Consider the following 56077-nt stretch of genomic DNA (forward strand, 5'->3'; position numbering starts at 1 on the left):
CACCTGGATGCCCTTGTCTTGCAAGGACTTGAGCACGTGCAGGGAAGCGGCGAGCTTTTCATTGGGCGTAGCCATGAGCGGGTGGCTCCAGTATTGAAACTCTACTATTTTGCCACACTATTACTCTACTTTTGAGTCTTTCTGAATATCTACAATTTTGTTTTGCGCTAGCTCTACTTTGATGCCGGATAAGGTCGGCGAATGAGGCGCGAACGTCCGGAAGTGGCCGTTGGCAGCAGACGGATTTGGCCAATACCCGGCGCGCGGGTCATCAGACATTGATTTGGCGCGTTCAACGATCCGACCGCTCAACGACGACCTCGCTGAACTGGATTACCGGCGCGATGTCCGTGTAGTTGGCGATGTCGCCCCGAATCTCGGCACGGTGCTCCTTACTGGCAGCCTCGTAGGCTTCGGCCGAATCACAGAAGAACGCGCACATCGCCACGAAGGCGGGGGGTTCACCGGGCGCTCTGCCGGCAAGGCCTTTTTCGACAGTGTAGTAGGCGCAGGCACTGCCGAGCCTAGCCTTCACCATCGGCATGTGCCGGTCGCGGTAGTAGGCGTGGTCGAAGCGCGCGCCTTCGGTGTACGGGTACATCACGTTGACCTTGATCATGGGGTTCTCCTTGCAGTCGTCTGGGGTGAGCGGGGCCTGCAGATTAGATGAGGACAGCCGTAGCGCGTGAGTGACCGGTTATGGCCGCATGCTGCCGCACACGCGCCGGCGTCAGTGGGCGCTTAGGGTCGTCTGACCCTAGTCAAAACGGTCATTCAGTCCGAAGGGCCGGACCACATCGACTTACAGCCGCATTGGGCTCAGTGGTAGTCCTCTTCGCGCTGATGGCGAACGGCCAACACCTTGATAGCCCGCCCTGGAAGGATTTCGTAGAGGGCCACATAGCCTGTGGAACCAAGGCCTACGATTAACTCTCGGCGCGTTGTACGCCTGCCGTCTCCCGCTTTCCGATACGCCCAAGGATTCTCGGCCAGCCGCTTCTTGATACTGGTGCGAAGCTGGTGCAGCACATGCTGAGCATGGTCCAGTTCCTCCAAGGTCTCTGACCGTACGACGAGGAACTCAAACAACCGCTCAAGGTCATCCTCGGCTTGCGGGGTCATCTCAACCCCGAACAACTCAGTCACGTGCTGGGGCTTTGCAATTCGCGACGTCGTGCATCAATGCGGGCCTGGACGCGGTCAAACACTTCGTCCACGGGGTGCGAAACACCGGTTCGCAGGTAGTCCTGCCAAGCGGCCTCGCCGCGCGCATGGAAGTCCGTCTGGACGCGACGGAAGTCAACTGCTCGGCGCACGGCATCGGCCACAAAGGTGCTGATGGTTTCCTCTTCACCCAGGACCGCTTCGAGCTCGGCACGCAGTTCCGGCTCAACGCGAACGGCAGGTAAGGTGCACGATTTCATGGCTGTGAGTGTATCACATTTGTAATGCGTTCGCCATTTGTTCCGACGCTGACATTGGAAGGTGACTTCGAGTGTCTGGTCCTGGCCCGTTACCGGCTGTGGCGGCATTCTGCCCTGCGCGCGCCTTGGAATCGGAGGCCCCGCGCCCTGGCCCTCCTCTTCTCGATCGGGGGTTCGCAGCCGCGCGCCATCAGCACTGCGGATTTTTTTAGCCGCTAAAACTCCTTCGCACGTCCTCTTCGCCAAGGGGCGCACGCCCCCCACGACCGGGCTGCTCGCCCGCAGCGGGCGCGGGAGTTCAAACTAAGCTGCAAAAAATTCAAGGTAAGTTGAAAACCGACAGCAGTCCAAGCCACGATGAAGCCCGGCGTAAAGCTTGCACCCTTTGACCACTACCACCAGTTCGTGACGGACCAGGTCAAGAAGCTAAAACCCCTCTGGCACATGTAACCGCCAGTCGTTGACGTACCTGGTCTTGCCCATGTCGTGGGTCAGGTAGAAGTCGCGCTCCATCGGTTGCGACTTGAACGACATCTCCCCAGACGAAGCCCGTCACGGGTCGCTGCGGGAAGTTGAAGCGCACCGCCTTCATCGGCGTGCGTTCAGTCATGAACCGTTCAAAGCTTGCCAGCGTCATTCGACGCGCGAGGCGCCAGGCGTCGCGGTTCTTAGAGAAGACGGCTGCGAGCTGGACGGGTCTGAGGACGTGGCGCCCGGCCTCGAACGTCTTGATGATGTCGGGCCGGGCGCGCGCACGCCCTTGACCAGTGAATTGTCAAAAAGAATCGGGGAAGGCGCGTCGCCTAAGGCTTGGATGTATGGGTCGTGCCTGAATGGAATATCGCGGTGCTGTGCGGTATATATACCGCACAGCACTACATCATCTCAGCGTTTCGTCAAGACAAATCAAGCCCCGCCGGGGCACTGCGCGCGACGCGGAGCAGGTCGGCATGCTTGCCGCCGCCCTTGGGGCGCCGTCGACAGATCGGATCTCTGGCTCGATGATTCGGCCGCATGACGCGATACGGTCCAAAACCCGACGTTCGCCGCCGCTCCAACTTGACGGGCAGAATGCAGCCAAGACCCAGCTGTCAGGTCCGTCGTTCGGAGGCTTCATGTTCAAGGTCGCGAGCGCAGTACTTTCATGCGTCCTGGCCGGCTGCGCAAGCACCGCGCCTGTGGGCTATTCGGTATGCTCGACGCAGCCTGGGAGCTACGCCTGTCAGATCGAGCAGTACCAACGTGTCAACGACTGAGGTCATTCCCAATGAGAGCGACAGACAGAGTTCTGCCCAAGAGCTCAACTTCCAGGGCTCCTATCAGATGAACCTGTCCATTGAACCTCTTTCGACGCAGCATTTCGAGGGACTACGGCTCGCGCTCGACACAGTGGCGCGAGAGAAGCGAATTCTCTCGTTCACGGAGGCGCCGCCAGAGGAGGATTCATGGGCGTTGTACTCGTCTATCGTCGCGAACCGGTGGCGCCAGATGATTGCCGCTCTGGAGGGTGTAGTGGTTGGCTGGTGCGACGTGCTGCCGACTCACGGCCAAGCGCGGTCACACGTCGGCACGCACGGCATTGGGCTCATGCCTTCGACGCGCCATCGGGCCTGGGGCTAGTGCCATGTGGGCAGCCAGGCGTCCTATTGCGCCGCCAAGGCCGGCATGGACCACTTCTCGCGCGTCGTGGCGCTCGAGGAAGCAGGGGGCGCCGAACGGCGCACGCATCGTCTCGTTCGCGCCTGGCGTGATCGACACCGACATGCAGGTGCAATTGCGCGGCTCATCGGCCGAGAAGTTTCCGGACCGAACGCGCTTCGTGAGCATGAAAGAGGAGGGCCGGCTCGACAGCCCCGCCACCGCGGCGGCCAAGGTGCTCAAGTATCTGGCGCGCGAGGACTTCGGCAACAACCCCGTGGCCGACGTGCGCGACCCCGCCTGAACGCAGAAGAAGCGAGCACGCCATGGCCACCGCAAAGTCGATCGACACCGGCGACTACAAGCTCTTTCCTTCGCCCAGGAACGTGCACCGCGTCATCTTCGAGCACCAGGTCTTCGTGCCGTATCCGTACGCGCTGATCGTGATGGACGAGTTCTACTTCAAGGGCCGCTACAGCCTGTTCTCCGCCTGCCGCCTCAGCGACGGGAAGATGGGGCAGGTGGCGACGTTCGAGTTGGCATCGGATGTCGACATCTTCAACAAGAAGTTCACGCCAGATTGAGCCGGCCTTACTGCAGCGCGAACCGATCGCGCTGCGCCTGAGCGCATTCGCCCATCACGTTCAATGCGCGCTCCACGGCGGGCGTGCCGATCACGAACGGGTTGGCCGTGCCGGCCGGCTGCTGGCGCAGCGCAGCCAGCTTGGCCTGCGAGCCGTCGATGCCCGAGTGGTTCGACAGCAGCACGTCGATGCGCTGCGCCTGTGCCACCGCGCCCATGCGCCGCGTTGAATCGATGTAGCTGTCCAGCCGCGGCACGTCCTTGCCGAAGTTGAAGCCCGTGCCGCCCCAGAGCATGGCGCGGTGCTTCCTGCCGCCAGACGTCACGTCGAACACTGGCGAGATCGTGCCCATGGTGTGGCCCGGCGTGATGTACAGCGAGACGGTGGTATCGCCGAGCGTGATGCGGTCACCGTCCTTCACGGAAACGTCGCGCTTCGGCGGCGCGCCCCAGATCGGCGTTGCGAATTCGAGCTTGGTTTCGGTCATGGTCCAATCGGTCTCGCTCATCACCACGCGCGCACGGTACTTCTGCGAGAGGTACGGCGCGCCGCCGTAGTGGTCGCCGTGGCCGTGCGTCGCGATCACGTACTTGATCTGCGCCGGATCGAGGCCCAGCTTGCGCATGCCTCCTTCGATCAGTGCCGCGGCCTCCGCCTGGTTGTTGAGCGCATCGATGAGGATGATGCCGTCCGAGGTCTTGATCGCCCAGGCGCTGACCCAGTCGGCGCCCACGAAATACAGGTTGTCGAAAGCCTGGCCCGGCGGCGGTGCGGGCTTGGCGATGAAGGCGGCAAGGCCCTTGTCCAGCTCGGCCTGGGGCGGCCGCGCGGCGGGAGCGGGTTTGCAGAGAGTCAACAGCGCCGTCAGATCGGATCCGGCGGCACCCGTGGCTGCTGCAACATGTGCGGCGACGGTGGCGCCCGACGGCGCCGGCCGCTGTGCCGTGGTCTGCGCGCAGCCCTGCGCCAGGGCGACAACCGCTGCGAGGGCGGTTGTCTTCAGCAGAAGGGTGTCTGTTCGATTCTTGCGCTGTGCCATTGCTGTCTCCGTGCCGTCGGTGCGGCCTATTGTGGAGACGTCATTCTGCGACACGGGCACCTATTCGATTGTCGCGCCCGAGGCTTGCACGATGCCCTTCCACTTCTCGTAGGCGTCATCGAGATGTTCACCGTCTACGTGACCGGCATCGCCACTGGCGAGGAGCTCGATGCTCTCGTGCGCTACGACACGCGCGACACCATACGCTCGATCGTGAACCGGCTGGAGACCATCGTTGCGAGCGGCATCTATTGCGCAACCCCGTGGCGCAGTTGTCGGAAATGCAGGTCACGCGCACTGAGCCGCCCGTAATGTGTCGGACTGGAGTGGTCGTCAACATCCGATGCATCGAAAGGCCACGCCAGCGTCTGCGATCTCAGTCGGGACTGATGCCAAGCTCGCGCACGAGCCTGGACCACCGCTCGACATCACGGCGCACGAGTTCACGCATTTCGGCGGTCGACAGGCTCAGTGACGTCCCGCCGGACTTACGGAAGATGTCGCTCACCTCGCGAGAGGCAATGACACGTTCAAGCTCCGAACGTAGCTTTTCCTTGATCGCCGCTGGCACCTTGGCCTGGGTGAAGAAGCCGAACCAGGACTCGAGCTCAATCTTGTAGCCGCTCTCGATAAGGGTCGGTGTATCCGGAATCGTAGGTTGACGCTTTGTTCCCGAGACTGCCAGGGGGGTGACGCGCGCGCCTTCGATGTACGTGCGCGCCGTCGGCCACAGGTCAAAGAGGAGATCCACCCGGCCGCCGAGCAGATCCTGGTACCCCGCCTGGACGCCTCGATAGGGAATGTGGCTCACCTCAACCCTTGCCTGCCTCCAGAGCGCTGCCGGCAGCACATGCTGGCCCGAGCCATTTCCGGCCGACGCGTAAGTCAGGCGTGCCGGATTCGCCTTTGCGTAGGCGATGACTTCAGCGAGCGACTTTTGCTGCAAATCCGGCCGGGCCACTAGCACGTAGCTGTACGAGACCGCCAATCCAACGGGGTCGAAATCCCTCAAGCTGTCATAGGGTGGTTTGCGGTATAGCCCCATATTGAGCGCCACGTTAGAGATCGATCCGGTCAACAGGGTGTACCCATCTGGGGCGGCCTTGGCTGCCAAGTCCGTCCCGATCAGGGTGCCGGAGCCCGCGCGATTCTCAACGATGACCGGTTGTCCCAATCCTTTGGTCATCCGATCGGCCAATATCCGCGCAACGAAGTCGAAGCCTCCGCCCGGCGGTACGGGCACGATGGCGCGAAGTGGCCTGTTCGGGAACCCGCCCTGTGCGAATGCGAGGGCCGGCGCGGCGAGCAGCCCTGCACATGCGAGGGCGCGTCGGCGATTCATGTCCTGATCCATGGTGTTGTCTCCGTGCGCCGGTCAAAACCGGCGAGATGTTGTGAATGAAAGAGTCATACGTTGAAGGCTTAGCCAGCTACGGCGGCCCCGAGTCATGCGTGCACGTTCGTGAGGGCGTGGGCGAAGCGTTGACAGGGGAAAAGGCAGGCCGGGTATTGAGCTGCGAAATACATGCCCTGCGCCGTAAGGCGCAGGTGGTTCGGGGTGCCGAGGTTTTGGAGACATGCCGAAGGCCACACCGTGCTTGCCGCATTGGCGAGGCAAGCGCGGACCTCGCGCAGTCAGAGACCCCGAGCATGCGTGGACACATCTCGCGCTGGAACCGGGAGGTCTCAGGGTCTTCTGCAACTTTGAGTGCAGAGCGCATCGGGAAGCCTTCTGGCGTACGCCGATGAGCCATGGCGCTGAGAAGTCGGACTGCTGCGTAGTACCGAGGAAGCTGCCGAACAAGGCCGGGTCTGAAATGGCCGGGCTGCGGAGGTGGTGGAGGGAAGGCGGCAGGCCAAGGGAAATCCGTCTGTTGGCAACGCGCACCGGACTTCGAGTCGGGTTCGTGCGACAAGCGTCCAAAGGCGGATACGAAGGGCTGCTTCCAGTTGGTCCTATCGTCACGACCCAAGGCAGGAGCCGTATGCGGTAGTTCCGCACGTACGGATCTGTGGAGGGGGTACTGGGTGACTGGCATTCCTACTCCACTGTGGTTTTTCAAGTAGGCATACGGACGGCGCACGGACATGCGCCTTTCGCTGGACTTGAAACAAGTCGCGGTCTCTCGATCAAAGAGTCGGAGCGGTGATGGGTCAAAGGCGGGTGGCGGCCAGTCAATTGCAGCGGCAGATTCGAGTGCAGCATGGCCGCACTTCGGTCTCGGGCAGTTGACAGAAGGGTGAACGCTACAGGCCAGGAGCAGGTCTGTGTGGGAATGCGGGCTTGGCCCCCGTGGTCCTCGCACTCTTGAGCTTGATCACCTCTTGGTCAATCACGCCAAAAGGGATAACGCCATTCGCATCTCTGGCCGACATACGGACACGGTCGCCGAATCGCATGAACGGGGTGGATGGAGCGCCCAGGCTGATGACCTCCATTACCCGTTTCTCCGAGATGCACGCAGAACCGGCGCTGGACCTGGAGTTCGACACCGTTCCAGATCCGATGATCGTTCCTGCCCCCAGGTTTCGAGTGCGCGCAGCGTGCGAGATGAGATCGCCGAAACTGAAGTGCATCTCCGCGCCATTGGGCTGGCCGAACCACTGACCATTCCACTCAACGTGCAGGTCCAACGTGACGCGCCCGTCGCGCCAGGTCGTCCCTAGTTCGTCGGGTGTGACAACCACGGGCGCGAAACTCGTGGAAGGCTTGCTTTGAAAGAAGCCAAAGCCGCTATTGATCTCCCTGGGAATCAAACTCCGCAGGCTCCAGTCATTGGCCTGGCCTATCAAGGCGACATGGTTCAGCGCCTCCTTGGGGCTCACTCCCATGGGCACTCGGCCCGTGATGACGACGAACTCGCCTTCGAAGTCGATCCCGTCTTCTTCAGAAGGCAGTGCAACGTCGTCGTGCGGGCCAAGGAAGTCGTCCGATCCCCCTTGATACAACAGAGGGATCGTCTCGAAGTTCTCCCGCGGAGGATGTTTGAAAGCACGCTCCATGAGCCGCCCGTGATGGAGGAACGCCGAGCCGTCACACCACTGGTAGGCGCGCGGTAGAGGCGCGGCACAGCCGAATGGATCGAGCCGAAAATCCGCAATTGATCGTTGCTCGAGTTGCTCGAACCGCCTTTGCAGCAACGGCTGCGTGCCTTCCCACCCATCGAGGGCGTCTTGAAGCGTTGACGCAAGATCGGAGGCATTTGTTGCGCGGGTTAAATCTCGGCTTACCACGACGAGCTGACCGTCTGGCTTGCCATTGCGAATCGTCGCGAGTTTCATGATTCAGACGTCGTCATCCGCTATTGAAAGATCGCGACAGCGCGTGTCCACCCGGCCGATGCGCCGCGGATCTTCACGGGAAAGCAAGCCACTGTGAAACCGCTGGCTGGCAGGGCTTCGAGGTTGTGGAGCTTCTCGAGGTGGCAATAGCCAATGTCCCGGCCCGCCTTGTGACCCTCCCAGATCAACGACGCGTCCTTGGTTTGCGCATAGCGTTGAGCGGTATAGGCGAAGGGAGCGTCCCAACTCCATGCATCAGTGCCTGTCAGGCGCACTCCCCGCTCAAGAAGGTACATCGTGGCCTCGTAACCCATGCCGCAGCCGGCCCTGGTGTATTCCGTCGTGCCGTACGCGCTTCCGGCGCGGGTGTTCACAAGGACGATCTCTAGCGGGCGCAGCTGATGCCCAATCCGATCCAGTTCGGCTTCGACGTCGGAAGGCTTGACGATGTGGCCATCCGGAAGATGGCGAAAGTCCAGTTTGACCGCGGGCTTGAAGCACCAATGCAAGTCGACCTCGTCAATGGTCAATGCCCGCTTTCCACCATCCATCGTGGAGGCGAAGTGATAGGGTGCGTCCAAGTGCGTGCCATTGTGCGTGTTGAGACTGACTTGCTCGACCGCCCATGCTTCGCCATCAGGGAGATCTTCCTTTTGCAACCCCGGGAAGAAGGTCGCGATCTCAGCGTAGCTCACGTGATGATCGATATAGGTGATCCTCGGCTCCAGCCCGGGGGGGTCCGAAGGCACGTCGTTTTCGAGTGCCATGGAGATGTCCACGATGCGCAGGGTCATTTGCTCGCTCCCGCGGCACCCGTCTTGCGTTGAGCAGCGAACGCTCGCGCCGCGGACCGAATTCCTTCGGTGATGAAGATCTTCAGTTGAGGCGCCACTGTGGGATCGGCTGGCTGGCTTTCTCCCAGCGACAGCCTGTAGATGCGCTCGTCGCCGATGTAGTGCATCAGAGACCCCAGCGCGAACTGGTAGCACCAAGCGGCGTCCTGCCGCACAAGGCCCGGATACTCGGCCGACAGTATCTCGTTCAGCGCATCGATGAACGTCTTGGCCACAGGGTCGAAGAACTCGCGCAGGACTTGGTCCTCTTCGGCGCCCTGCAGCGCCAGGCCGCGCGTAGCCAGCAAGGCGTAGTGCTGGCCTTCTGCGCTCGCGCGCAGCCGGATGACCGGTGTGGCAAACGCGTCAACGACTCGCTCCAGGCGCTCCGGGGTCGGGCCGGACATCGCCTCCTCCAGTTGCGACAGGCGTTGCGCGATCGTAGGGCTCCAGTGCTCGAAGATCGCGCGGTAGAGATCCTCCTTGTTTCCGAAGTAGTAGCTCACCAGGGCGGGTGGAACCTGCGCTTCCTCGGCTATGTCGCGCAGCGCCACGGCGTGGTAGCCGTGCCTGGCGAACAGCTTCTCCGCGGCGAGCAAGATATTGAGCTTGCGGTTCGGCTTGGTGACTACTGGCGGGCGGAGAGTCTGGTCGTCTGCTTGGGACTTGGATGCCATGGATGAAATCTTCGAGAAAGGTGGAAGAAAGAGCGATCAGGATTCGGCCGTGAAGCCGATCTGCTTGATCAGCCGGCGCCATTGCTCGGCATCGGCCTGCAGCATCTTGGCAAGCGCGTCCGGCGTGGATGACTCCACTTCAAGCGCCGACTGTCGTCCGTAATTGACCACGTCGGGTTGCGCGAGTGCACCGAGCAGGTAAGCATGGGCCTTTCTGGCTGCTTCGGGCGATGCCTTGCCAGGCAAGAAGAACCCGTACCACTCGTTGACCGCCAGCGGGAGACCTGCTTCTCGAATGGTGGGAACGTCGGGCCAGAAGATCGAGCGCTTCGACCCCGAAGTGAGCAGCATGCGAACCCGACCCGCCTTCACGTATTGAATCAGGTCGCCAGTCGGGCCGCAGAAGGCGGCGACCTGGCCACCCAGCAGATCTTGCACCGCGGGAAGACTTCCGCGGTACGGCACATGGCGCAAGTCGGCCCCGGTGAAATTGCCCAGCAAGGCGCCAATCAGGTGTGGCATCGAGCCTGCGCCGGGAGATGCAAGGGTTGCCGATGTCACGTTGTCCTTTGCCCAGCGCAAGAAGTCGCCGAATGTTCGGATCGTCTCGGGCACGCTGGGCCCCACTGCGAAACCGTGGCTCATCTGGCAGGCCAGTGAGACCGGCTGCAGATCGTTCAAGCTGTACGGCAGCTTGGGATAGGTAAACGGGTAGATCGACAGCATCGAAGACGGCGTGAGCAGCAACGTGCTGCCATCGGCTGCGGAGTCCCGTGTGGTCGTGATCGCGATCTGGCCCGCCGCGCCGGGTTTGTTTTCCACGATCACCGCCGGCGCGTAGCCGCCCCGAAGTTTGTTGGCAACTCGGCGGGCCAGGACGTCAATCGGGCCGCCGGCGGTGAATCCCACGACGATCCGCGCCTGGGTAAGTTGCTGCGCTTGGGCCGGGAGGAACGGAATGCCTGCGCCGGCGCAGAAAAGGGTGCGGTTGAAAGAGCGTCGGTCCATGACTCGCCTCCTGACTGAATGGACAATTAATTGTATGCGTGATCAATATGTTGATCAATAGGCCAACATTAGGGTTTTCGCCAGTCGAACTCAACTTCGGTTGGTACTGAAGGCGGCGGTGGACGCTGCGCGGCTGCGCCGCAGCAGCGTAGGCGAAGCGGGTCGGGTGTGGCGGCCAGGAATCAGATCGAGCCGCGGACGAGATGCGCGCTCAATCCGTTGCTCGACGCCAGGACGGTGCTCTACAAGACCGACCTGAAGCTCGACAACGCCATCAAGGGGCTGGTGAAGGTCGACCCGGTCTGCAAGCTGCTGATGTCGGTGCCCGGTGTCGGGCTCGTCACCGCCTTGTCGTTCAAGGCGGGCGTGGACGATCCGAGTCGGTTCACCTCTTCACGCACGGTGGAGGGCACCGCCGGGCGGTGATTGCCGTGGCACGCAAGCTCGCCGTCATCCTGCATCGCATGTGGGTCGATGGCACGGTGTTCCGTTGGGGAGCTAGGGAGGCTGCCGCATGAACACCTGAGCGAGACCAACCTCTACCGAATGGTTGTTATGAAGAGATTCGTTGAGGTGTGGACGGCTTCGATCACGACCTCGCGCTCTCGTGCGGCGCGATGAACTGCGTTCGCGGTGTCATCACAACGCTGCCGCGCGTCAACTCGAGCTGCGGGTTCATTGAGCGATTCCTTAGGCCGCTATGCCTTGATCGCTTGGCATTTCCCGCAGCTTCGCCAGAAAACAGTCGCATTAGTGCCTATCGGCAGAAATCAGCAGTTGTTTGACACCAATGTGCGCCTCCATCTCGTGCATGTGCGCCTCGGCATCGACCATATGCTCGGCCATCAGCCGGCGCACCTGGTCGGCGTCCTCCTTGCGATAGGCCGCCAGCAGCTGCGTGTGATAGTCGACGTTCGCCTCGCCGAAGTGGTGATGGTCCAGCGCCTTCTTGTAGACCACGAGGTCGCGCAGCAGGTCGTTGAGAAAACGGCACATGAAGGAGAGCACCGGATTGGGGCAGCTCTCCGCCAGCATCGTGTGGAACGCGAGTTCGGCCTCGCGCTGCGTGCGCAGTTCGTCCTCGTTGGTCGGCTCGAGGGCGCAGAGGCGGATGTTTTCTTCCAGCCGCTCGAACTGCTCGGGTGTCAGCCTGCCCACCGCGCTCACGGCCAGCTCGGGCTCCAGCGCCTTGCGCAGCTGATAGATGTGATGGCCGTCGAGATGGTGGAAGTGCAGGAAGTTGCGCAGCGGCTCCGACGCATGCTCGACCGACACCTGCTGCAGGTAGGCTCCGCCGCCGGGGCCGGTGCGGATGGAGATCAGGCCGCGCACCTCCAGCGCCTTCAATGCCTCGCGCACCGTGCTCTTCGAGTAGCCGAAGAGCTCGATCAGTTCCTTCTCGTTCGGTAGCCGGTCGCCAGGCTGCTTGCGCTCCGCCACGATCCAGCGCTTGACGTCTTCGACGATGACGTCCGAGAGCTTCTGCCGCTTAGGACGGTTCTGCCCCACTCTCATTCACACGCTCCATGCCCATCGGGAGATGCGCGGGATGCGCAACAGCGCGCGATCTTAAACGGCATCGTGCGAGGGGTCGGTCTGGTATTGGGCACAAGGCTTGCGTACGGGTTTTTACCAGCATATTAATCATATTTATCCGCTTAAATTGCCCGCGATCGCAGGCACCACCTTTTCCTTACTTCCCACCACGACCGGAGAACTCATGCAACGCAGACACCTTCTTCAGCTGGCCGCCCTGTCGGCTGCCCCCGCCTCGCTCCTGGGCGGCCGCACCGCCTTTGCCCAATCGGCGGACGCGATCCGTTTCGGCTGCCCGGTCCCGATGTCGGGCGCGTTCGCGGCCAACGGCAAGTTCGCCGACCTGGGCATGAAGCTGGCCATCGAGCAGTACGGCAGCGTGCTGAAGCGTCCGCTGGCCTACACGGTGCTGGACACCGAAGGCAAGCCGGCCACCGCTGTGCGCAAGGTGCAGGAAGCCTCGCAGCAGCAGGGCGCCAGGTTCTTCGCGGGCGGCATCCTGTCGTCGGAGGCGCTGGCCATGGGCAAGGAGGCCGAGAAGGCCGGCGGCCTGTTCATCACCACCGCCGGCGCAGACGAGATCACCGGCAAGGACTGCAATCCGGCCACCTTCCGCTGGTCGGTGCCCACCTTCGGTGCGATCGAGCAGACGGTGCGCCCGCTGATCGCCACCATGCCGAAGGCCAAGCGCTGGTACACGATCACGCCGCAGTACGTGTTCGGCGACGGCCTGCTGAGCGCGGCGAAGAACATCTTCCAGGAGAAGGGCATCGAGCACGTGGGCAACAGCTACCACTCGCTCAACGAGAAGGAGTTCAGCGGCTACCTCACCAACGCGATGGCCACCAAGCCCGACGTGCTGCTGCTGCTGAACTTCGGCGCGCAGTCGTCGGCCGCGCTGCGCCAGGCGGTGAGCTTCGGCATGCACAAGAACATGACGATCCTCATGGCCTGGGCCTCGGGGCTCGAACAGTTCGACGAGCTGGGCGCCGACCTGTGCGACGGCGTCTACTTTGGCGCGCAGTACTGGCACACGGCCGACACGCCGCTCAACAAGGACCTGGTGAAGCGCACCGCCGACAAGCTCAAGATCGTGCCCAACTACAGTCTGGCCGGTTCGTACATCTGCACCAAGATCCTGATCGACGGCATCGTGAAGGCGGGCTCGGTCGACCAGAAGGCGGTGATCGCCGCGCTCGAAGGCATGAGGTTCGACGGCCCCACGGGCACCGAGGAAATCCGCAAGGCCGACCACCAGGTCATCAAGGACTACTACCTGCTCAAGGGCAAGGCGAAGTCGAAGATGGCGAACCCGGCCGACTACGTCGAGGTGGTGAGTTCCGGCAAGTCGTTCCTGCCCGTCGACAAGACGGGCTGCAAATTGGGCTGACCCCCAAGCCTTGCCCACTGCGTGTGGCCTCCAACCCCCTTGCGGGGGGTAACACCTGCGGTCCGGCAAAGCCGGTTCCGCGGTGTTCCCGCAGGGGCGCCGCATCCGAGCCCGTCATCACTCACAACCATGTCCGTCTACCTGCTCCAGACCATCAACGGAATCGGCATCGGCATGCTGTATTTCCTGCTGGCCGTTGGCTTGTCCATCGTGTTCGGCCTGCTGCGCTTCGTGAACTTCGCGCACGGCGCTTTCTACCTGCTGGGCGCCTACCTGTGCTTCCAGGCGATGCAGTGGGGCCTGAACTTCTGGGCCGCGCTGGTGCTGGTGCCGCTGTGCGTCGGCGCACTCGGCTGGCTCGCGGAGAAGCTGCTGCTGCGCCGCGTCTATGCCAAGGCGCACGAGTTCCACATCCTCGTAACCGTGGGCCTCGCGCTCGCGGTACAGGAGATCGTCATCGTGTTCTGGGGCCCGCTGGGCAACAGCGTGCCGACGCCGGACATGCTGCAGGGCGTAGTCATGTGGGGCGCGTTCGTCTATCCGAAGTACCGGCTGTTCGTGATCGGCTTCACCGCCGTGCTGGCGGTGCTCCTGTGGTGGGTGCTCGAAGGCACGCGCCTGGGCAGCGCGGTGCGTGCGGGCAGCGAATCGACCGAGATGGTCTCGCTGCTCGGCATCAACGTGTTTCGCGTGTTCAGCCTGGTGTTCGCGCTGGGCGCTGCCACTGCGGCACTGGCGGGCGTACTGGCTGCGCCGATACGCGGCGCCGAACCTTTCATGGGCGTCGAGGCGCTCGGTGTCGCCTTCGTGGTGGTGGTAATCGGCGGGCTCGGCAGCTTCGGCGGCGCACTCGTCGGCGGCCTCCTGATCGGCATCGTGCAAAGCCTCATGAGCACCATCTGGCCGCCGGGGGCGAGCCTGATGATCTACATCGCGATGGGGGCAGTGCTGCTGCTGCGCCCGCATGGCCTGCTCGGCCGCAGAGGATGAACCACGCCATGCCAAGAAAAATCACTTTCCTCCTGGCGCTGATCGTCACGCTGGCCCTTCCGCTGCTGATGCGCTCGGGTTCGCTCGCAAGCGAGGTGCTGATCTACGCGCTCGCCGCGCTGGGCTGCAACCTGCTCCTGGGCCACACGGGACTGCTGTCGTTCGGGCAGGGCATCTTCTTCGGACTGGGCAGCTACACCATCGCGATCCTGCTCACGCGCCTGCAACTGCCGATGCCGCTCGCGCTGCTCGCCGCCATTGCCATGGGCGCACTGGGCGCGGCGGTGGTCGGCTGGGTCGCGATCCGCCAGCGCGGCACCTACTTCGTGATGCTCACGCTGGCCTTCGCGCAGATGTTCTATTTCGTGGCGTACACCGCTTCGGGGCTCACGGGCGGCGACAACGGCTTGCTCGACGTGCCGCGTCCCACGTTCATGGACACGCCATGGAAGTACTACGCCTTCGTCGCGGTCATGTTCCTGATCGCGTTCGGCCTGCTGCTGCGTGTGACCGATTCGATCTTCGGGCGTACGCTGCTCGCCATCCGCGACAACGAGGACCGCGCCACCGCGGTCGGCTACAACCTCAAGCGCTTCAAGCTGCTGGCCTTCGTGATCTCGGGCGCCGTCACCGGCCTCGCGGGCGGGCTGCACGCGATGATGACCGGCATCGCGCCGCTGTCGAACGCCGAGTACCACACGAGCGAAATGATCCTGGTCATCACCGTGATCGGCGGCACCGGCAACCTGTTCGCCTCGGTGCTGGGCTCGGCCTTCTATGTGCTGCTGGCCGACTGGCTCTCCACGCTGTGGCCACGGTGGCTGCTGTTGCTGGGGCTGTTGCTGATCGGCGTGAGCATCGGCATGCAGCGCGGCCTCTGGGGGCTGGGCGAGAGCGTGTGGCGGCGCGTGTTCCGCAAGACACCGCCTTCCGCGCTGCTCGCACCCGAAGCGCAGGGAGAAAAAGCATGACGCAACCCGTACTCATCGAAGCCATCGGCGTCACCAAGCACTACGGCAAGTTCGCCGCGCTCGGCGGTGTCGACCTGAAGATCCTGCCCAACACCGTGCACTCGGTGATCGGCCCCAACGGCGCCGGCAAGACCACGCTGTTCCACATGCTCACGGGCACCGGCACCACCACGGGCGGGCGCATCCTGTTCGACGGCCACGACGTGACGCAAGAACCCGACTACAAGCGCGTGCAGCGCGGCATGGCGCGCTCGTTCCAGGTGACCAGCCTGTTCCCGAGCCTCCCGGTGCGCGAGAACCTGCGCGTCGCGGCGCAGGGCATCGCGCCGCGACAGGCCATGAACTGCTGGCATACGCCGGTCGGCGACCGCGCCTGCGCCGAGACGGTGGCCGAAGTGCTCGCGCGCGTCGGCCTCGAACGGCTGGCCGACACGCCCGCCAGCGTGCTCTCGCACGGCCAGCAGCGCCGCCTCGAGGTGGGCATGGCGCTGGCCGCGAAGCCCAAGGCCATCTTCCTCGACGAGCCGACCTCGGGCATGGGCATCGACGACCTCGACGACATGAAACGGCTCATCCGCAGCCTGCGCGACGCCCACACCGTGGTGCTGATCGAACACAACATGAACATCGTGATGGACATCTCCGACACCGTGACCGTGATGCAGCTGGGCCGCGTGCTGGCCGAAGGACTGCCGGGCGACATCCGCACCGATGCGCGCGTGCGCTCGGCCTACCTCGGCAACATGATCACCGGGGGCAAGGCATGAGCGGCAACATTCTCGATGTCGACGACCTCCACAGCCACTACGGCAAGAGTCACGTGCTGCAGGGCGTGTCGATGACCGTGGGCGAGGCCGAGCTCGTCACGCTGCTGGGCCGCAACGGCGCGGGCAAGTCGACCACGCTCAAGAGCATTGCCGGCGCGGTCACGCCCACGAGAGGCCGCGTGCGCTTTCAAGGGGCCGACATCGCAGGCCAGCCGGCGCACCGCATCGCCACGCGCGGCGTGTGCCTGGTGCCCGAGCATCGCGGCATCTTCAAGCTGCTGACGGTGGAAGAAAACCTGCTGCTCGGCCAGCGGCGCGATTCGCCCTGGCAGCTCGAGGACATCTACCGCATCTTCCCGCGGCTGAAGGAGCGCCGGCGCAACGGTGGCGGCCAGCTCTCGGGCGGCGAGCAGCAGATGCTGGCCATCGGCCGCGCGCTGATGAACCATCCGCGCCTCCTGATCCTGGACGAGCCCGTCGAAGGCCTTGCGCCGGTGATCGTCGAGGAAATCGTCGCCCAGCTGAAGTCCATCAAGGCCGCAGGTGTCGCCATCCTGCTGGTCGAGCAGAACCTCGAAGTCTGCGTGCAGCTGGCCGACCGCCACTACATCGTGGAGCAGGGCGTGATCGTGCACGAGGCCGGCAACGCCGCCTTCATGGCCGACCACGAAGTGAAAGACCGCTACCTCGGTGTCGGTCTTGCTTGAACGCGCTCATCACCCAGACCTCATTCGCAAAACCATGACCACGCAGAACGAACTCTCCTGCGCGCCCGGCGTGCGCGACCTCCGCATCGACGGCCAGCGCCTCTGGGACTCGCTGATGCAGCTGGCCCAGGTCGGCGCCACCGAGAAGGGCGGCGTGTGCCGCCTCGCGCTGACCGACCTCGACCGCCAGGGCCGCGACCTGTTCGTGCGCTGGGTGCGCGAGGCGGGCTGCGAAGTCCGCGTGGATGCCATCGGCAACATCTTCGCGCGCCGCGCCGGCCGCAACAACGCGCTGCCGCCCGTCACCACCGGCAGCCACATCGACACGCAGCCCACGGGCGGCAAGTTCGACGGCAACTACGGCGTGCTCGCGGGGCTGGAGGTGATCCGCAGCCTCAACGACGCGAAGATCGAAACCGAGGCGCCGATCGAAGTGGCGGTATGGACCAATGAGGAGGGCTCGCGCTTCGTGCCCGTGATGATGGGCTCCGGCGTGTTCGCCGGCGCGTTCACGCTCGAACATGCGCTGGCGCAGCGCGACAACGACGGCGTCAGCGTGTCCGAGGCGCTTGCTTCCATCGGCTACGCGGGCGGCACCCCCGCGTCGGCGACGGCATCGCCGGTGGGTGCGTACTTCGAGGCGCACATCGAGCAGGGCCCGGTGCTCGAAGCCAGCGAACGCGTGATCGGCGTGGTCGAGGGGGCGCTGGGCCAGCGCTGGTACGACGTGGCGGTGCAGGGCATGGAGGCCCATGCCGGCCCCACGCCGATGGAACTGCGCAAGGACGCGCTGTTGGCCGCCTCCGAACTCGTGATCGAGGTCAACCGCATCGCGCTCGCCCACGCGCCGCATGGGCGCGGCACGGTCGGCTGGATCGACGCCTACCCGAACTCGCGCAACGTGATCCCGGGCCGCGTGAAGCTCAGCGTCGACCTGCGCGCAGCCGACGACGTGGTGCTGTCGGCCATGGATGCCGCGCTGAAAGATGCCGTGCAGCGCATCGCGGCGAAGGGCAAAGTCGGGATGTCGGTGGAGCAGGTCGTGTACTTTCCGCCGCAGCCTTTCACGCCCCAGCTCGTGTCCGCCGTGCGCGAGGCCGCGCAGGCGCAGGGCATGACCTGGATGAACGTGATCAGCGGTGCGGGCCACGACGCGGTGTACCTCGCGCGCGTGTGCCCCACGGCCATGATCTTCGTGCCCTGCCTCGATGGCATCAGCCACAACGAGATCGAGGACGCGCAGCCCGACCATCTCGAAGCCGGCTGCAATGTGCTGCTGCAGGCGATGGTGCAGAGCGCGGGAGTCGCAGCGTGAACGCGGTGCTCCGGCGCATCGGCTTGCGCATCCTGGCGCTAGGAATGGCCGTGGCATGCACAGCCGCCTCGGCGGCCGGAGAGCCGATCCTGGTCGGCCAGTCCGCGGTGCTGACCGGTCCTTTCACACCGAACAGTCTGGCTTTCATGGAAGGCCAGACGCTGTTCTTCAACCAGTTGAACAAGGCCGGCGGCATCGGTGGGCGGCCGGTCAAGATGATCACCTACGACGACGCGTACATCGCGGAGAAGGCAGCGGCCAATGCCGAGAAGCTGCTCGGCACCGACCGCGTCGTCTGCCTGTTCGGCACCATGGGCACGGGCATCGGTGCGGCCATGGTGCCCGTGGCTGCGAAGTACGACAGTTTCATCTTCGGCGGGCTCACCGGCGCGGCGGTGCTGCGCGGGCCGAAGGTGCCAATCTATCACGTGCGGGAGTCGTATGCCGACGAGGTCCGGCGGGTGATGACGCACCTGACGACCATCGGCGTGACGCGCATCGCGATCGTCTCGAGCGACGACGCCTACGGCCGGGGCATCGAGAAGGATGCGGTGGATGCGCTCGAAAAGAACAAGCATCCGGTCCTCCTGTCGCTGCGCTTCGACCCCAAGGAAAAGGACCATCCCGCCATTGCGCAGCAGGTCATCGCGAGCGGGGCGCAGGCGGTGTACGTCATTGCGGCCGGCACGCCAGCGATCAACATCATCCGCTCGATGGTGGCTGCGCCCATCCATCCGCAGATCTACACGAACTCGGTGGCGAGCTCCTTCCTCCTATACAAGGAACTCGGCGACAAGAGCCGCGGCATCGTACTGTCGCAGGTGGTGCCGCCGTTCTGGAAGACGCGCTTTCCCATCGTGGACGAGTACCAGCGCGCGCTCAAGGGTGCGGGCAGTGGCAGCGAAGGCTCCTACCTGGGCCTCGAGGGCTACATCACGGCCAAGGCCTTTGCGGAAGCGCTGCAGCGCGTGAAGGGGCCGATCACCACTGAATCGCTGAGGCGCAGCATCGAGAACTCGCCGCCCATGAACCTGAGCGGCTTTGTAGTCTCCTTCCGGCCCGACAACCGGAACGGTTCAAGCTTTGGAGACATCACGATGCTGGGAAGCGCCGGAAAGTTTGCACAATGAAAGTACTGATCGCACGCCTCAACCACGAGACCAACACCTTCTCGCCGGTGCCCACGCCACTCGCGGCCTTCGGGCCCGACGGCCCGACCTTCGACGCCCAGGCCTACAAGGCCAACAAGGGCATGCGAACCGCGATGTCGGCCTTCATCGACCTGGCCGAGCAGGCTAACGCGACGGTGGTCACGCCGGTGTCGGCTTCCGCCAACCCGAGCGGACCAGTCGATGCCGGTGCCTACACCATGTTGACCCAGCGCATCGTCGATGCGGCGCCGGGTTGCGATGCCATCCTGCTCGACCTGCACGGCGCGATGGTGGCGCAGAACAGCCCGGACGGAGAAGGCGACCTATTGGTGCGGCTGCGCGCCGCGGCGCCGGGCGTGCCGATCGGCGTGGCGCTCGACCTGCACGCCAACGTGACGCCCGCAATGGTCGGCAACGCGGACGTGATCGTCGGCTTCAAGACCTACCCGCACATCGACATGTACGAAACCGGAGAACATGCGGGCCGCTTGATCTTCGACATGCTGGCGGGGCGAAGCAAACCGGCGATGAGATGGCATCGGCTTCCCTTGATGGCACACACGTTGCGCAGCGCATCGTCAATTGGTGCGATGAGGTGCGCAATCGACCATGCGCTCGAGGCCGAGCACAGCGGCTTACTCGCGGTCTCGATCTTCGCAGGCTTCTCGCTCTCGGATATCGAGGCACCCTGCATGAGTGTCGTGGTGGTTGACGCACACACGCCCCAGCGAGCGCAGGCGACGGCCGATCGCATAGCCAAACAGATATGGGATGACCGCGAGGCCTTTGTGTACCGCAGCGAGCCACTGGCCGAATCGATTGCGCGCGCCAAAGAACTTGCACAGGGCACGACCAAACCAGTGCTCCTACTCGACCACGGTGACAATTGCATGTCGGGCGGTAGTTGCGACACCATGGACGTGTTGCAAGAGGCGCTGGCGCAAGGCCTCAATGGCATCGGCGTGGGGCCGCTATGCGATCCCGAGGCAGTGCAAGCGCTCATCACGGCCGGCGAAGGAGCGGCGGTGACAGTTGCGCTAGGCAACAAGTCTTTGCTCGCGAGTATCGGCCTCGTGAAGACGCCCGTTTACATGAGTGGCATCGTGCGCACCATCTGCGACGGCGGATACACGATCACTGGACCCACCTACACCGGCCAACGCGGCAGCATGGGCCGAACGGTTTTGTTCGACACAGGCAGAGCAAGGATCGTGGTGACCGAGCGCACCCAGGAGCCATGGGACCTCGCCGTTTTCGAGTGTGCTGGGCTCGATCCGCGCACTGAGCGATTTCTGCTTCTCAAGTCGCGCATGTACTGCCGTCCGGTGTTCTTGCCCTTGGCTGCTGCGCTAGTGGAGTGTGACAGCAAGGGGGTCACTAGCTCCGACTACAGCTTGTTCTCGTTCAAGCAAGTCCGGCGACCGGTGTTCCCGCTCGACCAAGATTGCGCACATGTCGTGCCGATTGCGGCGGCTCCTGCTCTCTAGATCTTAAGCGTCTCGCGAGACCACCTTGACGGCCTCAGATGCGCAGCTTCGGGATCGCAGAGTTGACGGCATTGACGTCGAAGCCTGCGGGATCAAACGGCCCGCCGCACCAGCGCCACATGGCGACGTGCATGTCAATGCTCCCTATCGAGTCACCAGGATCGGGATGCCTCGTCGCAAGCCCGGTCGCGTTCAGGGCATGACAAATCTTTCCAACGGGAAGCTACGCTCACCAAGATGCGCACCAGTCCGCGACCGGAGCCAATCTACATACCGGGCAGTCGAACGCACCAAAGGACGAAGCGGCCACGCTGCTCGCGGCAAGACCCCGCACCAGCACACTACCCGGTTCAGGGTCCGTGTGCAGTCTCGATCGAAACAGGGGACTGCATAGCATCTTGTGGCCGCCGAAGTCGGTAGTTTGAAACCTCAAGCTCGACGTCCGCTCCCGCCGCCGCGAAGCGGAAGTTCGGGTTGAGTGAAGCGAGGAGCTTGCTAGACTTTGGGCTGCGGTGTCGCTGCGAAGAAGTCCATGGCCGCCGCGACGCCGCTGCCGGCCAGTGGCACGCCTGCCAGCTTCAGGCCCATCTCAACCCCCGTCAGCGCGGCCATCAGCGTCAGGTCGTTGCAGTCGCCCAGGTGGCCGATGCGGAACATGCGACCCTTGAGCTTGCCGAGTCCCGCGCCAAGCGAGAGATCGAAGCGTTCGTGGATCAGCCGGCGCAGCGAATCGGCATCCACGCCTTGCGGCGTGATGACGCCGGTGAGCACAGGCGAGTGGACGCGCTCGTCCGCACATTGCGTCGGCAGGCCCCACGCACGGACCGCGGCGCGCACGCCTTCGCCCCAGCGCTGGTGGCGCGCGAACACCACCGGCAGTCCCTGTCCGAGCACCATGTCGAGCGCCTCGCTGAGGCCGTAGAGCAGGTTCGTGCTCGGCGTGTAGGGCCAGTAGCCGCCCTGGTTCATCTCGACGATCTCGTCCCAGGCCCAGAAGGCCTTGGGCAGGCGCGCCGTCCTGCTGACCTCGATGGCCTTGGGCGACAGGGCGTTGAAGCTGATGCCGGGCGGCAGCATCAGGCCCTTCTGCGAGCCGCTGACGGTCACGTCGACGCCCCATTCGTCGTGACGGAAATTGGCGCTCGCGAGGCCCGAGATGGTGTCGACCATCAGCAGCGCGGGATGCCCGGCCGCATCGATGGCGCGGCGCACCGCGGCGATGTCGGAGGTGACGCCGGTGGAGGTCTCGTTGTGCACCACGCACACGGCCTTGATCTTCTTCTCGGTGTCCTTGCGCAGGCGCGCCTCGATCAGGTCGGGCTGCACGCCGTGGCGCCAGCTGCGCGGCAAGCCGGTGTCGTCGACGCCGGGCAGACCGATGAACTCGGGCTCCAGGCCGAGGCGCTGCGCCATCCGCTGCCACAGCGTCGCGAAGTGGCCCGTCTCGTACATCAGGACCGCATCGCCGGGGCTCATCACGTTGACGAGCGCCGCCTCCCAGGCGCCGGTGCCCGACGCGGGGTAGATGACCACCGGATGCTGCGTCCGGAACAGCTGCTGCAGGCCGGCGATCACCTTCTTGCCGAGCGTCGCGAACTCGGGGCCGCGATGATCGATGGTCGGCAGGCTGATGGCGCGCAGGATGCGGTCGGGTACCGGGCTCGGGCCGGGGATCTGCAGGAAGTGGCGGCCGCTGGGATGGTTGTCGAGAGCGATCATGGGTCTCCTTTTCTGTGGCGAGTCGATGGAACTACAACTGCACGGACGCGCGTCCGATGCCCGGAAACTCGGCCGTGACGAGATCGCCCGCGGCCGCGTGAAGAATCCCCACCCAGGTGCCGGTGGTCACGACGGTGCCCGCCGGCAGGCTGCGGCCGTCCTGCGTGGCGTGACGCAGCCACGCCGTCAGCAGGAAGGCGGGGTCGCCGAGCGAGTGGGTGCCGCGGCGTTCGACCGCCGGTTGTGCGCCGATCTGCACGCGGCACGTCTGCGCGCGCCAGTCACGCGCCGCGAACGGTATCCAGGGGCCGAGCACCAGCGCGCCATGCGACTGCAGGTCGGCCAGCTTGAACAGTGCCGGCGCGCCCAGTGCTTCGCGCCAGCGCGAGTCGACGAGCTCGATCGAGACGGTCATCGCATCGACCAGTGCGCTCGCGCTGCCTGCGTCCAGCGTTTCGGCGAGCGTGGCATCGACATCGCGCGCGAGCCGCAGCGCAACCTCGGCCTCGATGCCGCGCATGTGAAACGGCCAGGTGCCGCTCTGCGCCGGACTGGTCCATACGCCGGCCGGCGGCAGCCGCGCATGGGTGAGTACCGCGCCGCGGGACGGGCCGCCCGATTTCCAGTACTGCGGCGCTGCAGCTTCGAACCCGCCGAGTTCGCGCGCCACGCGCTGCTGCACTGCGTAGGCATCGGCTGTGTCGGTCAGCGCATCGGCCAGCGGCGCGGCATCCGCCAGGTTCCTGGTGCGACGCGCATGAATCAGCGCGTCGGCCACGGCATCGATTTTCGAAAGGGGCACTTCCATTCCTTTTGACTGGGGTCAGAACGACACGCTCAACGGCGCGAGACCCGCGATCTCGACGCGCACGGCAGTGCCTTGGGACGCGAACAGCATGCCGGTGCACGAGCCGCTGGTGATGACCTGACCTGCCTTGAGCCCGACGCCGCGCGCCGAGCAATGGTTGGCCAGCCATTCGAGCAGCGTGCCGGCATCGGGGCTCGGGTGCTCGCCCACCGTATGGGCCACGATCTGCTCGCCGAAACGAAGCACGGCCTCGACCTTCGCCAGATCGAACCACGCCGGCTCGAAGGGCTGGCGTCGCCCCAGCACCAGTGCGCCGTGGCTCAGCAGGTCTGCCAATTGCGCATCGGAGCCGGCGCCGAGCCAGTCGGCGAGGCGGGTCTCCACGACTTCGATCACCGGCAGCACCGATTCGATGGCGAACGCCAGCTCGTCCAGGGTATAGGGCGCCGCGCGGGACGGCAGGTCGACGCCGAGTTGGAAGCCGACTTCGACTTCGATGCCGCGCAGCCGCCAAGCCGGGCCTTTCAGCAGCGCACCGTCGGACCGCAGCCCTTCGGCCGGCAATGGCGCACAGGTCGGCTCCAGTCCCGGCGCACGCGCGCCGACCTTCCAGCCGCCGACGGTGCCGAGAGCGGCCAGCGTCGCGTCCTGGATCGCATAGGCCTCGTGGCGGTCCGCAGGCTGCACCAGCGCCGAGGGCACGCGCCGGCCGTCGCGACGCGCGATGTACAGGGCGCGCGCTGCGGTGTCCGGCGTGACCGTGGCGGCCACCGGCGTCAGAGCTCGGGAAAGCGCTGCCACGGATGAGCTCGCTCGAACGCGCGGGCCAGCGCGAGCAACGCGTCGTCGTCGCCTTCGCGCGCGACCAGCTGCAGGCCGACCGGCAAGCCTTGGGCGAAGCCGCAGGGCAGCGCGATCGCCGGCAGGCCGACCGCATTGGCGAAGCCAGCAAAGACGGCGTGACCGCGCGCGCCGACCTCGCGGCCATCGATTCGGGGTGGATGCGTTTCGCCGGCCGGCCAGGGAAGCGCCGCCGCCGCCGGCGTCAAGAGGAAGCCGTAGCGCTCGAACAGGATGGCCAGTTCGGTGCGCAACCGCTCGGCTTCGAGCAGCAGGTCGAACAGCGCGATGGCCGACGCGCTGCGCCCGGCTTGGGCGTTGGCCTGCATCGCGGGGGCGAACAAGGCCGGATCGAACGGACGCGTCGGCGACAGCGCCTGCGGATGCTCGACCAGCCACGCCAGCCCCACCTGCGCCAGCAGCGGCCAGCGCTGGTTGACCGCCTCTGCCAGATCGAAGCCCTCTGCTGTCGTCACTTCATGGCCCAGCATGGAAAGATTCCGGGCCGCCGCATCGGCGAGATGCGCGATCTGCGGATCGAGCGGGTGGTCGCCAAAGCGTGGGATGTACAGGATGCGCGCCGGCGTTGGTGCCACTGGCCGCATCGGGCCGAGCCCTATCACCTGCATCACCGCGGCCACGTCGTCCACGCAACGCGCGAGCGGCCCTGCGACCTCGAAGTCCAGAAAGATCGGCGGCAGTCCGCCGCTGCGCGGCACGCGGCCGCGCGAGGGCTTGAGGCCGACCAGGTTGGTGTGCGATGCGGGTCGCCGGATCGAGCCGCCGCCGTCGGTGCCAAGCGCGATGGGGCATCCGCCCGCAGCGACCAGCGCGGCCGCGCCGCCCGATGAGCCGCCGGGCGTCAGGGCCGGGTTCCACGGATTGCCGGTGGGGCCGAACACCGGGTTGTCCGTGTAGCCCTGCATCGTGAACTCGGGCACGTTGGTCTTGCCGAAGATCAGGGCGCCGGCTTCGCGCAGCTTCGCCACCGGAAGCTCGTCGCGTTCGGCCACGAAGCCGGCGAGCGCGCGGCTTCCCCAGTGAGTGGGCAGGCCTCGCACCTGCAGGTTGTCCTTGATCGTGATCGGCACGCCGTCCAACGCGCCGATCGCCCGGCCCGTGCGCCAGCGCGCGCTGCTTTGCTCGGCGGCGTGGGTCGCGCCCTCGGCGTCGAGCGCGATCAGCGCGTTGAGCCGCGGGTTGACCTCGGCACTGCGCGCCAGACAGGCCTCGAGCGCCTGGGTCGGCGTGAACGCGGCGTCGCGAAAACCGGCGGCGAGCTGCGTTGCCGTAAGTTGCCAGAGCAATTTCATTTCAGTCGATCCACAGGCCGGACGCCACCCGCGACGCAAGACGGCCGGCGCAGCCGGGCCCGTTCGGGAAACACCACGGAACCGGCTTTGCCGGGCCGCTGGTGTTGTCCCCGGCTAGGGGGTTGGCGGTCACACGAAGCGGGCAAGCCTGCGGGTGAGCTCATTTCAGTCCCACCACCGGGCCGACGACCTGCTTCCAAGTGGCCGAGCACTTGTCGTAGGACTTGTCGCAGAGCTCGCTCCAGATCGGCAGCGACACCGTCGTCAGCGCGTCGCGAATCATCTGCTGGTCGCCCGGCTTGACCGGGACATCCTTCATCGCGAACTTCTTGACCGTCTTGCACGGTTCCTTGCCGACGTTGCAGCGCGACGCGTCCTCGAAGAGTTCCTTGGAGTAGGCCCAGACGTCGGTCTCGAACCTCTTGAACGCCTCGGTGATCTTCGCCTTCTGATCGGCCGGCAGCGCGTTCCACTTCGTGAGGTTCATCGCATACGCGTTGAGCGCGATCTGGAAGCCGATCGGCATGAAATGCGTCGTGACTTCGGGCCAGCCGGCCGAGTTGGCCGAGCTCGGGCCGGTGATGGCGCAGTCGGTCACGCCGCGTTCGAGCGCCTGCTGCGTCTCGCCGAACGGGATCGTGACCGGGATGCCGCCGAGCTTCTCGATGAACTTGGCGAGCGACTGGTCGTAGACCCGCACCTTCTTGCCCTTCAGGTCCGCGAGGCCAGTGATCGCCACCTTGCAGAACACGACCTGCGGGCCAAAGGGATAGATGCCGAGCAGCTTGCCGCCATGGCGCTCCTGCAGACGCTTGTCGAAGGCATCCCGGTAGGCGTCGACCACCTTGCGCGCGACTTCGTAGTCGGTCGACAGGCCGACGATGTCAGGGCCGAGGAAGAAGGGTTCGTCGCGCGACACCTGCGCGAGGCGCAGCGTGACGATGTCGAACAGGCCCGACTTCAGCACGCGCAGGCCGTCAGCGTCCTTCACGCCGAGCACGTCCATCGGCTTGTAGTCTGCGTCGATGGGCAGGCCGGTGTTCTTCGCGAAGTTCTCGAAGAAGGGCTGCTCCTTCGTCTGCTGGATCAGCCCGGTGGCGACCAGGTTGCCGGCCACGCGCAGCTTGGGGTTTTCGGCATGTACCGGCAGGGCCAGCGCGAGGACGGCGGCAAGCGAGGGGAGAACGAATTTCAGTTTCACGGCATCACTCCTTTAAGAACTTGTTCATCGAATTCCGACCAGCGGACCGATCGCCTGCTTCCAGGTGGCCGAGCATTTGTCGTAGGACTTGTCGCAAACCTCGGCCCACAGCGGCAATGAGACGGCGCCGACCGCGTCGCGCACGAGCTTCTGGTCGGCGGGCTTTACCGGCACTTCCTTCATCGCGTACTTCTTGCCGTACTTGCAGGATTCCTGGCCGACGTTGCAACGTGACGCGTCGTCCCACAGTTCCCGCGAATAGGCCCAGGCCTCGGTCTCGAACCTGGCGAAGGCCTCGCTCATCCTTGTCTGTTGGGCGGGCGGCAGTGCGTTCCACTTCTTCAGGTTGATCGCGTAAGCGACGAGGTGAATCTGGAAGCCGATCGGCATCACGTGCGTCGCCACTTCGGGCCAGCCGGCCGAGTTGGCCGAACTCGGGCCGGTGATGGCGCAGTCGGTCACGCCGCGCTCGAGCGCCTGCTGCGTCTCGTTGAAGGCGAGGGCGACCGGGATGCCGTCGAGCTTTTCGATGAACTTCGCGAGCGACTGGTCGCTCACGCGCACCTTCTTGCCCTTGAGGTCGGCCAGACCCGAGATCGCCGACTTGCAGAACAGGATCTGCGGCCCGAAGGGATAGGTGCCGAGCAGCTTGGCGTTGTGCCTTTCCTGCAGTCGCTTGTCGAATGCGCCGCGGTAGGCGTCGACCACCTTGCGCGCGGTGTCGTAGTCGGTCGACAGGCCGACGATGTCGGGGCCCAGCAGGAAGGGGTCGTCGCGCGACACCTGCGCGAGCCGCAAGGTCACGATGTCGAACAAGCCCGACTTGACGACGCGCAGGCCGTCGGCGTCCTTCACGCCCAGCACGTCCATCGGCTTGTAGTCGACGTCGATGGGCAGGCCGGTGTTCTTCGCGAAGTTCTCGAAGAAGGGTTGTTCCTTGTTCTGCTGGATCAGGCCGCCGGAGACCAGGCTGCCGGCGGCGCGAAGCTTGGTGTTCTGGGCGTGGACGGGCAGCGCGAACGCGAGCGCGGCCGCGATGAGGGCGAGCTTGAGCTTCATGGGTTCTTTCGTGGGAGGGACCGTCATTTGCCGAACATCAGGTTCGGCAGGTAGGTGGCGATCCAGGGGGTGTGAATCAGGATCGCGGTCATCACGATCATGGCGGCGAAGAAGGGCAGGGTGCCCTGGAACACGTCGTTGATCGAGCCTTCGCCGCGCACGCCCTGGATCACGTACAGCGTCATGCCGATGGGCGGGCTGATCAGCGAGATCTCGCACATCAGCACCATGAAGACGCCGAAGAACACCGGGTCGATGCCGGCCGCCTGGATGATCGGGAACACCACCGGCAGCGTGCCGACGAGCATCGGCATGGTCTCGAGCGCGATGCCGAGGATGAGATACATCACCGCCAGCATCCACAGCAGCATGATCGGCGAGACGTCGGCCGACTTGATGAGGCTGGCGAGCGCCTGCGGCACGCCGAGCATCGACAGCACGAAGTTCAGGTACAGCGCCGCGACGAGGATCAGCGCGGTCATCGCGGTGAGCCGCATGGTCGAGCGGAAGCACTCGTGCAGCATGCCGACCTTGAGCTTGCCGTAGGCCGCCGCGATCGGGAGGCACACGATCACGCCGAGCGCCGCGCTTTCGGTCACCGTAGCCCAGCCGGTGTAGATGCCGCCCATCACGACCGAGAACACGGCCAGCGGGCCCAGCAGGTGCACCGAGTGCCGCAGCTTCTCGCGCATCGCCGTGCCGGCTTCGCGAGTGCCGGCGACCGAGGGCTTCCAGACGCAGATTGCGAGGATGGTGAGCAGGAACAGCACCGTCATGATCGCGCCGGGCAGGATGCCGGCCATGTACAGCCGCGCTGCCGAGGTGTTGGTCATCGAGCCGTAGATGATGAAAGCCACGCCGGGCGGAATCAGGTTGCCCAGGCTGGCGCCAGCGGCGATGGTGCCGAGCACCATGCGCTGGTCGTACTTGCGGTTCTTGAAGGCCGGCAGCGCGACGGTCGAGATCGTCGCCGCGGTCGCGACCGACGAGCCCGACACCGCGGAGAACAGCGCCGAGGCGCCGATGTTGGTGTGCAGCAGGCCGCCGGGCATGCGGTTGAGCCACTGGCCGAGCGACTGGTACATCTTGTCGGTGGCGCCGCCGCGCATCAGGATCTCGCCGAGCAGGATGTACAGCGGGATCGACAGCAGCAGGTAGTCTTCGCCGGCGGCCCAGAGCTGCTCGCCTACGGCGTTGATCGCCGGCATGCCGAAGTGGATCAGCGACCCGAGCAGGCCGACGACCAGCATCGTCGTCGCGACATGGAAGCCGAGGAACATCAGCCCCAGCATGATGGCCAGGCCGGCCAGGATTTCGAGCGGTCCGATCATGATGCGGCTCCGACGGGGGTCGTGTGGATGGACGCGGTTTCCGTGGGTGTTTTCACGTGGATGTCGGTCTCGGCCTCGATCTCTTCCTCGAGCGTCTGCGGGCCGAAGCGCGTGTTGAGCTCCTGCGTGCGGCGCGCCAGGAAGAGGCGCAGCGCATCGATCGCGGCCCAGCCCGCGACCAGCGCGAACATCAGATAGCCGCCGAGCCAGATCGATTGCGGGATCCACATCGGCGTGGCCAGCGGCGTGGCCGCGGTGCTGTGCAGCTCGATGCTTTCGACGACCACGTGCCAGCCGCGCCAGAGGCACAGCATCGACAGGGCAGCGAGGCTCAGCATCGCGAGCAGGTTGAGCAGCGCGCGCGTCTTCGCGGGGAAGCGCGACAGCAGGAAGTCGACGCGCGTGTGGCTGCGTGTGATGAGCGTGTAGGCGAAGCCGAACGCGCCGACGATGCCGTAGGTATACGAGCCGATCTCGTCGATGCCCTGCAAGCTGAACGAGAAGACCTTGCGGCCGAGCATCTCGATGCAGGTCATCACCGATAGAGCGATGAGCCACCAGCCGCAGGCGATGACGGTCCAGTCACAGACGCGCGTCAGCCCGCGGCTCACGGGGTCCGGTGGGAGCAGTGTTTTCATGGGTTTTCGTGGCTGTGCAGTGAAGGAGAACGTGCACGCATTGAAGCGCGCGGCAGGGCGCGCCTGCAGACTTTTCCGCGGAGCGGGAGAGGCGGAAAAACTCTTTTCGAATCAAGCACTTGGCGCTGCGCGCCCGCGGAAGAAGCGCGCTACCTGATGCGCCCGCCGTAGGCTGCGGTGATGTCGTCGGCCGCGGCGCGCACGGCCGCGCCGAGCTGCGCGAAGTCGGCGCTCTTGATGCGCTGCGTCGGCCCGACGAGCGAGATCGCGCCGAAGGGTTGGCCATGCTCGTCGCGGATCGCGGCGGCGATGCAGCGCAGGCCGACCGCGTTCTGTTCGTCGTCGATCGCGAAGCCGGCGCGTCGGACCTCGCCGAGGGTCTCGTGCAGCCGCGACGCGCGCGCGATGGTGTTGGCCGTGAGCTTCGGCAGGCCGTAGGTGCGCAGGTACTGCAGCACATCGTCCTCCGCCATCGCGGCGAGGATCGCCTGTCCCATCGCCGTGCCGTGCAGCGGCGCGCGAAAGCCCGGCTTGCCCATGGCGCGCATCTGCTCGCGGCTTTCGACTTGGGTCACGAACACGATGTCGCCCAGGTCGGCGATGCCGAGGTTGATGCTCTCGCCGGAGCTGTCGCGCAGGCGTCGCATCACCGGCAGCGCGACTGGCGCGATGCGGCGCCGCCGCGCGAACGCGGCGCCGACCGAGAAGCAGCGCACGCCCACATACCAGAGGTTGGTCTCGCGGTCGAACTGGACGAACTGGCGCTGCTCCAGCGTGGTGAGCAGGCGGTGCGCGGTGGAGGAAGAGAGGCCGCTGTGCGCGGCGATGTCGACGAGGCGGTAGCCTTCGTCATCGTCGGCAAGCAGTTCCAGCAACTGCATTGCCCGCGTGAGCGACTGCACGGTGCTGTCGCTGTCGCGGTCGATGCGGGTGATCTTGGCGGTCTTGGAGGGACGGCGGGGCGAGCTTGCTGTCATGGCGTGCCTCTTGCAAGTTGCGCGCCATCGGGTGGTGGCCGGCGCCCCCTCAGCCGTCGATGGAGACCTTGGCGTCCTTCGCCACCTTGGCCCACTTGGCGATCTCGCTGTGCGTGAAGCTGCTGTAGGCGTCGACCGGGCCGCCGCCGTCCTCGACCCCGAAGCCTTCGAACTTTTCCTGCACGTCGGCCATCGCGAGCACGGCGTTGACGTCCTGGTTGATCTTGCGCGCCAGCGCCGCGGGCAGCTTGGCCGGGCCGGAGATGCCGTACCAGTTCATGGTCTCGAACTGGGGGAAGCCCTGTTCCTGCATGGTGGGCACTCCGGGGTAGGCCTTCGAGCGCTTGGCGCGCGTCTGCGCGAGCGCGACGACGCGGCCGTTCTTCACGTGCGGCGTGGCGGCCGTCATGGTCTCGAAGGTGTACTGGATCTGGCCGCCAATCAGGTCGGTGAGCAACGGCCCGCTGCCCTTGTAAGGCACGTGCAGCACGTCGACGCCGGCCTGCAGCTTGAACATCTCGATGGCGAAGTGCTGGATGGTGCCGGGCCCGGCGGAGCCGAAGCTGATCTTGCCGGGCTGCGCCTTGCACTGCGCGACGACTTCCTTCACCGACTTCACGGGGTTCGTCGCGCTCGTGATCAGCAGGTTGGGCGTGACGCCGAGCAGCACCACGGGCACGAAGTCGCGCTCGGCGTTGTAGCGCAGGTTGGAGCGCACGGCCGGCGCGAGCGCGTGGCTGTTGATGGTGGACAGGAGCAGCACGCTGCCATCGGACGGCTGCTGAAGCATGTAGTCGGCCGCGAGCGTGCCCGAGGCACCGGCCTTGTTCTCGACCACGACCTGCTGGTTCCACAGCCCGCCGAGCTTCTGCGCCACCACCCGTGCCAGCGCATCGGCGCCACCGCCGGGCGGAAAGCCGACGACCAGGCGGATCGGCGTAGCCGGCAAGGCCTGGGCGAACATGGAGGGCGCGGCCAGCGATGCGGCGGCCGCGCCGGCGGCCTGGAGGATGTGACGTCTTTGCATGTTTCAGGGTCTCCGCGGGTAGTGGGTGAAGAGTTCGGATCACTGGCGGCGCAGCAGCGCCTCGATGGCGGGCGGCAGCCCGCGGTTCGGCTTCTGGGGCGGCGGCGCGAAGCTGCCGCGGCGGGCCGTGCCGGACTGCAGCGCCACCAGCGTCTCGGCGTGGCGAACCGCGCTCGACACGCCATCGACCACCGGCACCGGCAGGCGGCTTTTGAGGCTGCGCGCCAGGCCCGCGAGTGGTGCGCCGGCCAGCACGATGACGTCTGCGCCGTCTTCGTCGACGGCTCGCTCGCACAGCGCTGCCAGATGCGCGGCGTGGTTGTCCTGCACGCGGCCGATGTCCGCGAGCGGCTGGTCGAGGTGGCGGATGCTGGCGAGCCGATCGGCCAGCCCGTTCGCCGCCACGCATTCGCGGTACCAGGCGGTGATGCGGCGCGAAATCGCGATGATCGAGAAGCGCTGGCCGAGCATGCAGGCGCTCATCAGCGCGCTTTCGGTGAGGCCGAGCACCGGGATGTCGAGCGCCTCGCGCAGGCCCGCCAGGCCGGGATCGCCGAAGGCGGCGACCACCACGGCGTCGTGCAGCGCGCCGTGCTCGGCCGCCAGCGTCGCCGCGGCGTAGGCGCCGATCAGCGCCTCGAAGCGGGTCTCGATGTAGGCCACGCCGAAGGGCGCGGTCAGCGTCGTGATGCGCGTTTCGGGCGAGGCTGCGCGGCGCGCCTCGCTGTCGATCAGCGCCGTGACGCTGTCGGAGATGTTGGGGTTGATCAGGAGCAGCTTCATGGTCAGGCGCGCCGCGGCAGCAGCGAAGGTGCGTCGCAGGCCAGAAAGCGCCCGCGTCCGGCGCGGCCGTGGAACTGGCCGTCCCACAGCAGCTCGCCGCCGGCGATCGTCAGTGCCGGCCAGGCGCGCAGCCGCTGGCCCTCGTAGGGCGTGTAGTCGACGTTGTGGTGCAGGTCGGTGTTGCGCAGCACGAACTCGCGCTCCTCCCAGACCACCAGGTCGGCGTCGCTGCCGACCGCGATCGTGCCCTTGCGCGGATGCAGGCCATAGGCCTTAGCGGGGTTGGTCGAGGTCAGCTCGACGAAGCGGTTGAGCGTCATGCGGCCGCCCAGCACGCCTTCGGAGTAGAGCAGCGGCAGGCGCGTCTCGAGGCCGGGGATGCCGTTCGGGATGTGGCGGAACGCGACTTCCTCGCCGCCCGGCTTCTTGCCTTCCGGCGCGTCGTAGCGAAAGGGTGCGTGGTCGGAAGAGAACACGGTGAACAAGCCGTCGTTCAGGCCGTTCCAGATCACCTCCTGGTTCGCCTTGTCGCGCGGTGGCGGGCTGCAGACGCAGCGAGCGCCCTGGTAGCTGTCGTCCAGCCCGAGGTCGGCTGCAGTCAGGAACAGGTACTGCGGGCAGGTCTCGGCGAACACCGACAGGCCGTGGGCGCGCGCCCAGCGGATCTGCTCCACCGCTTCGCGACCCGAGACGTGCACGATCAGGATCGGCACGTCGACCAGCTGCGACAGCGCGATCGCGCGATGCGTCGCCTCACGCTCGACCAGCATCGGCCGCGAATGGGCATGGAAGCGTGGTGCGGTGCGGCCGGCGGCCTCGAGCTTCCTGGTCAGCCATTCGATGCAGTCTGCGTTCTCGGCGTGGATCATCGCCATCGCGCCGTGCTCGCGCGCGACCGACAACACGTCGAGGATCTGGCCGTCGTCGAGTTTCAGGTCGTCATAGGTCATGTAGATCTTGAACGAGGTGTAGCCCTCTCGGATCAACGCCGGCAGTTCCTCGTTCAGCACCTTGGGCGTGGGGTCGCTGACGATCAGGTGAAAGGCGTAGTCCACGTGGGCGCGGCCCTCGGCACGCTGGTGGTAGTCGGCGACGGCGGTGCGCAGCGACTGGCCCTTTTCCTGTGCGGCGAAAGGGATCACGGTGGTCGTGCCGCCGCAAGCCGCGCTTCGGGTGCCGCTTTCGAAGTCGTCGGCCATGCGCAGCGGCGACGCCATCGGCTGGTCGAGGTGGCAGTGCGCGTCCACACCGCCGGGCGTCACGACGCGGCCGGCTGCGTCGATCTCGCGCGCACCGCCGGCCAGCCCGGTGCCGAGTTGGACGATGCGCCCGCCAACAACGGCGATGTCTGCGTCGAAGGTGTCGCTGGCGGTTGCCACGCGGGCGTTGCGCAGCACGAAGTCGAAGGGGTGGGGCGTGTTCATTTTGTCGACATCATCGTCGACAATCAGTTTGTCGATCTCGGTGATTACACTAATGTCGACAATATGGTTCGCGACGAAGCTTGCCCGAAAGGATTCCCATGCACCAGACCCTTCGTCTCGGCGTGCTCACGCCCTCATCCAACACCGCGCTGGAGCCGCTGACCAGTGCGCTGGCGGCGGCCGTGCCCGGCTGCAGCGCCCACTTCTCACGCTTCAAGGTAACCGAGATCTCGCTGTCGGCGCAGGGGCTCGGCCAGTTCGACGACAGCAAGATCCTCGCGGCCGCCGAGCTGCTGGCCGACGCCAAGGTGGACGTGATCGGCTGGAGCGGCACCTCCTCGGGCTGGCTGGGCTTCGACGCCGACCGGCGCTTGGTCGAACGCATCCGCGAGCGCACCGGCATCGTCGCCACCACCGCGGTGCTGGCGCTGAATGAACTGCTCGCGTTGCGAGGCGTGAAGCGACTCGCGCTGGTGACGCCGTACACCGCAGATGTGCAGCAGAAAATTGTCGACAACTACCGCAGCATCGGCATCGAAGTGGTGGCCGAGCGCCACCTCGGCATCAGCGTCAACCACGCCTTCGCATCGGTCGCGCCGCAACGGCTGATGGCCTTGATGCGCGAGGTGGCGCCGGCACGGCCGGAGGCCATCACCACCTTCTGCACCAACCTGCGGGCGGCACCGCTGGCCGAGGCGGTGGAGGCCGAACTCGACATTCCGTTGCTCGACACCGTCAGCACCACGGTATGGGGGCAACTGCGCGCCGCCGGCGCCGATCCGGCGCAGGTGAGCGGCTGGGGCCGCATGTTCGGCTGGCGATAATGGACCGCCATCCCGCCGCCTGCCGCCATGCACGCGTGCTGCTGGCGTCCGATCCGCTCGCCAAGCTCAACCCAGACATGCCAACCAAAAGCGCGCGCAAGCCTGCCTCGCAAGCCCGACTCGAACGCGAGAACACGCAGGACGAAATCTACGAAAAGATCTATGTCGCCATCCTCGAGCACCGCCTGCATCCCGGCACCAAGCTCGGCGAGGAGCGCCTGGCCGAGATCTTCGGCGCCAGCCGGGCGCGCATTCGCGAAGTGCTGGCGCGGCTCGCGCACGAGCAGATCGTCGAGCTCTATCCGCAGCGCGGCGCCTACGTTGCCAAGCCCTCGATCGAGCAAGCGCTCGATGTGTTCGAAGCCCGCCGGCTGATCGAGCCGGCGGTGCTGCGCCGGCTGATCGAGACACTCACGCCCGAGAAGCTGGCGCGCCTGCGCCAGCACCAGGAACTCGAGCTCGATGCCCGCCGCCGCGATGACAAGCGCGCTGTGATCCGGCTGTCCGGTGAATTCCATTCGCTGGCGGCCGAACTGGCGGGCAACACGGCGCTGGCGCGCAGCATGCGCGAGCTGTCGATATTGACCTGCCTGATGATCTTTCTATACGACGCACCGACCAGCTCGAGCTGCCGCGCCGACGAGCACTCGCAGATCATCGAGGCCATCGCCAAGCGCGATCCGGCGCGCGCCGAGCGGCTGATGCGCGAGCACCTCGACCATATCGAGAGCAGCATGAAGCTGGAGCAGACGACCGAGGAGGTGGACCTGGAAGCGATCTTCAGAGGCGAGATCTGACCGCGACACTTAGTAGTCCGTTTCGGAAATTCGCACACGTATTCTTCAAGCGGCCAGCTTCAAGGGCTGGCTCTGCGCCCGGCGATCACGCATGCGCACGATCAAGGCATTGAGATCGGTGCGGGTGAATCTCCACTCGAATGGACGCGCGATGCTCTCGAAGTAGCGCTCGAAGTTCGCCAGCCGTTGAGCGACCGCCTCCAAGCAAGGGAAGTCGTTCGGGGTCAGCACCTTGCGCTGCACGATCGAGAAGTAGATTTCGATCTGATTGAGCCAACTGGCGTGGACCGGTGCGTGGACCGGAACCAATCGGGGATGGGCTTGCGTGAGGCGCCGCACTGACGCCTGGCCACGATGCGAGGAGCCGTTGTCCATGACCCAGAACACGCGTCTTGCGCTGACATATGGCGGCTGGCTCATGACCTGATCGACCAAACGCTCGAAGGGCGCGATGCCTGTGGTCGCTTCGCAGCGGCCGAACACCTTGGCGCGATGCACGTCCAACGCCGCCAAGTACGCCCAGGCGCCATCGTGTGCATACTCGTGCTCCACGCGCATTGCCTGCCTGCCTCGGTGGGCACACGGCGGACGTACGCCAGGGGATCAATGCGGTGTACTACCGCAACACGAAACTGGCGGCGCGCATCGCCTGCTTTCTGGACTTCTTGGCCGCGCGAGTATGAGGGCCGGAGTCGGCGCGACCGCATAGGGCGAAAACAGGTCGTCGTAAGTGCTGCCAGGGCTTGGCCACGCCCCATTGTTGCACCCGGCGAAAAATTCGCTGCGGGTGGCCAGGGGCGCAAATCAACCCAAGTTCGATGATCAGAGGGCAAGGAATATCGATTCACCCGAATCGGCGAGACGGCCCTGTTCGTCCCAAGGGACGCTTTCATTGTTTATGGGCTGGCTGGGCTGATGGCCGAGTTTCAGCAGTCTGGGGGCGAGGACGGCTTTCGCACTGCATTCCCTATGTTCGTCGGAGTAGGGCGACGGGAAAGTTTGGGCCCGGCCGTTCACCACACTCGAGTAGTCTGCGCCAACGCGGGCGGTCAACTACCGATCCAGAGTTACTCTCGCTGTACGAATATAGGCCCCCCAACGGTCGAACTCGCTGTTGTAGAAGTGCTGGTATGCGCCCGGGGTCATTTGTTCAATGACTATCGCCATCTTGCTCATGAATTCAGCGACCTGAGGTTCCGCCATCGTTGCGGAAATTGCTGCATTGAGCTTGTTGACGATGTCAGCAGGAGTACCAGCCGGAGCGAGGAACCCCAACCACGGGCCCATGTCGATCTCCACCCCGAACTCCTTGAGTACTGGAATGTCGGCGAAGCCATGTAGGCGCTCGCGTGCCGTAATTGCCAGGCTGCGAACACGCCCAGCACGAAGATACTGTTCGGCGACGAGCACTGGAACGATCGTGCAGTTCACCTGATCCGCGAGCTGTGCTTGCATCAGCGGCGCTGTTCCGTTGTAGGGGATATGCAGCAGATCGACTCGCGTCTTTTGCTTGAGTGCTTCCATGATGATCTGGCCGGAACTGCCCTGCCCCCAGGATCCGAAGGTCATGGCGTCCTTCGCCTCTTTGGCGATCTGCAGGAACTGAGTGAGCGTCTTCGCTGCATGAGAGGCGGGGACGATCAGCGCCAGGGGAGTGAAACCGATGGGGGCCACGGCCACGAACTCCTTCTTCGAGTCGTAGGGCGGAGGCTTCAGGATGTGCGGCGCTATCGAATGCGAATCTGCCGTTCCGTACACCAACGAATAGCCGTCGGCCGGACTGCGAGCAGCGGCGAGACTGCCGATCGTGCCTATCGCGCCCGGCCGGTTCTCCACGATGATGGATTGTCCGAGGCGTTGCGCCAGCGACGGCGTCATCGCGCGAACCAACACGTCGCCGCCACCTCCTGCATTCCACGGCATGATGATCTTGATGAGCCGCGAAGGATATGCAGCGGTTTGAGCCAACGCGCTCAGGGGCGCTGTCGTGGCAGCGGAAGTGGCCAGGCCGGCCAGAATAGCGCGGCGAGTCATGAGGTGCTTCATGTTTGTTGTCTCCTTGTGTGGACGGCCGTCATCGGACGCTGTCAAAGATTCCTGCTTTCAAGCCACCTGATCAGAACCGAGGCAACCTCGTGGCTATTGCTTTCGATCATCAACATGTGCCCATTGCCATTCAGGCCGATGTCGGGGAGCCAGGTGAAATCGGCATTCAGACGGCGGGCAAGCGCCTGGTCGACAGACTTTGGATGACGTGCATCGTGCTCACCCGTGACGATCAGGATCGGTCTCTGGCCTACGACGGACAGGCTTGCCAGCTGAAGTCCTCTGCCTCCGATGTTGAACCGCTCATTCAGGACGATCGGGCTGTCGGGCACCACTGAGGCCGCATAGCTTTCCAATGCATCTCGAGGGAATCTTGGGCTGCTCGCCCAGAAGTCGTTTATGAATGTGCGATCCGCCGACACGGGTCGATCCAAGGGCGAATACACGGGACAACCAGCCTCACGGTCATGGCGCATGGTCTCGATGGCCGCGGGATCGTCGGGCAAGGGATTGAGCAAGTTCGCGGGCGCCCCGGGCGCGATGCCGATGATGGCCGCCACCTTGTCTGGATGGTGCTCTGCGATCCACCACGCGATGGGTCCCCCCGCAGAGTGGGCCACAACGATGGCCGGGCCTATCGCGTCGATCACCGTTGCGAGCGCAGTGGCTACGTCGTGCGTCGTTAGGCGAACGAGATTCTCGACGCCAGGGGAACGCCCGTGACCCGGCCAGTCGGGCACGTGCACGGCATGCCCTCTGGCCGCGAACAGCTGCGCCCATCCGTCACGGCCGTCCGGCGTGCCCAGATACGACACGCCCGTATGAAACCCTCCATGAATCATCACGACCGGCAGGAGATGGCGGCCGACGCATGCCGGGGGCAGATGATCCACATACACGGGGTGCGAAGCAGTGCCCAGGAAAAAGCATGATCGGGCCGTTCGCACGGACGACGTCGACGCATCACACAGGCTCCGGGACATGCAAGTTCTCGTGAAGAATCCGAGACCCATTGTAGTTCCATATGGAACCAATTAAAGTCGGTGTTTTCCCGCTTTGCTGAGTTCTCGGCCGAGAGCGGCGGTTGGTAGCATCGAAACTAGTACCTCCGGCAGATTCCCTACGCATTGTTTGAAACACAAGACGATGACGACCTCTCGACCCCTGAGCGACATCCTGGAAGGCGTTTCGATTCCGTACGCCTACAAGCTCGGGTACATGATCAATTCGTACCGCGAACCGTCGTTCCGGTCCATCGAAGCAAAGTACGGGTTGACGAGGCCGGAGATTCTTTCCTTGATCTTCCTGTACTTCAGAGACGGCATTTCCGCTTCAGACATCTGCGACTTTTCCGGACACCTGAAGAACAACATCAGCCGCGCCGTGACCGCGCTGGAGAAGAAGGGGTTGATCCGACGGGAGCTTGACGAGATCGATCAGCGCAGGCAGGTCATATTCATCACGGCGTCCGGCCGCAAGATGCACAACCGATTCATGCCTGGGCTGGTTGAACGCGAGAAGGCAATGATGGAATGCCTGACGACCGAAGAGCGTCAGCAGTTGCAGCAGTTGCTGCGCAAGCTCTGCGCCAACGCACCGGCGTGGAGCGGCATAGACCATGTTTGATGGCTAGCCTACGGCATGCACTCGAGGCATCTCAACGCCTGACTTGACGAAGTTCTGCTCGCAGTTTTCGACTGTCTTCTTCAGGTTGGAGCGATGCATCGCTTCTGCTAGCCGCGCATCCCGGTCGAGCCAGGCCTTGGCCATTCGTAGGTGGTCCAGCGTCAGCAATCGTCAATTGTTCGCGACTCATGGCGCCCACTCGCATGCGCGCGGAGCTGAAAGGCGCTGCCGCGTGGCGCTGGCGCTAGTGCGCGATGAGCAGGATGTCAGAGGCAGCAACTCGACTTCTCGGGAACGGTCACCCGCGAAGGTCGTTGATGGCCATGGTCCAGGCCGATCTGGCCACCTCGGGAATACAGCAGTGATTTGCCAACCGCGCCGCGAGGCGCTGGCCGGCGTGGAGAGCACGCGCAGCCAGGTGATCTTCAGGGAGGAGAACCCGCCTTGAGGGATCGAAGCCTACTTGCGCCACCACCACCAGACGACGAGGCTCAGGACGATCGACACGATCAGCGAGGTCATCAGCGGAAAATGGAAGCTGAAGCTTTCACGCTCGATCGAGAAATCCCCCGGCAGGCGCCCCCACGGCAGCCGCGACAGCCAGGGCCAGGCAAGGCCCGCGACGACGAGGAGCACGCCCAGCGCAATGAGCAAGCGTTGCATGCGGCAATACTAGCGCCGGGCGGCGCCGAGCGGTAGCGGCCCGGCCGGGCCGCGGGCATGGTCAGCCCGCGGTGTCTTTCATCGGATTCAGGCTCCTCGAGGAGTGCGACATGACTCGCGGCCCGCTGGTCTGGGAAGTGACGATCGCCCTGATCGTCGCCCTGCTGCTGTTCGACTACTTCTTCCACATCCGCACGGCGCACGTGCCCATGCTCGCCGAAGCCGCCCGCCGGTCGGCCGCCTACATCGGCGCGGCCGTCCTGTTCGCTGTCATGGTGTGGGTGCTCGGCGGCACCGAGCCCGGCACCCAGTATTTCGCCGGCTACCTGACGGAGAAGGCGCTGTCGGTCGACAACGTGTTCGTCTTCCTGGTGATCATGTCCAGCTTCAAGGTGCCGCGCGAGGAGCAACAGAAGGCGCTGCTGATCGGCATCGTGATCGCGCTGGTGGCGCGCACCGGCTTCATCCTGCTGGGCGCGGCGCTGATCGAGCGCTCATCGAAACCTAGCTCCTGCGGCCGGCGTCGCTGACGGTACTTGCTGCCGGAGCCATTGCCATCGCTGAACAATCGCGTAGCGGCCGAATGTAAGTACGATTTCGTAACATCTGGTTCCACAAGAGTGCGAAAGTCCGCGTTTTAGTCGCCCTGGCCGTACGATCTGCGTCACGCATACCTCACTACGGCAAACCGGTCCGGGAGGCACAGATGACGGAATCGAATACGGCAGAGGCAATTCAGCCAGACATCGTCGTCGTTGGCGCCGGCATGGCCGGTCTGTACTTCGCTTGGCGGTTGCTCAGGCACAAGCCTACGACGAAGATCGTCATCCTGGAAATGCTCGATCGCCCCGGCGGACGGTTGGATACCGATCTCGTCGTCATCGACGGCACCTTGGTCAAGAACGAAGAAGGCGGCATGCGCTTTGTCGATAGCATGAAGAACTTGATGTGGCTGCTCAAGACGCTGTCGCTCGACAAGGACATCATGCCGTTCAACATGGGGGACGACAACAACATCTACTACCTGCGTGGCCGCCGCTTCACCTTTGGCGACATGGCGGGCAATCCCGACCTCTGGAGCAGCCGCTACTTCCTGCGTGACCAGGAGAAACAGCGCCAGCCGAACAAGATTCTTCAAGAGGTTTTCGACACGGTGCTGACACAGAATGGTGTCGATCCGAAGCAGTGGTATCCGCAAACCCCCGAGGACTGGCAGAAAGTACGCCTCGAATTCAGCTATCGCGGCTTGCCCCTTTACAAATGGGGCTTTTGGGCATTGCTCGTCGACTTCGGTCTTTCTCAGGAATGCCTGCAGATGATCGAGGACTCGATGGGGTTCCTCGCGTTCTATGACCAAAAGGTCAACGCCGGCGTCGGCTTCCAGACCATGGGTGACTTCGACAAGTTGCCCAACTATCTAACGCTACGGCCCGGCTACGAAACGCTGTCGGACACGCTTGCGCAGCAGATCAGGGAAATGGGAGGAAGGATTCTCCTGGGACATCACGTCGATGCCTTCGACTTCGACGTCAAAGACAAGAACCTGCTCAACGTGAGAGCCCATACTGACAACGGCTGGACGACGCACTTTCTTTGTCCGCAACTCGTCCTCGGGCTGCCCAGTCGTCCGCTCGAGCTCCTTTGCTCGCAATGTCCGGCGCTGCGCGACAACGGTCAGCTCATGGCTGACATCCGCAGCGTCACCACCATGCCGCTCACGAAGATCAACCTGTACTTCAAGGAGCGGTGGTGGTTCGACCGCTACAAGATTGCCGCAGGCGGTTCTTTCACCGACCTGCCGATGGCCCAGTTCTACTGCTATTGGCCCATTGCGGCCAATGACGACAAAGGGCCGGCGTCGATGACGATCTACTGCGATTTCGATCGCACCACATATTGGGAGGAGTTGCAGAAGACGGGCAAGCCCTTCGCGCCTACCGATGGATTGACGCAACCCAAGCACACGACGCCGGCCGGTACGTTCGTGGTCGAGCAGGCGATGCGGCAGCTTGCCGAGTTCTTCGGCGACAACGCCTTGCCGGATCCGCTGTTGTCGACCTATGTGCGTTGGGGCTCGCCGGAGTTCGGGGACGGCGATCACTCGTGGGTGATCGGCGCGGACGACAAGGCCATCGCAGCGCGGCTGCAGAACCCGATCAAGGGCAAGGTCTACATTTGCGGTGAAGCGTATTCGGATGAACAAGCTTGGGTGGACGGTGCATTGCGTTCCACGGAAACCGTCCTGCAAGAGTGCTTTGGCCTGCCCGCTTACGATCGTCCTGTGTGACGGTACTGCATTGTCGTTTCTTGGCTTCTTGCGCCACCAGATCACTGGGAGCCGCGAATGCAGTGTCGCCTCTGCCAATGTGAAAATCTGGCCGATGCCAACTTTTGTCAGGATTGCGGTGCCAAGCTCGAGCTGATTTGCAGCGGCTGTCATGCCGCGAATGCGGCAGCCAGCAAGTTCTGTCGTAAGTGCGGAACGCAGCTGACTCCGCAATCGGCGGTCGTTGCGGCAACGACGTTTGAACCTTCGCCGTCTGCGCGTCCTGGCGTGTCGGCCGAGGCTGTCGCGGCGGATCCGTACGTTCCCGCGTATCTGGCCGAGCGGTTCCGGCTGGGCCACGCAGTACATCTCACGCAGCACGTCGGCGAGCGCAAGATCATCACCGCGCTGTTCGCGGACATCAAGGGCTCGATGGCGCTGCTCGACGGCATGGACCCGGAACTCGCGCGGCAGGTGATCGATCCGGCACTGCGCTTGATGATGACTGCCGTGTACCGCTACGAAGGCTATGTTGCCCAGGCGCTTGGTGACGGCATCTTCGCCTTCTTCGGCGCTCCGATCGCGCGCGAGGATCACGCCCGCCGGGCTCTCTATGCGGCGCTCAGCATGCAGGAGCAGATGAAAGGGTACGGCGCCCGGCTGCTGCGGGAATACGGGCTGCCCGCCATGCAGATCAGGGTGGGGATCCATACCGGTGAAGTGGTCGTGCGTTCGATCCCGACCGACGACCAGCGTGCGGACTATGTTCCGATCGGGCACTCGACGGGACTGGCGGCTCGCATTGAGCACGTCGCGGCACCCGGCGCAGTGGTCGTCAGCGAATCCACCCATCGCCTGACGGAGGGCTACTTCGAGTTTCGCAGCCTGGGCAGCGTCCCGTTGAAAGGCGTCAGTGCGAACGTCAACCTCTTCGAAGTCACCGGCGTCGGCCCATTGCGTACCCGCCTCGAAGTGTCCGCCAGCCACGGTTTGGCACGGTTCGTCGGTCGCCAGCACGAGCTCGAACGGATGCAGGCGATGCTGCAGTTGGCCAAGGCGGGCGAAGGACAAATCATCGCGGTCATCGGCGAGGCGGGCGTGGGCAAGTCGCGCCTGTGTCACGAGTTCAAGCTGCTGGCGAGAGAGGGCTGCCTGATCTTGGAATGCAGTTCGGACTCCTACGGCAAGGCGTTTCCCTACCTGCCGTTGATCGACATGCTGAAGAGCTATCTGCAGATTGCGCCGGGCGACGACGACCGCCGTAAGCTGGAGAAGGTGACCGGCCGCGTGCTGGGGCTCGATCGCAGCCTCGATGACACGATCCCCTTCTTGTTGACCCTGTTGGGCGTCAGGGATCCCGCCGCGCCGATCGACAAGATGGATCCGCAGATTCGGCGCCGCCGGACGTTCGACGCAATTCAGCGACTGGTGCTGCGCGAAGCCGTCAACCAGCCGGTCTTGATGGTGATGGAGGACTTGCACTGGCTGGACGCCGAGAGTCAGAGCTTCCTGACGATGTTCGGCCGCGCCGTGGAAGGTGCGCGCATCCTGCTGCTCGTCAACTATCGTCCCGAGTACCAACCCAGCTGGGACGCTGCCACGTCGCACAGCCAATTGCGCTTGAAAGCGTTCGGGCGTGAGGATGCCGAAGCGTTGCTGATCGCCTTGCTCGGAATAGCTCCCGCGCTCGCCGAGCTGAAATCGCTCATTGTCGAGAAGACGCAGGGAAATCCATTCTTCATGGAGGAGTACGTTCAGACCCTGTTCGATCATGGTGTTCTGATGCGACGCGGTGAAGAGATCGTGCTCACCCGCGCATTGGCGACGATCGAGATGCCCGCAACGGTGCAGGGCGTGTTGGTGGCCCGCATCGACCGCTTGGAGCCCGAGCACAAGGCGTTTCTACAGATGCTTGCGGTGCTCGGCAATGCGTCCCCGCTGCGTCTCATCGAGCGTGTGGCGCAGAGTTCCGAAACGCAGCTCCAGGAGATGCTCGACCGCCTGCAGAGTGCCGAATTCATCTTCGAGCGAACGGTGTTCCCCGATGTGGAATACGTGTTCAAGCACGCACTCACCCGGGAGGCGGCCTACGGCGAGCTGCTGGCTGACACCAGGCGCATCTTGCATTCGCGTGTGGCGCAAGCGATGGAAGCGCATTTCAGCGATCACCTGGACGATCACTGCAGCGAGCTTGCCCATCACTATGCTTGCAGCGACAACGTGCCGAAGGCGGTCGATTTCCTGATGCGCGCCGGATCGCAAGCGATGCAACGCTCCGCCTACGCCACGGCAATCGATCATCTCAGCTCGTCGCTGACCATGCTGCCGGGACTTGCCGATCCGGCGGGGCGCGGCTCGCGCGAGTTGCAGATTCAATCGATGCTCGGGTCCGCATGGATGGCGACGCGCGGCTTTGCGGTGCCGGAGGTCGCCCAAGCCTACGAGCGGGCCCGCGAACTATGCCAGGACACCACCGATAGCGCCGACCTCGTTCGGGTGCTTTCAGGATTGGGGTTGCTGTACATCAATCGGGGTGAACTGCGGTTGGCGCGCGATATCGGCGAGCAACTTCTGGGCTTGGCCGAGCGCAGGCTGGAAACCGAGCTGTTTGTGGGCGGCCACGAATTGCTCGGACTCACGTTGCTTCGGGTCGGCGACCTGATCGATTGCAGGTCGCATATGGAGCTGGCGGTTCAGCGCTACGAGGACGTGCACGATCACGCACTGCGCGACAGCCTGGGCCGGGATCCGAGGGTCTCCTGTCTTGCCTTCGGGGCGCTGGCGCTGTGGCTGTTGGGATACCCGGATCAGGCGGTTGCGGGCGTTGCGCAAGCGCAGCGGGCGGCGCATGCGGCAACGCCTCGGCACCCGTTCAGCCTCGCGTACGCGATGGCTTCATTGGCATGGGTCCATCAATTCCGCGGCGAAGCGTCGCTGGCTCTGCAAGCGGCCGAGGCGACGACCGATTTCGCCACCGAGCAGGGTTTCCCGAGCTGGCTCGTCCACGGCCTGATCGTCCAAGGATGGGCCGAGGCCGAGCTAGGCAATACCGAAAGCGGATTCACCCACATCGAGCAGGCGCTGTTAGCGTACAAGGCTACCGGTGCCAAGGTCTGGCAGCCGCTATTCCTGCTGTTGCAGGTTCAGGCGCTCTCGCGTGCCGGACAAATCGCCGAGGGACTGGAATCGGTCACCAAGGCGCTGGGCCTCGCCAGCGAGATGGGTACGTATTGGTGGGAGGCTGAGCTCTTTCGCGTCAGGGGAGAATTGCTTCTTGCCCTCTCCACGGAAAATGCCGCCGAGGCGCAGACCTGCTTCGAGCGCGCTCTTTCCATCGCCAGGAAGCAAAGCGCCAAGTCTCTTGAATTGCGCACATGCGTCAGCATGGTCCGGTTGGCGCGTCTCCATGGCGGGCACGCGCAGGCCTTGCTCGAACTTGCCTCCGTGTATGAATGGTTTACCGAAGGCTTCGATGCGGCTGACTTGATCGAGGCGCGCGAGTTGCTTGGGAGGGCGGGGCAAGGCTGAGCCTTCACTGATACTCGTCGCTCACGTTGCGTGCGGAATGGAAAGCCACGACACCCCAGTTCCGCGCTCCGGGGGCGGTGGATTTGTGCCAAACCCCGGGCGGAACGACGTGCCATCGATTTTCCAGTACGGCTGGGTTGCCTTGCCCATAACGATCCACGCGCCAGCCGTCCGTTGTCTGGACGTGCGTTTCCATGGCGCCATCCAGGGCAAACAGATACTGCGTGCTATTCACATGCCGCTCGATGCTTGCGCCGCCGGCGCCGCGATTCACCACGACTCTGACGCTACCAATCGCCGCGGGCACTGGGCACCCAAGACACGAGAGATCCAATGCTGCAAAGGCTTCGGCAATGTTCGGGTTCTGCCGCAATTTCTCGCGTGCATTGGCGGCCGCCTGCCGCAGGACGCACAACACGTCGGGACGGCTCGCGAAGCGGTCCAGTTCTTCGGTGACCGGTCGTACCTCCGGGGTGATGCTCTGGTTGTTGGTCGGCTGCGCCATGGGGATCTGTTTCTGACTTCGATGATATGCCCAAGTTCTTGAAGGACAGCAGGTGCGAAGCCCATATTGAGCAGATGCCTCGCACGTGCAGTCCGCCATATTCGGCAAGCTCCGTCGGTAGGCGCTCGAGCGCCGGCGACTGAGTATCAAGGTTGGGGCCGGTGAAGGAGACCTGCGTCAAATCCATTTCTACACTCATTGTTGCGCGCGGCGACGCGGATTCAGGTGGCGGCGGCGGCCGCTTCTGGCTGCGAGTCCGGCCCTACCGGTGGGGAAGACTGTGCCGCGGCACCAGACCCGTTGCCGCCTTTCGAGCTGTCAGTCTGAAGGTCCGCAATGTCGACGAGAGAGGTCTGCGGTTCAAGATCTTCAATGGACGATGAGGCGCCTGGGTTATTGCGAGTGTCTTGAGAAAACGGTGCAATGTCATTTCGTTCTCTTACTAACCCGCGCGCCCGGGGGCACGGTCCGCGGTCCATTGCCGGCTCAGCTACCGCCGTCTACAGGCCTCGTTCCCAGGCGCGTAGCCCCCGATTCCATGCGCGAAGGCGGTCGTCCAATGCTTCTCCGCCAGCGCCCGAGCTGGTGGCCGAGAGCTGGTCGAGCAGGATCTGCTGATCGGTGCTGAGCTGTTGCGGAAATATCGGCGCCAGCGTGACCAGATGGTCGCCACGCGTGCCGCGGCACTGCACCGGGAAGCCCTGGCCCTTCAAGCGGTAAGACAGCCGGTCGCGGCTCAGCTGCAGCGCTTGGAAGCCGGTGACGGTCGGCACCTTGACCTGCCGATTGGCGATCCACGCGAATCCATCGACCGGCATCTCGCATCGAATGGTGCCGTCGTCGTCGAGCTTGAAGAACGCGTGCTCCGACACCTCGACGCGAATCTCGACGTCGGCGGGAGGGCCTTCGGCTCGCACGCGCCATCCGTCGACATGGAGCAGATCGCCATCGCGCACGCCGTGCGGAATGCGCACGTTCATCTTGTAGCCGCGCGGCTCCTTCTTGCCGACCCCGCCGCACGCCGCGCACGGCTGCCTCGCGATGCCGCCGCCCAAGCAAGCCTCGCACTCGGTCACACCGGCGGGCCAACCGAAAAAGGAGCGCTTCGGGATCGCACCCGACCCCCCGCACCGAGCGCAATTCCCGCCCATCACCCGGTGCCCGGCGCCCGCGCAGGTGGCGCAGATGTCGGTGACCTTGCCCCGCAGCACCTTGATGCAACCGACGGCCGCTTCCTCCAGAGTCATCCTGACCTTGCGGTGCAGGGGTCGGCGCTGCCGTTCCGTGCCGGCCGCGCGGGATGCCGTCGTAGCTTGGTCGGCGTCGAATCCGTCGGGGGTGTTGTTGTCCGGTGCGCCGGGCGTGTCGACGTCGGCGTTCGCCCGGGCACCGAATCCGGCGCGGCGGATCTCTTCGAATGCCTGGTTGATGCGCTGCATCTTGGCAACAGCACCGGCGCTGTCATTGCGGTCCGGATGCCATTGCGAGGCGAGCCGGCGCCATGCCGCCTTCACCTCGCGCTCGGTCGCGTCAGGTGCCAATCCCAGTTCGGCGAAAGCGTTCTCGGTGCCCAAATCCAAAGACCTTGTCCAGGGAAGCCGTCCAGATGGAAGCCCATGGAGGCGGCGGCCTGTTAGCGTGAATGTTATCCGAGGGAGCGGCATGCAAGCCGTGTGCCACGCGCGGCGAGGCCACGCTGCGCTGAACAGTCGCGGTTCAAAATACGTGCGGCGCGCCACGTTGGTTTGTGCAACGTGCGAACGCCGCCCCGGGAGGTCCGAGCGGGCCGCGGCCCGTTGGTCCCGCGCATCGACGACACCGACTTGCGGTTCCATGGGGCGGCCGACAAAGGGCCGCATAAAGCTCGGAAGCACCCTCTCGTGCCGTGCTCTTGCGGTCGAACCCGGAGCTTTGGAGGCGAGGGCGCTCACACGCCCGCACCTTGGATGGTTTCCTGTGCATCCGACGGACAGGGTTTCGGATTCGGTGCGTTTGCGCGGATGACGGTTGGCCTTTAGGCCGGAGTCTGAACTGAAGCTGGAACTATCGAATGACCGCCTGCATCGCAAGGGGACATTCGAGTCAGCGGGATGAAGGTCCGCAAGTGGGCCGACGTTCCAGTTCGCGGTCCAGGCTCGAAGGTCAGCTTCCGCTTGCACATCAGACTTGCAGCGACCACCGCCGAGACTGCGCGGGGCCGACGCACACGATGCCTACGCATCGCCAAGGTAACGCCGCGCTGCCGACTGGCCAACGCCCTGACGAGGAGGCGAGCGCGATTTTTCAGGCCTCAGCGTTAATGCCGTGCTCGCGCACATTCATCCTCAATCCCACCGGCGCCATGGCCAGCTGCAGCCGTTCGCGCGGCTCCTTGCCGTCGGCCGTGCTTACGTTTTGGATGTCGAAGCGACTCAACAGAACCGCCATCGCCATCTTCATTTCAACCAAGGCCAGGTAGCGCCCGGGGCAGATGCGCGGGCCAGCACCGAAGGGCATGGAGATACGCTTGGCGGCGCTGGCGTTCTGCCCGGGGTGGCCGTCGGCCAACCAGCGTTCGGGGTTGAAGCGGCCGGCATCGCGAATGTGGAATTCACTCACCGCGTCGCGCCGCATGACCGCGATCACCACCATGCCGGCCGGGATGTGCACGTCACCCAGCGTGGTGTCGCGCAGGGCTTGCATGGCGTTCTGCGGAGCCACGGGCTTCAGGCGCATGGTTTCGTGGGCGCAGGCTTCCACATAGTCCAGTTGACCAATCTGGTCGACGGTGGGCGGCTCGCCATCGGCGCACACGCGGCGCACCTCCGCGGTGGCCTCGGCCAGAGCCTGCGGGTTTTGCCATAGCAAGTGGATCATCCAAGCCAGCGTGTTTGCGGTGGTGTCTTCTCCGGCCAGTAGCATGGTGAGCACGTTGCCTGCCACTTGCTTGTCGTCCATCCCACTGTCGGGTTCGTCAGCGGCAACCAGCATGGCCTCCAGCAGGTTGGATGGGTGCTCGCGCAGGGCCGGGTTCGCCTGTAGTCGCCTGCGCCCTTGCGCAATGAAGCCGTCGACCGCCGCATTCACCTCGGCCACGCTGCGCACCAGAGCGCGATCTTCGACCGACGGGAACCAGCGCCACAGCGGAAGTGGCGCGAAGATGCGCTTGAACACGGCCGGAAAGATGCGGTTCAGGTGTTTCTGAATCACATCTTCGTCGCTTTGCAGCGTGTTGACCTCGGCGCCGAACGCCAAACCGGCAATCGCGTCCACTGTGAAGCGCATCAGATCGGCCTGCAGATCAATGGTGGTGCCATGACGCGCGGCCTGCTGCCAGCGTTGGGCCAGGCGCAGTCCAACGCGCTGCAGGGCGGGGTGATAGCGCTTCACGTGACCGGGATCGAAGGCGGCCATCACCATGCGTCGCTGGCGCCGCCAAGTGTCGCCGTTGGCACCAAACACACCACCCATAAGACCGAGTTCCGTCCAAACCTGTTCGAGCTTGGTGGTACGGCGAAAGCCATCGGGGCGGTCACGCAGGGCTGTGGCGATCAGTTCATGGTCTCCCACCACCACCGCGCGGCGAGGGCCCAGGCGCAGTTTGAAGATCGGCCCGTGCTCCTCGCACCACTGCTCAAGTTGCAGGTGCAGCCGAGTGGAGTCAATCTGAAGCAGGTTGCCGAACACCGGCACACCGTGTGGGCCGGGCAGGTCGTCGAACTGGCGCAGCCGGCTCGCCGCGGTGGGCGTATTCATAGCGTTGCTGGCCGCCACGAGCGGCGCAAAGAGCGAAGGTCGTGCAAGATGGCCATCCTTAATCGGATTGGTCAAGTATCGGGCAGTTTTGAGGTTGATGTGGATGTTGTCTCGTGTCGCCGGGCTGCGCCAGAAGCTGGGCCGTCCGGCCGGCACCAGCAGCGCGTCGCCAGGCCGCCACGGGCCGGTACCCGACTTGCGACCCGTGTCGCTGCAGCAGCGCTGTCGGGGTCGAGCGCCGCAGCAGGATGCTGTGACTGCTGAGCGGCGGGACGTACAGGTCTCCCGCGGGTCCGATCTGGTGCCAAACGAAGCGGCCGCGCCACGTGCGGCCGTCGCTCGAGCGGTGAACCTAGTGAGGAGCCGCCTGCCACGGCTCATCCACCAGCGAAGATTCGACCGCGGACCAACGCGCAGCATCGAAGCCGGGCAGATGGCGCGAACCGGCGGCAATCTCGTTCATCGACGTGTCTCCAGGTTTCGGGCAGCGCGCGTAGACCCGATTCTGGCGGATTGGAAGCCTCGCGCTTGGCGAGTCTCACTGAAACAAGGCACCTTGCAGCCAAGCCGGCGCGACGCTGCTATTCCGGCTTGATGTTGAGTTTGTCGAGCACGCCTTGCCAGGTCCTGCGATCGTCTTCGATGTACTTGGCAAGCTGGTCGGGCGTGCCGGGCCGCGGATAGGTCCCCAGCTCGCGCGACTTGGCGACCACATCGGGCAGCAGCAGCGCTTCGCCCATGTCCTTGTTGAGCTTGGCGAGGATGGCGGGATCCACGCCCTTCTTCGCGATCACCGCGAACCAGCCGAACGCCACGGCGCCCGGCACCGTCGAAGTGGCCAAGGGCAGCTGCTCGAGGCCGGGTTCGACGCGGTCGCTCAGCGACGCCAGAATCCGCAACTTGCCGGCCTGAACGTTGCCTGCGACAACGTTGTAGGTCTCGACCATCATCTTGGTCTGGCCACCGAGCGTGGCCTGCATGGCCTGGGCGCCACCCGGGTAGTGCACTTCAAGGAACTGCGCGCCCGACTGCAGGCCCAGCAGCGCCGAAGCAAGGTGCGGCGCGGTGCCGCGGCCGTTGTCGGCCACCTCGATACCCTGTGGCTTGGCCTTTGCGGCAGCAATGAACTCGCCGAGCGTCTTGTAGGGCGAGTCGCCCGGAACGGCGAGCACGAAGGGCGCCACGGCCGCCAGGGTGACCGGCACGAAGTCGCGGTTGAAGTCGTAGCTCACGCCCTTGATGGTGCTGGGCGCGACAGAGATGGCCGAGCCCTGGACGAAGCCGAAGGTGGTGCCATCGGTCGGCCCGGTCAGGAGTGTGTTCATGCCGATCACCCCGCTGCCGCCCGGCTTGTTGTCGACCACCACCGATTGGCCCCACTTCTGGGTGAGCTTGGCGCCGACGAAGCGGATCAGCACGTCGGGCGCAGAACCGGCGGGGAATGGGACCACGAAGCGCACCGGCTGACTCGGCCACTTCGCGGCAGCGGACTGCGCCTGCGCCTCGGGTATCACTGCGACCATCGACACTGCGAGTGCGAGTGCGAGAAGCGATCGGCGAAGGTTCATTCGATCCATGGAAGTCTCCTTGTTATTTCTTTGACAAATTGCCAGCAGCTGCGGCAATGCGCGAACGGTCGAAGCCTCAACCAGCCTCACTCATGCTGGGCTGCTGGTGGATGCGCTCGTGCTCCATACCCTTCAGCAGGTCGAGCGCTACGTCGACGATCATGTCTTCCTGACCGCCCACCATGCGACGCCGTCCCAGTTCGACCAGGATGTCGACGGTCTTCAGGCCGTACTTCTTGGCGGCAACTTCCGAATGCCGCAGGAAGCTCGAGTACACGCCGGCATAGCCCAGCGCCAGGGTCTCGCGGTCCACACGCACCGGTCGGTCCTGCAGCGGGCGCACGATGTCGTCGGCCGCGTCCATCAGCTTGTACAGGTCCGTGCCGTGGTTCCACCCCAGGCGCGCGGCTGCGGCAATGAACACCTCCAGGGGCGCATTGCCCGCGCCGGCGCCCATGCCCGCCAGGCTGGCATCCACGCGGTCGCAGCCCTCTTCCACCGCGACGATGCTGTTGGCCACGCCCAGGCTCAGGTTGTGGTGCGCGTGCATGCCCGTCTGTGTCTCGGGTTTCAGCACATCCTTGAACGCGCGGAACCGGTCGCGCACATCGTTCATGTTCAGCGCGCCGCCAGAGTCCACCACGTAGCAGCAGGTCGCCCCGTAGCTCTCCATCATCTTGGCCTGCTGCGCCAGCGCCTGCGGCGTGGTCATGTGGCTCATCATCAGAAAACCCACGGCCTCCATGCCGAGGTGGCGCGCGTACTCGATGTGCTGCTTCGAGATGTCGGCCTCGGTGCAATGCGTGGCCACGCGAACGATGCGCGCGCCCGCGTCATGGGCCGCCTTGAGATCGTGCACGGTGCCGATGCCTGGCAGCAGCAGCGTTGCGATCTTGGCGTGCTTGGCCACGCTGGCCACCGCTTCGATCCACTCGAGGTCGGTGTGAGCGCCGAAGCCGTAGTTGAAACTGCCGCCTTGCAGGCCGTCGCCATGGGCAACCTCGATGGAGTCGACCTTGGCCTCGTCGAGCGCCTTGGCGATCTGCCTGGCTTGCTCCACGCTGTACTGGTGGCGAATGGCATGGCTGCCGTCGCGCAGCGTCACGTCGGAGATGTAGATCTTCTTGCTAACGTCGTGGCTCATTGCGGTCTCCTTCAGGCGACCACCGCGGCGAGCATCCGCTCCGCCATCGATTCGGCGGTGCGCAGGGCCGCGCTGGTCATGATGTCGAGGTTGCCCGCGTAGGCCGGCAGGTAGTGCGCAGCGCCTTCCACCTCCAGGAAGATGGAGGTCTTCAGGCCGTGCATGCGCACGCCAACGCCGGGGATGCGGATCGGGTGGTCGGCCTCGATGCGGTCGAACTGCACTTTCTGCTTGAGGCGGTACCCCGGCACGTAAGCCTGCACGTCGGCGGCCATGCGCTCGACCGACTCGGCGATCAGGTCCTCGTCGGCGAACTCGCTGAGCGTGTAGACCGTGTCGCGCATGATCAGCGGCGGCTCGGCCGGGTTCATCACGATGATGGCCTTGCCCCTGGCCGCGCCGCCTACCACCTCGATGGCCTTCGACGTGGTCTCGGTGAACTCGTCGATGTTGGCTCGTGTGCCGGGGCCGGCGCTCTTGCTGGAAATGCTGGCGACGATCTCGCCGTAGTGAACCTTGGCCACGCGCGAGACGGCCGCCACCATCGGAATGGTGGCCTGGCCGCCGCAGGTGACCATGTTGACGTTTGGCGCGTCCAGGTGCGCTTGGCCGTTCACCACAGGAACGCAGTACGGGCCGATCGCCGCGGGCGTGAGGTCCACCAGGCGAATCTCCGACTTGAGTTCACGCAGGAAGGCATCGTTCCTGACGTGCGCACCGGCCGAGGTCGCGTCGAAGACGATGTCGATGTCCGCGAACACCGGCAGGCGCGAGAGGCCTTCCACGCCCTCGTGGGTGGTGGCCACGCCCTGGCGCGCGGCACGCGCCAGGCCATCGGAGGCGGCGTCGATGCCGACCATGGCACCCATTTCGATGTGGCGGCCGTGGCGCAGGATCTTGATCATCAGATCCGTGCCGATGTTGCCGCTGCCGATGATGGCAGCCTTCAGCTTGCGATCAGCCACGGTGTGCCTCCTTGGCGGCAACGCCCTTGGGAACGCCACCGACGCCCCAATGCGCGGCCGGCACTTCCTGCAGGATCACGCGAATGGATTCGCGCGGGGCTGCGGTGGCTTCGACAGCAGCATCGGTGAGCCCGCGGATGAGGGCGGTCTTCGCCTCTGCACTGCGGCCCTCTATCAGGGTGACCTGGATCAATGGCATGTTCGCCTCATTCGGTGGTGTTGAATTCGACGCGGCCGAGACCTTGCATCTCGAGCGCAATATGCTGGCCGGGCTTGAGGGCTTCGGCCGCGGTGGCGCCGCCGGCCATCACCAGCCACCCCGGCTCCAGCGGCTCGTCCGCTCCTGCGCTCAGACGCGCGGCGGCAACGAGGGAGCGCAGTGGATTGCCAAGAATCCCCGCGGTGCTCCCGACCTGGCGCGGCGCACCGTCGATCGATAGGATGAGGCCCAGGTTGCTGAAGTCCTGTCGCGGGTCGCACCAGGGACCGATCACGTATCCCGACGACGACGCGTTGTCGGCAATGACGTCCTCCAGCGAGAAGCGGAAGTTCTCGAAGCGGGAGTCGATGATCTCGAGCGCCGGTGCAATCGCGACCACGGCATCGAGCGCCTGCGCGAGGCTGGCGCCCGCAGGCAGCGGCTTGCCGAGCAGGAAGGCCAATTCGGGCTCGACGCGTGGATGGACGAACCGGCTCAGTGCCACCTGGCCGCCATCCTCTTCAGCCATTGCATCGGTCAGGCGTCCCCAGATCATGTCGTGCACGCCCATCTGGACCATCTTCGCGCGGCTGGTGAAGCCCATCTTCATGCCGGTGCGCCGCTCGCCGCGTGCGAGCCGCTGTGCAATTGAAGCGCGCTGAATCTCATAGGCATCCTCGACGCTGAGCTCTTCCTCCTGCCCGAACTGCGAGATGGGTTTTGCATGGCGTGCGGCATCGTCTACCCGCTGCGCCAAAGCTGCGATTCCTTGCTGGCTCATTGCTGTTGCTCCTCGAACACTGCGCGCACCGACCCGAGGCCCTGGATGCGGGCTTCGAACACATCCCCGGGGTTGACGGGAACCATCGGCCCCAGTGCGCCGGTGAGCACCACGTCGCCGGCCTTCAGGCCGCGGCCCAGTTCGGCCATCTTGTTGGCCAGCCACAGGGCCGCATTGAGTGGATGCCCAAGGCACGCAGCGCCCGCGCCCAGGCTGACCTGCTCGCCTTTGCGCTCCATGACCATGCCAGCCAGGCGCAGGTCCAGGTCGTCCAGAGGAACCGGGGTATTGCCGAGCACGAACAAACCACTGGAGGCGTTGTCTGCCACCGTGTCGACGAACCGGATGTTCCATTCGGCAATGCGGCTGCCCACGATCTCGATCGCGGGCAGCGCGAACGCAACGCCGAGCAGCATCTGCGCCATCGAGATACCGGGTTCGAGCAAGTCGTGCTCCATGACCAGCGCAACTTCTGCCTCGACCTTGGGCTGCATCAACCTGGACCAGCGCACCGGCTCGCCATCCGCGATCGCCATGTCGGCGAACAGCATGCCGTAGTCGGGCTGGTCCACGCCGAGCTGCTTCTGCACCGCCTTCGCCGTGAGGCCGATCTTCCGGCCGACGAGCCGTCCGCCACCTTGCAGCTTGCGCTGCGTGTTGATCTCCTGGACGGCGTAGGCCTCTTGCGGGCCGAACCCGGGGAAAGTCTCCCGCAAAGGCGCGATCGCCTTGCCGCCGGAGGCGGCGCTCCACAGCGAATCTGCTGCCACTTCGATGTCACGCGTTGTCATTGCGGCGCTCCGTTGAACTTGATGCAAACATTGCTCAGCTCCGTATAGAACTCGAGCGAGTGAACGCCTCCCTCGCGGCCGATGCCGGAAGCTCCGGAGCCGCCGAAGGCCGTGCGCAGGTCGCGCAGGAACCATGTGTTGACCCACACGACGCCCACCTTCAAGGCGTTGGCGAAGCGATGTGCCCGGTCGACGTCCCGCGTGTAGACGGAAGCGGCCAGGCCGTAGCGCGTGTCGTTCGCCATCTGGAGTGCCTCGGATTCACGATCGAAGGGGATCACGCAGCAGCAGGGGCCGAAGATCTCTTCGCTGGCCACACGCGAGCCGTGCGGCAAGCCCGTCCACACCGTCGGCTCGATCCAGGCGCCACCCTCGAGCGCCTGCGGCACCTTCGGCACCCCGCCGCCATGGACGACCGAAGCGCCCTCATCCCTCGCCAAGGCGTAGTAGCCGAGGACCTTGGCCTGGTGCTCGGCCGAGACAAGGGGCCCGAAATTGGCGTCAGGACCGTCGGGCCGGCCCGGCTTCAGGCGCGCCGCCGCGGCAGCCAGCCGCTGCACGACGGCGTCGAAAACCGGGCGCTGCACGTACACCCGCTCGGTGCCGAGGCAGACCTGGCCCGAGTTCTCGAAGACCGAGCGGGTCAGCCCGGCGATGGTCACGTCCAGGTCCGCATCCTCGAACACCACCGCGGCGTTCTTGCCACCGAGTTCCATCGAC

Annotated in this window: 53 protein-coding genes and 4 pseudogenes (1 of these 57 cut by a window edge); 20 read left to right on the forward strand and 37 right to left on the reverse strand. The window is 64.8% G+C overall.

The genetic code is table 11. The features are described 5' to 3' along the window. Positions 1-292 precede the first annotated feature (292 nt). The 3 genes from BLS74_RS29885 to BLS74_RS34675 form a co-directional block, all read right to left on the reverse strand. Positions 293-619: an EthD family reductase gene (locus BLS74_RS29885; protein WP_093111018.1), complete on the reverse strand. Its 327-nt coding sequence runs from the start codon at positions 617-619 to the stop codon at positions 293-295. Positions 620-819: 200 nt separating this feature from the next. Next, complete coding sequence (locus tag BLS74_RS29890; protein WP_093111020.1) at positions 820-1146, reverse strand: type II toxin-antitoxin system RelE/ParE family toxin; 327 nt, start codon at positions 1144-1146, stop codon at positions 820-822. Continuing rightward, on the reverse strand, positions 1143-1424 hold the full coding sequence (locus tag BLS74_RS34675; protein WP_170855773.1) for a YlcI/YnfO family protein: 282 nt from the start codon (positions 1422-1424) through the stop codon (positions 1143-1145). Before BLS74_RS34675 ends, BLS74_RS29890 begins: the two co-directional genes overlap by 4 nt. Positions 1425-2747: 1323 nt before the next feature. Between BLS74_RS34675 and BLS74_RS34680 the strand changes: the two genes are divergently transcribed. From BLS74_RS34680 to BLS74_RS29910, 3 genes and pseudogenes are all read left to right on the forward strand, one after another. Then, on the forward strand, positions 2748-3044 hold the full coding sequence (locus BLS74_RS34680; RefSeq protein WP_170855774.1) for a hypothetical protein: 297 nt from the start codon (positions 2748-2750) through the stop codon (positions 3042-3044). 1 nt (position 3045) lies between these two features. Then, a pseudogene (locus BLS74_RS29905) lies at positions 3046-3366 on the forward strand (SDR family NAD(P)-dependent oxidoreductase); the annotation flags it as partial. A 22-nt stretch (positions 3367-3388) separates the two neighbouring features. Further along, entirely contained in the window at positions 3389-3646 is a 258-nt protein-coding gene (locus BLS74_RS29910; RefSeq protein ID WP_015867751.1) for a hypothetical protein, read from the forward strand. Positions 3647-3653: 7 nt separating this feature from the next. On the opposite strand, the gene BLS74_RS29915 is transcribed toward BLS74_RS29910, so the two are convergent. After that, complete coding sequence (locus BLS74_RS29915; protein WP_093111026.1) at positions 3654-4685, reverse strand: MBL fold metallo-hydrolase; 1032 nt, start codon at positions 4683-4685, stop codon at positions 3654-3656. 123 nt (positions 4686-4808) lie between these two features. Between BLS74_RS29915 and BLS74_RS29920 the strand changes: the two genes are divergently transcribed. After that, complete coding sequence (locus BLS74_RS29920) at positions 4809-4997, forward strand: hypothetical protein (RefSeq protein ID WP_093111028.1); 189 nt, start codon at positions 4809-4811, stop codon at positions 4995-4997. A 64-nt stretch (positions 4998-5061) separates the two neighbouring features. On the opposite strand, the gene BLS74_RS29925 is transcribed toward BLS74_RS29920, so the two are convergent. The 5 genes from BLS74_RS29925 to BLS74_RS29945 form a co-directional block, all read right to left on the reverse strand. After that, positions 5062-6039 carry a Bug family tripartite tricarboxylate transporter substrate binding protein gene (locus tag BLS74_RS29925; RefSeq protein ID WP_093111030.1) on the reverse strand — a complete coding sequence of 326 codons (978 nt, stop codon included), beginning with the start codon at positions 6037-6039 and terminating at the stop codon, positions 5062-5064. An 893-nt stretch (positions 6040-6932) separates the two neighbouring features. Beyond that, positions 6933-7967 (reverse strand): fumarylacetoacetate hydrolase family protein, encoded by a 1035-nt coding sequence (locus BLS74_RS29930; protein ID WP_093111031.1) that lies wholly within the window; start codon positions 7965-7967, stop codon positions 6933-6935. Positions 7968-7987: 20 nt separating this feature from the next. Next, the gene (locus BLS74_RS29935) at positions 7988-8761 is read right to left on the reverse strand and encodes a cyclase family protein (protein WP_093111033.1); all 774 of its coding nucleotides are present in this window, start codon (positions 8759-8761) and stop codon (positions 7988-7990) included. Continuing rightward, a complete protein-coding gene (locus BLS74_RS29940) occupies positions 8758-9477 on the reverse strand; it encodes a TetR/AcrR family transcriptional regulator (protein ID WP_093111034.1) in 720 nt (239 codons plus the stop codon). Before BLS74_RS29940 ends, BLS74_RS29935 begins: the two co-directional genes overlap by 4 nt. Positions 9478-9513: 36 nt before the next feature. Further along, entirely contained in the window at positions 9514-10485 is a 972-nt protein-coding gene (locus BLS74_RS29945) for a tripartite tricarboxylate transporter substrate-binding protein (RefSeq protein WP_093111036.1), read from the reverse strand. Between the two features lie 282 nt (positions 10486-10767). Here BLS74_RS29945 and BLS74_RS35375 point away from each other — a divergent pair. Then, a pseudogene (locus tag BLS74_RS35375) lies at positions 10768-11003 on the forward strand (transposase); the annotation flags it as partial. A 232-nt stretch (positions 11004-11235) separates the two neighbouring features. On the opposite strand, the gene BLS74_RS29955 reads toward BLS74_RS35375, so the two are convergent. Beyond that, positions 11236-12000, reverse strand: coding sequence for a FadR/GntR family transcriptional regulator (locus BLS74_RS29955; RefSeq protein WP_093111040.1), 765 nt, complete (start codon positions 11998-12000; stop codon positions 11236-11238). A gap of 205 nt (positions 12001-12205) precedes the next feature. Between BLS74_RS29955 and BLS74_RS29960 the strand changes: the two genes are divergently transcribed. The 8 genes from BLS74_RS29960 to BLS74_RS29995 all read left to right on the forward strand — a co-directional run bounded on the left by BLS74_RS29960 (position 12206) and on the right by BLS74_RS29995 (position 20799). Then, entirely contained in the window at positions 12206-13411 is a 1206-nt protein-coding gene (locus tag BLS74_RS29960) for an ABC transporter substrate-binding protein (protein WP_093111042.1), read from the forward strand. 129 nt (positions 13412-13540) lie between these two features. Next, a complete protein-coding gene (locus BLS74_RS29965; RefSeq protein WP_093111044.1) occupies positions 13541-14401 on the forward strand; it encodes a branched-chain amino acid ABC transporter permease in 861 nt (286 codons plus the stop codon). Between the two features lie 8 nt (positions 14402-14409). Beyond that, positions 14410-15372, forward strand: coding sequence for a branched-chain amino acid ABC transporter permease (locus BLS74_RS29970; RefSeq protein ID WP_093111046.1), 963 nt, complete (start codon positions 14410-14412; stop codon positions 15370-15372). Next, positions 15369-16139 (forward strand): ABC transporter ATP-binding protein, encoded by a 771-nt coding sequence (locus BLS74_RS29975; RefSeq protein WP_093111048.1) that lies wholly within the window; start codon positions 15369-15371, stop codon positions 16137-16139. Before BLS74_RS29970 ends, BLS74_RS29975 begins: the two co-directional genes overlap by 4 nt. Next, entirely contained in the window at positions 16136-16846 is a 711-nt protein-coding gene (locus BLS74_RS29980; RefSeq protein WP_093111050.1) for an ABC transporter ATP-binding protein, read from the forward strand. Before BLS74_RS29975 ends, BLS74_RS29980 begins: the two co-directional genes overlap by 4 nt. A 34-nt stretch (positions 16847-16880) precedes the next feature. After that, the gene (locus tag BLS74_RS29985) at positions 16881-18161 is read left to right on the forward strand and encodes a Zn-dependent hydrolase (RefSeq protein WP_093111052.1); all 1281 of its coding nucleotides are present in this window, start codon (positions 16881-16883) and stop codon (positions 18159-18161) included. Further along, on the forward strand, positions 18158-19291 hold the full coding sequence (locus BLS74_RS29990) for an ABC transporter substrate-binding protein (RefSeq protein ID WP_093111054.1): 1134 nt from the start codon (positions 18158-18160) through the stop codon (positions 19289-19291). Before BLS74_RS29985 ends, BLS74_RS29990 begins: the two co-directional genes overlap by 4 nt. Further along, the gene (locus BLS74_RS29995; protein ID WP_093111056.1) at positions 19288-20799 is read left to right on the forward strand and encodes a M81 family metallopeptidase; all 1512 of its coding nucleotides are present in this window, start codon (positions 19288-19290) and stop codon (positions 20797-20799) included. The genes BLS74_RS29990 and BLS74_RS29995 overlap by 4 nt, the downstream gene beginning before the upstream one ends. 495 nt (positions 20800-21294) lie before the next feature. On the opposite strand, the gene BLS74_RS30000 is transcribed toward BLS74_RS29995, so the two are convergent. The 12 genes from BLS74_RS30000 to hydA all read right to left on the reverse strand — a co-directional run bounded on the left by BLS74_RS30000 (position 21295) and on the right by hydA (position 33919). Next, a complete protein-coding gene (locus BLS74_RS30000) occupies positions 21295-22518 on the reverse strand; it encodes a pyridoxal-phosphate-dependent aminotransferase family protein (protein WP_093111058.1) in 1224 nt (407 codons plus the stop codon). Positions 22519-22549: 31 nt separating this feature from the next. Beyond that, a complete protein-coding gene (locus BLS74_RS30005) occupies positions 22550-23320 on the reverse strand; it encodes a fumarylacetoacetate hydrolase family protein (protein WP_170855775.1) in 771 nt (256 codons plus the stop codon). Between the two features lie 21 nt (positions 23321-23341). Further along, positions 23342-24127 carry a 2-keto-4-pentenoate hydratase gene (locus tag BLS74_RS30010; protein WP_244504083.1) on the reverse strand — a complete coding sequence of 262 codons (786 nt, stop codon included), beginning with the start codon at positions 24125-24127 and terminating at the stop codon, positions 23342-23344. Continuing rightward, positions 24103-25479 (reverse strand): amidase, encoded by a 1377-nt coding sequence (locus BLS74_RS30015; protein WP_093111062.1) that lies wholly within the window; start codon positions 25477-25479, stop codon positions 24103-24105. The genes BLS74_RS30010 and BLS74_RS30015 overlap by 25 nt, the downstream gene beginning before the upstream one ends. 160 nt (positions 25480-25639) lie before the next feature. Further along, positions 25640-26680, reverse strand: a complete 1041-nt coding sequence (locus tag BLS74_RS30020) for a TRAP transporter substrate-binding protein (RefSeq protein WP_093111064.1) — start codon at positions 26678-26680, stop codon at positions 25640-25642. 24 nt (positions 26681-26704) lie between these two features. Beyond that, a complete protein-coding gene (locus BLS74_RS30025) occupies positions 26705-27739 on the reverse strand; it encodes a TRAP transporter substrate-binding protein (RefSeq protein ID WP_093111066.1) in 1035 nt (344 codons plus the stop codon). Between the two features lie 23 nt (positions 27740-27762). Further along, complete coding sequence (locus BLS74_RS30030; RefSeq protein WP_093111068.1) at positions 27763-29070, reverse strand: TRAP transporter large permease; 1308 nt, start codon at positions 29068-29070, stop codon at positions 27763-27765. Then, entirely contained in the window at positions 29067-29708 is a 642-nt protein-coding gene (locus BLS74_RS30035; RefSeq protein WP_093111070.1) for a TRAP transporter small permease subunit, read from the reverse strand. The genes BLS74_RS30030 and BLS74_RS30035 overlap by 4 nt, the downstream gene beginning before the upstream one ends. 149 nt (positions 29709-29857) lie before the next feature. After that, positions 29858-30685, reverse strand: a complete 828-nt coding sequence (locus BLS74_RS30040) for an IclR family transcriptional regulator (protein WP_093111072.1) — start codon at positions 30683-30685, stop codon at positions 29858-29860. Between the two features lie 49 nt (positions 30686-30734). Next, positions 30735-31712, reverse strand: coding sequence for a Bug family tripartite tricarboxylate transporter substrate binding protein (locus BLS74_RS30045; protein WP_093111074.1), 978 nt, complete (start codon positions 31710-31712; stop codon positions 30735-30737). A 39-nt stretch (positions 31713-31751) separates the two neighbouring features. Continuing rightward, complete coding sequence (locus tag BLS74_RS30050) at positions 31752-32495, reverse strand: aspartate/glutamate racemase family protein (protein ID WP_093111076.1); 744 nt, start codon at positions 32493-32495, stop codon at positions 31752-31754. Between the two features lie 2 nt (positions 32496-32497). Further along, positions 32498-33919, reverse strand: a complete 1422-nt coding sequence (hydA, locus tag BLS74_RS30055) for a dihydropyrimidinase (protein WP_093111078.1) — start codon at positions 33917-33919, stop codon at positions 32498-32500. Between the two features lie 98 nt (positions 33920-34017). Between hydA and BLS74_RS30060 the strand changes: the two genes are divergently transcribed. Together BLS74_RS30060 and BLS74_RS30065 are read left to right on the forward strand one after the other, a co-directional pair. Then, positions 34018-34743, forward strand: coding sequence for a maleate cis-trans isomerase family protein (locus BLS74_RS30060; RefSeq protein WP_093111080.1), 726 nt, complete (start codon positions 34018-34020; stop codon positions 34741-34743). A 77-nt stretch (positions 34744-34820) separates the two neighbouring features. Continuing rightward, positions 34821-35540, forward strand: a complete 720-nt coding sequence (locus BLS74_RS30065) for a GntR family transcriptional regulator (protein ID WP_093111153.1) — start codon at positions 34821-34823, stop codon at positions 35538-35540. A gap of 45 nt (positions 35541-35585) precedes the next feature. Here the strand turns inward: BLS74_RS30065 and BLS74_RS30070 are convergent. Then, positions 35586-36104: pseudogene (locus tag BLS74_RS30070) on the reverse strand (transposase); the annotation flags it as partial. Between the two features lie 17 nt (positions 36105-36121). On the opposite strand from BLS74_RS30070, the pseudogene BLS74_RS35380 reads away from it, so the two are divergent. Then, positions 36122-36223 (forward strand): annotated as a pseudogene (locus tag BLS74_RS35380) (LysR family transcriptional regulator); the annotation flags it as partial. A gap of 370 nt (positions 36224-36593) precedes the next feature. On the opposite strand, the gene BLS74_RS30075 reads toward BLS74_RS35380, so the two are convergent. Both BLS74_RS30075 and BLS74_RS30080 read right to left on the reverse strand, forming a co-directional pair. Then, positions 36594-37586, reverse strand: a complete 993-nt coding sequence (locus BLS74_RS30075; RefSeq protein ID WP_093111084.1) for a Bug family tripartite tricarboxylate transporter substrate binding protein — start codon at positions 37584-37586, stop codon at positions 36594-36596. Between the two features lie 41 nt (positions 37587-37627). Beyond that, on the reverse strand, positions 37628-38485 hold the full coding sequence (locus BLS74_RS30080) for an alpha/beta fold hydrolase (protein WP_244504084.1): 858 nt from the start codon (positions 38483-38485) through the stop codon (positions 37628-37630). Positions 38486-38732: 247 nt separating this feature from the next. Here BLS74_RS30080 and BLS74_RS30085 point away from each other — a divergent pair, with 247 nt between their 5' ends. Next, positions 38733-39212, forward strand: a complete 480-nt coding sequence (locus tag BLS74_RS30085; protein ID WP_093111086.1) for a MarR family winged helix-turn-helix transcriptional regulator — start codon at positions 38733-38735, stop codon at positions 39210-39212. A 3-nt stretch (positions 39213-39215) separates the two neighbouring features. On the opposite strand, the gene BLS74_RS34685 is transcribed toward BLS74_RS30085, so the two are convergent. Continuing rightward, positions 39216-39356 (reverse strand): hypothetical protein, encoded by a 141-nt coding sequence (locus BLS74_RS34685; protein ID WP_170855776.1) that lies wholly within the window; start codon positions 39354-39356, stop codon positions 39216-39218. Positions 39357-39671: 315 nt separating this feature from the next. Further along, positions 39672-39875: a DUF2905 domain-containing protein gene (locus BLS74_RS30090; protein WP_093111088.1), complete on the reverse strand. Its 204-nt coding sequence runs from the start codon at positions 39873-39875 to the stop codon at positions 39672-39674. A 110-nt stretch (positions 39876-39985) separates the two neighbouring features. Here BLS74_RS30090 and BLS74_RS30095 point away from each other — a divergent pair, with 110 nt between their 5' ends. From BLS74_RS30095 to BLS74_RS30105, 3 genes are all read left to right on the forward strand, one after another. Next, positions 39986-40405, forward strand: a complete 420-nt coding sequence (locus BLS74_RS30095) for a TerC family protein (protein WP_093111090.1) — start codon at positions 39986-39988, stop codon at positions 40403-40405. Between the two features lie 176 nt (positions 40406-40581). Continuing rightward, complete coding sequence (locus BLS74_RS30100) at positions 40582-42162, forward strand: flavin monoamine oxidase family protein (protein WP_093111092.1); 1581 nt, start codon at positions 40582-40584, stop codon at positions 42160-42162. A gap of 57 nt (positions 42163-42219) precedes the next feature. After that, positions 42220-45669: an adenylate/guanylate cyclase domain-containing protein gene (locus tag BLS74_RS30105; protein ID WP_093111093.1), complete on the forward strand. Its 3450-nt coding sequence runs from the start codon at positions 42220-42222 to the stop codon at positions 45667-45669. 4 nt (positions 45670-45673) lie between these two features. Here BLS74_RS30105 and BLS74_RS30110 read toward each other — a convergent pair whose 3' ends face one another. The 10 genes from BLS74_RS30110 to BLS74_RS30155 form a co-directional block, all read right to left on the reverse strand. Continuing rightward, a complete protein-coding gene (locus BLS74_RS30110; protein WP_093111095.1) occupies positions 45674-46174 on the reverse strand; it encodes a hypothetical protein in 501 nt (166 codons plus the stop codon). 500 nt (positions 46175-46674) lie between these two features. Then, on the reverse strand, positions 46675-47754 hold the full coding sequence (locus tag BLS74_RS30115; protein WP_093111097.1) for a DnaJ C-terminal domain-containing protein: 1080 nt from the start codon (positions 47752-47754) through the stop codon (positions 46675-46677). A 703-nt stretch (positions 47755-48457) separates the two neighbouring features. Continuing rightward, positions 48458-49909, reverse strand: coding sequence for a cytochrome P450 (locus tag BLS74_RS30120; RefSeq protein ID WP_093111099.1), 1452 nt, complete (start codon positions 49907-49909; stop codon positions 48458-48460). A gap of 581 nt (positions 49910-50490) precedes the next feature. Next, positions 50491-51486, reverse strand: a complete 996-nt coding sequence (locus BLS74_RS30125; RefSeq protein ID WP_093111101.1) for a Bug family tripartite tricarboxylate transporter substrate binding protein — start codon at positions 51484-51486, stop codon at positions 50491-50493. Between the two features lie 67 nt (positions 51487-51553). After that, complete coding sequence (gene dmpG / locus BLS74_RS30130) at positions 51554-52621, reverse strand: 4-hydroxy-2-oxovalerate aldolase (RefSeq protein ID WP_093111103.1); 1068 nt, start codon at positions 52619-52621, stop codon at positions 51554-51556. 11 nt (positions 52622-52632) lie between these two features. Further along, positions 52633-53586, reverse strand: a complete 954-nt coding sequence (locus tag BLS74_RS30135; RefSeq protein ID WP_093111105.1) for an acetaldehyde dehydrogenase (acetylating) — start codon at positions 53584-53586, stop codon at positions 52633-52635. Further along, positions 53579-53785 carry a 2-hydroxymuconate tautomerase gene (locus tag BLS74_RS30140; RefSeq protein ID WP_093111107.1) on the reverse strand — a complete coding sequence of 69 codons (207 nt, stop codon included), beginning with the start codon at positions 53783-53785 and terminating at the stop codon, positions 53579-53581. The genes BLS74_RS30135 and BLS74_RS30140 overlap by 8 nt, the downstream gene beginning before the upstream one ends. 7 nt (positions 53786-53792) lie before the next feature. Beyond that, positions 53793-54566, reverse strand: coding sequence for a 2-keto-4-pentenoate hydratase (locus BLS74_RS30145; RefSeq protein ID WP_093111109.1), 774 nt, complete (start codon positions 54564-54566; stop codon positions 53793-53795). Then, positions 54563-55357 carry a 2-keto-4-pentenoate hydratase gene (locus BLS74_RS30150; protein ID WP_093111111.1) on the reverse strand — a complete coding sequence of 265 codons (795 nt, stop codon included), beginning with the start codon at positions 55355-55357 and terminating at the stop codon, positions 54563-54565. The genes BLS74_RS30145 and BLS74_RS30150 overlap by 4 nt, the downstream gene beginning before the upstream one ends. Then, positions 55354-56077, reverse strand: the 3' end of a protein-coding gene (locus BLS74_RS30155) for a 2-hydroxymuconic semialdehyde dehydrogenase (RefSeq protein ID WP_093111113.1). The gene runs 746 nt beyond the window's last position; 724 of the gene's 1470 nt are visible here — the last part of the coding sequence; the start codon falls outside the window, past its right edge; its stop codon occupies positions 55354-55356. Before BLS74_RS30155 ends, BLS74_RS30150 begins: the two co-directional genes overlap by 4 nt.

This window comes from Variovorax sp. CF079, assembly GCF_900101545.1.
GTDB lineage: Bacteria > Pseudomonadota > Gammaproteobacteria > Burkholderiales > Burkholderiaceae_C > Variovorax.

What these genes read in the sequence shown, in the direction of transcription:
- BLS74_RS29885 (WP_093111018.1), bottom strand. Translation starts at nt 619, where the DNA reads ATGATCAAGGTCAACGTGATGTACCCGTACACCGAAGGCGCGCGCTTC.
- BLS74_RS34675 (WP_170855773.1), bottom strand. Translation starts at nt 1,424, where the DNA reads ATGAAATCGTGCACCTTACCTGCCGTTCGCGTTGAGCCGGAACTGCGT.
- BLS74_RS34680 (WP_170855774.1), top strand. Translation starts at nt 2,748, where the DNA reads ATGAACCTGTCCATTGAACCTCTTTCGACGCAGCATTTCGAGGGACTA.
- BLS74_RS29910 (WP_015867751.1), top strand. Translation starts at nt 3,389, where the DNA reads ATGGCCACCGCAAAGTCGATCGACACCGGCGACTACAAGCTCTTTCCT.
- BLS74_RS29915 (WP_093111026.1), bottom strand. Translation starts at nt 4,685, where the DNA reads ATGGCACAGCGCAAGAATCGAACAGACACCCTTCTGCTGAAGACAACC.
- BLS74_RS29920 (WP_093111028.1), top strand. Translation starts at nt 4,809, where the DNA reads ATGTTCACCGTCTACGTGACCGGCATCGCCACTGGCGAGGAGCTCGAT.
- BLS74_RS29925 (WP_093111030.1), bottom strand. Translation starts at nt 6,039, where the DNA reads ATGGATCAGGACATGAATCGCCGACGCGCCCTCGCATGTGCAGGGCTG.
- BLS74_RS29930 (WP_093111031.1), bottom strand. Translation starts at nt 7,967, where the DNA reads ATGAAACTCGCGACGATTCGCAATGGCAAGCCAGACGGTCAGCTCGTC.
- BLS74_RS29935 (WP_093111033.1), bottom strand. Translation starts at nt 8,761, where the DNA reads ATGACCCTGCGCATCGTGGACATCTCCATGGCACTCGAAAACGACGTG.
- BLS74_RS29940 (WP_093111034.1), bottom strand. Translation starts at nt 9,477, where the DNA reads ATGGCATCCAAGTCCCAAGCAGACGACCAGACTCTCCGCCCGCCAGTA.
- BLS74_RS29945 (WP_093111036.1), bottom strand. Translation starts at nt 10,485, where the DNA reads ATGGACCGACGCTCTTTCAACCGCACCCTTTTCTGCGCCGGCGCAGGC.
- BLS74_RS29955 (WP_093111040.1), bottom strand. Translation starts at nt 12,000, where the DNA reads ATGAGAGTGGGGCAGAACCGTCCTAAGCGGCAGAAGCTCTCGGACGTC.
- BLS74_RS29960 (WP_093111042.1), top strand. Translation starts at nt 12,206, where the DNA reads ATGCAACGCAGACACCTTCTTCAGCTGGCCGCCCTGTCGGCTGCCCCC.
- BLS74_RS29965 (WP_093111044.1), top strand. Translation starts at nt 13,541, where the DNA reads ATGTCCGTCTACCTGCTCCAGACCATCAACGGAATCGGCATCGGCATG.
- BLS74_RS29970 (WP_093111046.1), top strand. Translation starts at nt 14,410, where the DNA reads ATGCCAAGAAAAATCACTTTCCTCCTGGCGCTGATCGTCACGCTGGCC.
- BLS74_RS29975 (WP_093111048.1), top strand. Translation starts at nt 15,369, where the DNA reads ATGACGCAACCCGTACTCATCGAAGCCATCGGCGTCACCAAGCACTAC.
- BLS74_RS29980 (WP_093111050.1), top strand. Translation starts at nt 16,136, where the DNA reads ATGAGCGGCAACATTCTCGATGTCGACGACCTCCACAGCCACTACGGC.
- BLS74_RS29985 (WP_093111052.1), top strand. Translation starts at nt 16,881, where the DNA reads ATGACCACGCAGAACGAACTCTCCTGCGCGCCCGGCGTGCGCGACCTC.
- BLS74_RS29995 (WP_093111056.1), top strand. Translation starts at nt 19,288, where the DNA reads ATGAAAGTACTGATCGCACGCCTCAACCACGAGACCAACACCTTCTCG.
- BLS74_RS30000 (WP_093111058.1), bottom strand. Translation starts at nt 22,518, where the DNA reads ATGATCGCTCTCGACAACCATCCCAGCGGCCGCCACTTCCTGCAGATC.
- BLS74_RS30015 (WP_093111062.1), bottom strand. Translation starts at nt 25,479, where the DNA reads ATGAAATTGCTCTGGCAACTTACGGCAACGCAGCTCGCCGCCGGTTTT.
- BLS74_RS30025 (WP_093111066.1), bottom strand. Translation starts at nt 27,739, where the DNA reads ATGAAGCTCAAGCTCGCCCTCATCGCGGCCGCGCTCGCGTTCGCGCTG.
- BLS74_RS30030 (WP_093111068.1), bottom strand. Translation starts at nt 29,070, where the DNA reads ATGATCGGACCGCTCGAAATCCTGGCCGGCCTGGCCATCATGCTGGGG.
- BLS74_RS30035 (WP_093111070.1), bottom strand. Translation starts at nt 29,708, where the DNA reads ATGAAAACACTGCTCCCACCGGACCCCGTGAGCCGCGGGCTGACGCGC.
- BLS74_RS30040 (WP_093111072.1), bottom strand. Translation starts at nt 30,685, where the DNA reads ATGACAGCAAGCTCGCCCCGCCGTCCCTCCAAGACCGCCAAGATCACC.
- BLS74_RS30045 (WP_093111074.1), bottom strand. Translation starts at nt 31,712, where the DNA reads ATGCAAAGACGTCACATCCTCCAGGCCGCCGGCGCGGCCGCCGCATCG.
- BLS74_RS30050 (WP_093111076.1), bottom strand. Translation starts at nt 32,495, where the DNA reads ATGAAGCTGCTCCTGATCAACCCCAACATCTCCGACAGCGTCACGGCG.
- hydA (WP_093111078.1), bottom strand. Translation starts at nt 33,919, where the DNA reads ATGAACACGCCCCACCCCTTCGACTTCGTGCTGCGCAACGCCCGCGTG.
- BLS74_RS30060 (WP_093111080.1), top strand. Translation starts at nt 34,018, where the DNA reads ATGCACCAGACCCTTCGTCTCGGCGTGCTCACGCCCTCATCCAACACC.
- BLS74_RS30065 (WP_093111153.1), top strand. Translation starts at nt 34,821, where the DNA reads ATGCCAACCAAAAGCGCGCGCAAGCCTGCCTCGCAAGCCCGACTCGAA.
- BLS74_RS30075 (WP_093111084.1), bottom strand. Translation starts at nt 37,586, where the DNA reads ATGAAGCACCTCATGACTCGCCGCGCTATTCTGGCCGGCCTGGCCACT.
- BLS74_RS30085 (WP_093111086.1), top strand. Translation starts at nt 38,733, where the DNA reads ATGACGACCTCTCGACCCCTGAGCGACATCCTGGAAGGCGTTTCGATT.
- BLS74_RS34685 (WP_170855776.1), bottom strand. Translation starts at nt 39,356, where the DNA reads ATGGCCAAGGCCTGGCTCGACCGGGATGCGCGGCTAGCAGAAGCGATG.
- BLS74_RS30090 (WP_093111088.1), bottom strand. Translation starts at nt 39,875, where the DNA reads ATGCAACGCTTGCTCATTGCGCTGGGCGTGCTCCTCGTCGTCGCGGGC.
- BLS74_RS30095 (WP_093111090.1), top strand. Translation starts at nt 39,986, where the DNA reads ATGACTCGCGGCCCGCTGGTCTGGGAAGTGACGATCGCCCTGATCGTC.
- BLS74_RS30100 (WP_093111092.1), top strand. Translation starts at nt 40,582, where the DNA reads ATGACGGAATCGAATACGGCAGAGGCAATTCAGCCAGACATCGTCGTC.
- BLS74_RS30105 (WP_093111093.1), top strand. Translation starts at nt 42,220, where the DNA reads ATGCAGTGTCGCCTCTGCCAATGTGAAAATCTGGCCGATGCCAACTTT.
- BLS74_RS30110 (WP_093111095.1), bottom strand. Translation starts at nt 46,174, where the DNA reads ATGGCGCAGCCGACCAACAACCAGAGCATCACCCCGGAGGTACGACCG.
- BLS74_RS30120 (WP_093111099.1), bottom strand. Translation starts at nt 49,909, where the DNA reads ATGAATACGCCCACCGCGGCGAGCCGGCTGCGCCAGTTCGACGACCTG.
- BLS74_RS30125 (WP_093111101.1), bottom strand. Translation starts at nt 51,486, where the DNA reads ATGGATCGAATGAACCTTCGCCGATCGCTTCTCGCACTCGCACTCGCA.
- dmpG (WP_093111103.1), bottom strand. Translation starts at nt 52,621, where the DNA reads ATGAGCCACGACGTTAGCAAGAAGATCTACATCTCCGACGTGACGCTG.
- BLS74_RS30140 (WP_093111107.1), bottom strand. Translation starts at nt 53,785, where the DNA reads ATGCCATTGATCCAGGTCACCCTGATAGAGGGCCGCAGTGCAGAGGCG.
- BLS74_RS30145 (WP_093111109.1), bottom strand. Translation starts at nt 54,566, where the DNA reads ATGAGCCAGCAAGGAATCGCAGCTTTGGCGCAGCGGGTAGACGATGCC.
- BLS74_RS30150 (WP_093111111.1), bottom strand. Translation starts at nt 55,357, where the DNA reads ATGACAACGCGTGACATCGAAGTGGCAGCAGATTCGCTGTGGAGCGCC.